This window comes from Nocardia sp. NPDC004568 (genome assembly GCF_040609955.1).
In the GTDB taxonomy this organism is placed as follows: Bacteria; Actinomycetota; Actinomycetes; order Mycobacteriales; family Mycobacteriaceae; genus Nocardia.
Genome location: NZ_JBEXLL010000057.1, coordinates 1 through 47015, shown reverse-complemented (window position 1 = coordinate 47015; position 47015 = coordinate 1). Strand labels below are relative to the sequence as shown.

At 67.8% G+C, this 47015-nt stretch carries 41 protein-coding genes and 2 tRNA genes; 34 read left to right on the top strand and 9 right to left on the bottom strand.

Features of this window, described 5'->3' with window-relative positions:
* The first annotated feature begins 169 nt into the window (after window positions 1–169).
* Window positions 170–1159: a GlxA family transcriptional regulator gene (locus ABZV91_RS23220; RefSeq protein WP_355245315.1), complete on the top strand. Its 990-nt coding sequence runs from the start codon at window positions 170–172 to the stop codon at window positions 1157–1159.
* Window positions 1160–1245: 86 nt separating this feature from the next.
* Here the strand turns inward: ABZV91_RS23220 and ABZV91_RS23215 are convergent, their stop codons facing one another.
* Window positions 1246–2304 (bottom strand): amidohydrolase family protein, encoded by a 1059-nt coding sequence (locus tag ABZV91_RS23215; RefSeq protein WP_355245300.1) that lies wholly within the window; start codon window positions 2302–2304, stop codon window positions 1246–1248.
* A 124-nt stretch (window positions 2305–2428) separates the two neighbouring features.
* Between ABZV91_RS23215 and ABZV91_RS23210 the strand changes: the two genes are divergently transcribed.
* From ABZV91_RS23210 to ABZV91_RS23180, 7 genes are all read left to right on the top strand, one after another.
* A complete protein-coding gene (locus tag ABZV91_RS23210) occupies window positions 2429–3556 on the top strand; it encodes a DUF2157 domain-containing protein (RefSeq protein WP_355245297.1) in 1128 nt (375 codons plus the stop codon).
* A 182-nt stretch (window positions 3557–3738) separates the two neighbouring features.
* Complete coding sequence (locus ABZV91_RS23205) at window positions 3739–5238, top strand: CoA-acylating methylmalonate-semialdehyde dehydrogenase (protein WP_355245294.1); 1500 nt, start codon at window positions 3739–3741, stop codon at window positions 5236–5238.
* Between the two features lie 5 nt (window positions 5239–5243).
* The gene (locus ABZV91_RS23200) at window positions 5244–6395 is read left to right on the top strand and encodes an acyl-CoA dehydrogenase family protein (RefSeq protein ID WP_355245312.1); all 1152 of its coding nucleotides are present in this window, start codon (window positions 5244–5246) and stop codon (window positions 6393–6395) included.
* A gap of 37 nt (window positions 6396–6432) precedes the next feature.
* Window positions 6433–7521 carry an enoyl-CoA hydratase/isomerase family protein gene (locus tag ABZV91_RS23195; RefSeq protein ID WP_355245291.1) on the top strand — a complete coding sequence of 363 codons (1089 nt, stop codon included), beginning with the start codon at window positions 6433–6435 and terminating at the stop codon, window positions 7519–7521.
* Complete coding sequence (gene mmsB, locus ABZV91_RS23190) at window positions 7518–8420, top strand: 3-hydroxyisobutyrate dehydrogenase (RefSeq protein WP_355245288.1); 903 nt, start codon at window positions 7518–7520, stop codon at window positions 8418–8420. The genes ABZV91_RS23195 and mmsB overlap by 4 nt, the downstream gene beginning before the upstream one ends.
* Window positions 8421–8784: 364 nt before the next feature.
* Window positions 8785–9624, top strand: coding sequence for a hypothetical protein (locus ABZV91_RS23185; protein ID WP_355245285.1), 840 nt, complete (start codon window positions 8785–8787; stop codon window positions 9622–9624).
* A 311-nt stretch (window positions 9625–9935) separates the two neighbouring features.
* Window positions 9936–10712 carry an enoyl-CoA hydratase gene (locus ABZV91_RS23180; RefSeq protein WP_355245282.1) on the top strand — a complete coding sequence of 259 codons (777 nt, stop codon included), beginning with the start codon at window positions 9936–9938 and terminating at the stop codon, window positions 10710–10712.
* 27 nt (window positions 10713–10739) lie between these two features.
* Here ABZV91_RS23180 and ABZV91_RS23175 read toward each other — a convergent pair whose 3' ends face one another.
* Together ABZV91_RS23175 and ABZV91_RS23170 are read right to left on the bottom strand one after the other, a co-directional pair.
* Complete coding sequence (locus ABZV91_RS23175; RefSeq protein ID WP_355245279.1) at window positions 10740–11735, bottom strand: hypothetical protein; 996 nt, start codon at window positions 11733–11735, stop codon at window positions 10740–10742.
* 207 nt (window positions 11736–11942) lie between these two features.
* Window positions 11943–12485, bottom strand: coding sequence for a MarR family transcriptional regulator (locus ABZV91_RS23170; protein WP_355245276.1), 543 nt, complete (start codon window positions 12483–12485; stop codon window positions 11943–11945).
* Window positions 12486–12664: 179 nt separating this feature from the next.
* Between ABZV91_RS23170 and ABZV91_RS23165 the strand changes: the two genes are divergently transcribed.
* A tRNA-Cys gene (locus ABZV91_RS23165) sits at window positions 12665–12736 on the top strand.
* 144 nt (window positions 12737–12880) lie between these two features.
* Here the strand turns inward: ABZV91_RS23165 and ABZV91_RS23160 are convergent.
* Window positions 12881–14293, bottom strand: coding sequence for a metallophosphoesterase (locus ABZV91_RS23160; protein ID WP_355245273.1), 1413 nt, complete (start codon window positions 14291–14293; stop codon window positions 12881–12883).
* Window positions 14294–14309: 16 nt separating this feature from the next.
* On the bottom strand, window positions 14310–14750 hold the full coding sequence (locus ABZV91_RS23155; protein WP_355245270.1) for a hypothetical protein: 441 nt from the start codon (window positions 14748–14750) through the stop codon (window positions 14310–14312).
* Window positions 14751–15025: 275 nt separating this feature from the next.
* Between ABZV91_RS23155 and ABZV91_RS23150 the strand changes: the two genes are divergently transcribed.
* Window positions 15026–16057 (top strand): hypothetical protein, encoded by a 1032-nt coding sequence (locus ABZV91_RS23150; RefSeq protein ID WP_355245267.1) that lies wholly within the window; start codon window positions 15026–15028, stop codon window positions 16055–16057.
* Window positions 16058–16401: 344 nt separating this feature from the next.
* The gene (locus ABZV91_RS23145) at window positions 16402–17610 is read left to right on the top strand and encodes an FAD-dependent oxidoreductase (RefSeq protein ID WP_355245264.1); all 1209 of its coding nucleotides are present in this window, start codon (window positions 16402–16404) and stop codon (window positions 17608–17610) included.
* A gap of 492 nt (window positions 17611–18102) precedes the next feature.
* On the opposite strand, the gene ABZV91_RS23140 is transcribed toward ABZV91_RS23145, so the two are convergent.
* The 4 genes from ABZV91_RS23140 to ABZV91_RS23125 all read right to left on the bottom strand — a co-directional run bounded on the left by ABZV91_RS23140 (window position 18103) and on the right by ABZV91_RS23125 (window position 21593).
* Window positions 18103–19275, bottom strand: coding sequence for an IS30 family transposase (locus tag ABZV91_RS23140; protein WP_355245309.1), 1173 nt, complete (start codon window positions 19273–19275; stop codon window positions 18103–18105).
* A 444-nt stretch (window positions 19276–19719) separates the two neighbouring features.
* Window positions 19720–19792 (bottom strand) — tRNA-Arg (locus tag ABZV91_RS23135).
* 92 nt (window positions 19793–19884) lie between these two features.
* Window positions 19885–20601, bottom strand: coding sequence for a DUF305 domain-containing protein (locus ABZV91_RS23130; protein ID WP_355245261.1), 717 nt, complete (start codon window positions 20599–20601; stop codon window positions 19885–19887).
* Window positions 20601–21593, bottom strand: coding sequence for a DUF3105 domain-containing protein (locus ABZV91_RS23125; protein ID WP_355245258.1), 993 nt, complete (start codon window positions 21591–21593; stop codon window positions 20601–20603). The genes ABZV91_RS23130 and ABZV91_RS23125 overlap by 1 nt, the downstream gene beginning before the upstream one ends.
* A 92-nt stretch (window positions 21594–21685) precedes the next feature.
* On the opposite strand from ABZV91_RS23125, the gene argS reads away from it, so the two are divergent.
* The 23 genes from argS to murA all read left to right on the top strand — a co-directional run bounded on the left by argS (window position 21686) and on the right by murA (window position 46611).
* Entirely contained in the window at window positions 21686–23344 is a 1659-nt protein-coding gene (argS, locus tag ABZV91_RS23120) for an arginine--tRNA ligase (RefSeq protein WP_355245255.1), read from the top strand.
* A gap of 58 nt (window positions 23345–23402) precedes the next feature.
* Window positions 23403–24818 carry a diaminopimelate decarboxylase gene (gene lysA / locus ABZV91_RS23115; RefSeq protein WP_355245252.1) on the top strand — a complete coding sequence of 472 codons (1416 nt, stop codon included), beginning with the start codon at window positions 23403–23405 and terminating at the stop codon, window positions 24816–24818.
* A gap of 24 nt (window positions 24819–24842) precedes the next feature.
* Window positions 24843–26204: a homoserine dehydrogenase gene (locus tag ABZV91_RS23110; protein WP_355245249.1), complete on the top strand. Its 1362-nt coding sequence runs from the start codon at window positions 24843–24845 to the stop codon at window positions 26202–26204.
* A 131-nt stretch (window positions 26205–26335) separates the two neighbouring features.
* Window positions 26336–27397, top strand: a complete 1062-nt coding sequence (gene thrC, locus ABZV91_RS23105; RefSeq protein WP_355245306.1) for a threonine synthase — start codon at window positions 26336–26338, stop codon at window positions 27395–27397.
* Between the two features lie 26 nt (window positions 27398–27423).
* Window positions 27424–28371 carry a homoserine kinase gene (thrB, locus tag ABZV91_RS23100; protein WP_355245246.1) on the top strand — a complete coding sequence of 316 codons (948 nt, stop codon included), beginning with the start codon at window positions 27424–27426 and terminating at the stop codon, window positions 28369–28371.
* A 408-nt stretch (window positions 28372–28779) separates the two neighbouring features.
* Window positions 28780–30756 (top strand): transcription termination factor Rho, encoded by a 1977-nt coding sequence (gene rho / locus ABZV91_RS23095; RefSeq protein WP_355245303.1) that lies wholly within the window; start codon window positions 28780–28782, stop codon window positions 30754–30756.
* Window positions 30757–31272: 516 nt separating this feature from the next.
* Window positions 31273–31500, top strand: a complete 228-nt coding sequence (rpmE, locus tag ABZV91_RS23090; RefSeq protein WP_039822836.1) for a 50S ribosomal protein L31 — start codon at window positions 31273–31275, stop codon at window positions 31498–31500.
* Window positions 31501–31598: 98 nt separating this feature from the next.
* Window positions 31599–32675, top strand: coding sequence for a peptide chain release factor 1 (prfA, locus tag ABZV91_RS23085; protein WP_039822837.1), 1077 nt, complete (start codon window positions 31599–31601; stop codon window positions 32673–32675).
* Window positions 32676–32756: 81 nt separating this feature from the next.
* Complete coding sequence (prmC, locus tag ABZV91_RS23080) at window positions 32757–33632, top strand: peptide chain release factor N(5)-glutamine methyltransferase (protein WP_355245242.1); 876 nt, start codon at window positions 32757–32759, stop codon at window positions 33630–33632.
* Between the two features lie 239 nt (window positions 33633–33871).
* Window positions 33872–34537: an L-threonylcarbamoyladenylate synthase gene (locus tag ABZV91_RS23075; RefSeq protein ID WP_355245239.1), complete on the top strand. Its 666-nt coding sequence runs from the start codon at window positions 33872–33874 to the stop codon at window positions 34535–34537.
* A gap of 61 nt (window positions 34538–34598) precedes the next feature.
* Complete coding sequence (locus ABZV91_RS23070; protein WP_063035884.1) at window positions 34599–35765, top strand: MraY family glycosyltransferase; 1167 nt, start codon at window positions 34599–34601, stop codon at window positions 35763–35765.
* Window positions 35766–35775: 10 nt separating this feature from the next.
* Window positions 35776–36243 (top strand): hypothetical protein, encoded by a 468-nt coding sequence (locus ABZV91_RS23065; protein WP_355245236.1) that lies wholly within the window; start codon window positions 35776–35778, stop codon window positions 36241–36243.
* A gap of 395 nt (window positions 36244–36638) precedes the next feature.
* Entirely contained in the window at window positions 36639–37364 is a 726-nt protein-coding gene (gene atpB, locus ABZV91_RS23060; RefSeq protein ID WP_084480600.1) for a F0F1 ATP synthase subunit A, read from the top strand.
* 77 nt (window positions 37365–37441) lie between these two features.
* Window positions 37442–37690, top strand: a complete 249-nt coding sequence (locus ABZV91_RS23055; RefSeq protein WP_030522398.1) for an ATP synthase F0 subunit C — start codon at window positions 37442–37444, stop codon at window positions 37688–37690.
* 5 nt (window positions 37691–37695) lie between these two features.
* Entirely contained in the window at window positions 37696–38256 is a 561-nt protein-coding gene (locus ABZV91_RS23050; RefSeq protein WP_039822843.1) for a F0F1 ATP synthase subunit B, read from the top strand.
* Window positions 38257–38275: 19 nt separating this feature from the next.
* Window positions 38276–39085: a F0F1 ATP synthase subunit delta gene (locus tag ABZV91_RS23045; RefSeq protein ID WP_355245231.1), complete on the top strand. Its 810-nt coding sequence runs from the start codon at window positions 38276–38278 to the stop codon at window positions 39083–39085.
* A gap of 82 nt (window positions 39086–39167) precedes the next feature.
* The gene (gene atpA, locus ABZV91_RS23040) at window positions 39168–40805 is read left to right on the top strand and encodes a F0F1 ATP synthase subunit alpha (protein ID WP_355245228.1); all 1638 of its coding nucleotides are present in this window, start codon (window positions 39168–39170) and stop codon (window positions 40803–40805) included.
* 61 nt (window positions 40806–40866) lie between these two features.
* Entirely contained in the window at window positions 40867–41838 is a 972-nt protein-coding gene (locus ABZV91_RS23035) for a F0F1 ATP synthase subunit gamma (RefSeq protein ID WP_355245225.1), read from the top strand.
* Between the two features lie 98 nt (window positions 41839–41936).
* Complete coding sequence (atpD, locus tag ABZV91_RS23030) at window positions 41937–43385, top strand: F0F1 ATP synthase subunit beta (RefSeq protein WP_039822850.1); 1449 nt, start codon at window positions 41937–41939, stop codon at window positions 43383–43385.
* A 6-nt stretch (window positions 43386–43391) separates the two neighbouring features.
* Window positions 43392–43772 carry a F0F1 ATP synthase subunit epsilon gene (locus ABZV91_RS23025; protein WP_355245221.1) on the top strand — a complete coding sequence of 127 codons (381 nt, stop codon included), beginning with the start codon at window positions 43392–43394 and terminating at the stop codon, window positions 43770–43772.
* Between the two features lie 262 nt (window positions 43773–44034).
* Window positions 44035–44457, top strand: coding sequence for a DUF2550 domain-containing protein (locus tag ABZV91_RS23020; protein ID WP_355245218.1), 423 nt, complete (start codon window positions 44035–44037; stop codon window positions 44455–44457).
* A 107-nt stretch (window positions 44458–44564) separates the two neighbouring features.
* Window positions 44565–45197, top strand: a complete 633-nt coding sequence (locus ABZV91_RS23015) for a cob(I)yrinic acid a,c-diamide adenosyltransferase (protein WP_355245215.1) — start codon at window positions 44565–44567, stop codon at window positions 45195–45197.
* A 154-nt stretch (window positions 45198–45351) separates the two neighbouring features.
* The gene (gene murA, locus ABZV91_RS23010) at window positions 45352–46611 is read left to right on the top strand and encodes a UDP-N-acetylglucosamine 1-carboxyvinyltransferase (RefSeq protein ID WP_355245212.1); all 1260 of its coding nucleotides are present in this window, start codon (window positions 45352–45354) and stop codon (window positions 46609–46611) included.
* Window positions 46612–47015 lie beyond the last annotated feature (404 nt).

Genomic DNA, 47015 nt, shown 5'->3' with positions numbered 1-47015 from the left:
TCAGGAGGGCGTCGAGATCATTGGTCACACACTGGTCATAGACGCCCTCCGCCCATGTCCGGGCATCGACGGGACTTCGGACTTACTCGTCTAGGAGCCCACCGGGATGTCGGCAATGTCATGTAACCTGCAAAAAACGACATCCGGTGGATCCGAGGACGGCACAATGATCGAACGGCTCGTCGTCGTCGTCTTGTTCGACGGCGTCGATCTACTCGACGTGACCGGGCCGCCCGAAGTGTTCTCCCTACTGCGCCGGGAGATGGGCGAATCCACCGGCTATCGCGTCGTGCTCGCCGCCGAGACGCCGGACCCGGTGACGACGGCCGCCGGCGTGCGGGTGCTCCCGGATGTCACCTTCGACGAAGTCTCCGGCCGCGGTATCGACACCCTCATCGTGCCGGGTGCGGTCGATGTCGATGCGCGGCGGCAGGTGCGCGCGGTCGCCGATCCGGCGGTGGTGGACTGGGTTCGCCGCTCGGCCGGCCGCGCCCGGCGAGTGGCCTCGGTATGCGTGGGCGCGTATATCCTCGCCCATGCCGGGCTGCTGGACGGTAAACGCGCCACCACACACTGGTCGACCGCCGGCCAGCTCGCCGCCGAACATCCGGCTGTCACGGTGGACGCCGACCCGATTTTCATCCGGGACGGTGACGTGTGGACCGGCGCCGGGCTCACCGCCTGCCTGGATCTGACCCTGGCGCTGGTGGCGGAGGATTTCGGCCAGGAGCCGGCGATGCGGGTGGCCCGGCAGCTGGTGATGTATTTGCAGCGCCCCAGCGGGCAGAGCCAGTTCAGCGTGTCCCTCGATCCGGTCTCGTCCACCCGCCGTATCGACGACCTGCGGCATCACATCGCGCAGCACATCGCCGAACCGCTCACCGTCGCCGACCTCGCCGCACACGCCCGAATCGGCGACCGTCAACTCACCCGTCTCTTCAAGACCGAACTGGGTACGACGCCGGCGGCCTACGTCGAAGCCGCCCGGGTCGAGGTCGCCCGCCACCGCCTGGAGACCACCGACGACACGCTCGACCGGGTGGCCGGCGCATGCGGTTTCGGGACCACCGATACGCTCACCCGCGCCTTCCGCCGCACTCTCGGCGTCACTCCGGCCGCCTACCGGGACCGCTTCCGGGTACGTACCGAGGTTCGGTGAGCGCCGACGGGCACCGGACTCGGAGGCCGGTCCGGTGCGCTCGACCGGATCTGCGCGCCGGGACGCGACCTGTGCGCAGCCCGGTTTCAGTCGAGCGCGTACACCCGCTGGGCATTGGTGCGGAACACTTTCTCCAGGAACTCGGTGGCCCCCAGATGGTCGGCCAGCACCGTCGCGACCGCCTCGGCGCTGCCGGTGATCGAGGTGATCGGCCGGTCGACCGGGAAATTCGACCCCCAGACGAGACGATCGACCCCGAAGACGTCGGCCGCGTGCCGCAGCAGCGGGCCGATCCGGTCGGTGAGGCGGGCCACCGGCGTCGGATGGCCGGGCTTGGGTACGGGGTGGCCCAGGATCGGCATCATGAGCCCGCTGACCTTGGCCACCACATTGGGGAGTTCGGCCAACGCGGTGATATCGGTGCGCCAGCGCTCGTATATCGTGGCGCGTTGCCGGGCGTCGTTACCCGTGTACTTGCCGATCGGTCCGAAGATGCCCGCCGGAGTGCCGAGATGATTCAGCACGATCTTCGCTTCGGGGTAGCGCCGGGCCACCGCCGTCAGCTCCGACAGCTGATTGGAGTACACCCAGGCCTCGAAGACGAGGTCGCGCTCGACCACCGCGGCGAAACCCTCCAGGAACGCGTCGCTGCGCAGGGCGCCCGGGTCGGTGGTGAAACTGCGGATACCCGTATCCGGATGGTGGGCGACCATACTGCGCACTCCGCGTACCAGGGACGAGGCGGACAGATGCGCGTCGAGCAGTTCGGCGAATCCCGCGGCGCCCGGGAAGCCGCTCGCGCTCACGGCGGCGAGGGCGGGGGTGTCCACGCCGAACGGCAGGGCGGTGACCCAGCGGGTCTCCTCCACCTTGGGACCGGTCCACTCGACCTCGATGTGCACCACCGATTCGACCGGCAGGTCCCCGGCGTCGGCCCGGTAGTCGGCGGGCAGGTACGGCGCCAGATAGGCCGAGGGTTCGCCGATGAACTCCCGGTCCTTCCGCGGTGCCAGACGTACCGCGAGCGGCAGCGGCACCGGGACGGCACGCAGCAGTTTCGCCGTACGGCTGAACTCGCGCGCGGTGGTGAACGGGTCCCACTGATGGATGTGTGCGTCGATGATCCGGATACCGCCGATGTCCATTGCGCTCCGGCACCTCCTGCGATCGTCTGCGGCCTGGTGGCCGAGCGTAGTGCGTGACCAGGGCCCGGGGGAGCTGTTCGGCTCGCGTCGGACGAGTCGGCGGATCCGGCGTCATACTGGGTCTGTGGCCGAACAGGATTCGGCGCCGCGGGCGCCGGTGTCGGGAGCCGATACGGTTCCCGACCGCGTCGTGACGGACAAATCCCCGGCCGCCGCGCCCTACCCGGACCCGGCAGTGGAAGCGCCGGCGGCCGGCGATTCGGCGGCGCCGGACCCGGGGCGCGCGCCCGCCGCACTGCGCGATCTGGTCGAGCAGGGGGTGCTCGACGAAACCCAGCTGACCGCGGTGGTCACCGCGCTGAAGCAGGAACGGCCGCGGCCCACGCCGGCCCGGCTGCTGGCCGAGATCGCGGCCTATGCCGGGGCGGGGCTGCTGTTGAGCGGGCTCGTCCTGATCCTGGTGGAGTCCTGGGACGATATGGCGAAGCTCGGCCGGTTCGCCCTGTTCGCGCTGGTCGCTCTCGGGTTGATCGTGGCCGGCGTGGCGACCGCGGGTGGCCCTTCGGTGTTGTTGCGTGCGGCGTGGCGGTCGGTACCCGATACCGGGCACACCGCGCGGACCCGGCTGGCCGTGTGCCTTTTCGTGCTCGCCGCGGTGAGCGTGGCCGCGGCCGCGGGGTCGGTTTTCGACAACGGGGACACCGGCAGCGACACCACCTGGGTCTGTGCCGCGGGCGCGGGTCTGCTGGCCGCGGTCGCCGGTTATGCCGCGCTACCGTCGCTACTCGGACTACTGGTGTGCACCGGGTTCAGCGTGGCGCTGATCGTGGGTGTGCTGGACGAGGTCTTCGATCTCGACGACAGCTGGGTCGGCGGCGGGGTACTGGCGCTGGGTATCGCCTGGCTCGGTCTCACACGGGCCCGGGTGGTGCTCGAGGTGTGGGCCGGATATCTGGCGGGCGTGGTCCTGGCCGTGACGGGGGCGCAGACCGTCGACACCTTCGACGGGATGTGGCCCGCGTACGTGCTCACCGCGGTCGTGGCGGTGGTGTGTTTCGGTGTCTACGCCACCGACCGCTCCTGGGTGCTGGTGCTGGGTGGTGCCGCCGCGCTGACGCTGGCGGCGGTGGAGGCGGTGGCGGACTGGACCGGCGAGTCGGCCGGTGCGTCCGGGGCGATCCTGGTGGTCGGCGCGGTGGTGCTGGGGATCGGCAGTTATCTCCTCGCCCGGTCCACCAGAACAGCCGGTTAGCAGGAAAGACGCCGGAACACGCGGCGGCGGGCGGCGCGTTTGCGGACAGCCCTGGTCTCGGACGGGGGCCAGGTGTATCGTTTTGCTTGGACGTCCAACTATTGGAAGCCCGCAAAAAGATCTTCGTGTGACGGACGGCCGCAGCGCCGCGCCCGCCACCCCGACACGAGGCAGGGAATCGCATGGTTCGAGAACTCACACATTTCATCGGCGGGCAGCACGTCCCCGGTACCTCCGGCCGGTTCGGCGATGTCTACGACCCGAATATCGGCGAGGTACAGGCCCGGGTGCCGCTGGCGAGCCGGGCCGAGGTCGAAGCCGTCATCGCGAATGCCGAAGCCGCACAGCCCGCCTGGGCCGCGACCAACCCGCAGCGCCGGGCCCGGGTGCTGATGAAGTTCTTGACCCTGGTCAACGAGGAGATCGACTCGCTGGCCGCACTGCTGTCCAGTGAGCACGGCAAGACCATCCCCGACGCCAAGGGCGATATCCAGCGCGGCCTGGAGGTCATCGAGTTCGCGGTCGGTATCCCGCACCTGCTCAAGGGTGAGTACACCGAGAGCGCGGGCACCGGGATCGATGTCTACTCGATGCGCCAGCCGCTGGGTGTGGTCGCCGGGATCACCCCGTTCAACTTCCCGGCCATGATTCCGCTGTGGAAGGCTGGTCCCGCGCTGGCCACCGGTAACGCTTTCGTGCTCAAGCCCTCCGAACGCGACCCGTCGGTGCCGCTGCGGCTGGCCGAACTCTTCCTCGAAGCCGGTCTGCCCGCGGGCGTGTTCAACGTGGTCAACGGGGACAAGGAGGCCGTGGACACGATCCTGCACGATCCCCGGATCAAGGCCGTGGGCTTCGTCGGTTCCACCCCGATCGCGCAGTACATCTACGAGACCGCCACCGCGAACGGTAAACGCGCCCAATGCTTCGGCGGCGCCAAGAACCACGCCATCGTCATGCCCGACGCCGATCTCGACGATGTCGCCGATCAGCTCATCGGTGCGGGCTACGGTTCGGCCGGGGAACGCTGCATGGCGATCTCGGTGGCCGTGCCGGTGGGCGAGGAGACCGCGGACCGGCTGGTCGAGAAGCTCACCGAGCGGGTGCACAAGCTCAATGTCGGCAAATCCGACGACCCGGGCGCGGACTACGGGCCACTGGTCGGGCTCGACGGTGTGGACCGGGTGAAGAAGTACATCCAGCAGGGCATCGACGAGGGCGCCGAACTGGTGGTCGACGGCCGCGGGCTCACCGTCGAGGGCGCGGAGAACGGGTACTTCGTCGGCGCGACCCTGTTCGACCGGGTGGGCAAGGAGATGTCCATCTACAAGGAGGAGATCTTCGGCCCGGTGCTCAGCGTGGTGCGCGCCGCGGACTACGAGGAAGGCCTGCGGCTGGCCAACGACCACGAATACGGCAACGGCGTCGCCATCTTCACCCGCGACGGTGACACCGCCCGCGATTTCGCGGCCCGCGTACAGGTCGGCATGGTCGGGATCAATGTCCCGATCCCGGTGCCGATCGCGTACTACACCTTCGGTGGCTGGAAGCGGTCCGGGTTCGGTGACCTGAACCAGCACGGCCCGGATTCGATCCGCTTCTACACCAAAACCAAGACGGTGACCCAGCGCTGGCCGGCGGGATTGAAGGAGAGCAACAGCTTCGTCATCCCGACGATGGAATGACGGCCGTGTTCACGCTCGACGAAGACGAGCGGGCCATCCGCGATACGGCCCGGGAATTCGCCGACGAATACCTGGCGCCGCACGCCGTGGAATGGGACCAGAACAAACACTTTCCGGTGGATGTGCTGCGGAAATCGGGTGCGATCGGGCTCGGTGGCATCTACGTGGGTGAGGAGTTCGGTGGATCCGGGTTGCGCCGGCTGGACGCGGTGCGGATCTTCGAACAGCTCGCCACCGGATGCCCCACCGTGGCGGCCTATATCTCGATCCACAATATGGCGGCCTGGATGATCGACGCCTACGGCGACGACGACCAGCGTCGGCAGTGGCTGCCCGGGTTGACGGCGATGGACCAGCTGGCCAGTTACGCGCTCACCGAACCCGGTGTGGGTTCCGATGCCGCCGCCATCACCACCCGCGCGGTACGCGACGGTGACGACTACGTGGTCACCGGGTCCAAGCAGTTCATCTCGGGCGCGGGGAGCAACGACCTGTACGTGATGATGGTCCGCACCCAGGACACCGGGGCACGGGGTATCTCGACGCTGGTCATCCCGTCCGATACGCCCGGTCTGGAGGTCGGGCCCAACGAGAAGAAGATGGGCTGGAACGCCCAGCCCACCCGGCAGGTGATCCTTACCGACGCGCGGGTGCCGGTCGCCAACCGGCTCGGCGCCGAGGGCGACGGATTCCGGATCGCCATGAACGGGCTCAACGGCGGGCGGCTCAATATCGCCGCGTGCTCGGTGGGCGGGGCGCAGGCCGCGCTCGAGAAAACCGTGCCCTACCTGGCCCAGCGCAATGCGTTCGGCGCGCCGCTGCTGAACAATCAGGCACTGCAGTTCGAGCTGGCCGATATGCGGACCGAACTCGAAGCCGCCCGCACCCTGCTGTGGCGGGCCGCGGCGGCGCTGGACGCGGATGCCCCGGACAAGGTCGAACTCTGCGCCATGGCCAAACGGTTCGCCACCGATGCCGGTTTCGAGGTCGCCAACGCCGCGCTGCAACTGCACGGCGGATACGGTTACCTGGCCGAATACGGCCTGGAGAAGATCGTCCGCGACCTGCGGGTGCACCAGATCCTGGAGGGCACCAACGAGATCATGCGGATGGTCGTCGCCCGGTCGATGACAGCGTCCGTGGCGGGTGTGTCGTGATCGGCGGACGCCCGGCGGCGAGCGCGAAAGGATATGAATGAGCCACGAACCCGAAGTCCTGGTCGAGCAGCGCGGCGGCCTGGGTCTGATCACGCTGAACCGGCCCAAGGCCATCAACGCCCTCAACCACGCGATGACGCTCACCATCACCGAGCAGCTCCATGCCTGGGCCACCGATGATTCGGTGCGGACCGTGGCCATCACCGGCGCCGGTGAGCGGGGCCTGTGCGCGGGCGGCGATATCGTCGCCATCCACCACGACGCCAAGGAACAGCAGGCGGCGGGGCATGTGGGGTCGGCGGCGGATTCGGCGACCGGGAAGTTCTGGCGCGACGAGTACCTTCTCAACGCGCTGATCGGCCGCTATCCGAAGCCGTATGTCGCGGTGATGGACGGGATCGTGATGGGCGGCGGGGTCGGCCTGTCCGCGCACGGCAGTCACCGGATCGTCACCGAGCGGTCCAAGGTCGGGATGCCGGAGGTCGGTATCGGCTTCATCCCCGACGTCGGCGGCACCTACCTGCTGTCCCGGGCGCCGGGTGAGCTGGGCGCGCATATCGCGCTCACCACCGCGCGACTCGGGGCCGGGGACGCGATCGCCACCGGTTTCGCGGACTACTACGTACCCGCCGAGCAGATCCCGGCCTTGCTGACCACCCTGGAGTCCGAGACCGCGGATATCGCCATCGCGAAATTCGCCGCCGAGGCCCCCGAATCGGCGCTGGTCGCGCAGCGCGACTGGATCGACGCCTGCTACAGCGCCGATACCGTCGCCGAGATCGTGGCCCGGCTCCAGGCCCACGCCTCACCGGAAGCGAACAAGGCCGCCGACGACGTACTGGGCAAATCGCCCGTCGCCCTCCAGGTGACGCTGCGATCACTGCGTTCGGCGAAATGCGCCGGCAGCCTGGAAGCGGTGCTGAACGAGGAGTACCGGGTCTCGATCGCCTCGCTGGCCTCGCATGATCTGGTCGAGGGCATTCGCGCGCAAGTGGTCGACAAGGACCGCAACCCGCAGTGGTCGCCCGCCACCCTGTCCGATGTGACCACCGCGCAGGTCGACGGATATTTCGCCGAACTCGGTGCGCGGGAACTGGGTTTGACGATTCCGGAGGACAAGCAATGAGCAAGACGATCGGCTTCCTCGGCCTCGGCCATATGGGCGGCCCCATGGCGGCCAACCTGGTCAAGGCCGGCTACGACGTGCACGCGTTCGATCCCTCGCCGGCGGCGCAGGAGCAGGCCCGTGCCGACGGGGTCGCGCTGGTGGATACCGGGGTGGCCGCGGCCACCGGGCGCGACATCGTGATCACCATGCTCACCAACGGCAAGTTGGTGCGCAGCGTGTACGACGAACTGCTGCCGGCCGCGCACCCGGGCACGCTGTTCATCGACTGTTCGACCATCGATGTGGCCGACGCGCGCGCCGCGGCCGAGGCCGCGGCGGCGGCCGGGCACCGCGCCCTGGACGCGCCGGTCTCCGGTGGTGTCTCCGGTGCGGCCGCCGGAACGCTGACCTTCATGGTGGGCGGGGCGGATACCGATTTCGCCGAGGCGCTGCCGGTGCTCGAGGTGATGGGCGCCAGGGTGGTGCACACCGGTGCCGCCGGAAACGGGCAGGCGGCCAAGATCTGCAACAACATGATCCTCGGCATCTCCATGATCGGCCTGTCCGAAGCGCTGGTACTGGGTGAGAAGCTGGGCCTGAGTCATCAGGCGTTCTTCGACGTCGTATCCACGGCCTCGGGCCAGAGCTGGTCGCTCACCACCTACTGCCCGGTCCCGGGGCCCGTGCCGACCAGCCCGGCGAACAACGATTACAAGCCGGGGTTCGCCACGGCGCTGATGAACAAGGACCTGGGCCTGGCGGTGGAGGCGTTGCGCGCCAACGGGGTCGATGGTCGCATCGGCGAACTGGCGGCCGAAATCTATCGCGAGTTCAGCGAATCCTCGGGCGACCGGGATTTCTCGGCCATCATCACCGAGGTGCGCGAACGAAGCGGCGGGTCACAGACCGCCGGCTGAATATCGTTAGCGCGGTGGCACGGTCGTGTGGCGCCGGGCTGCACTGAGTGTGCGTGCCCGACCGGTCCCCGACCCGGCCCAGCGAATAGGTTCCCTACCTCAGGAGCTGGGCCGGTCGGCGCGATCGCCGACACCGAACGGCCGAACTGCGACGAAGACGAGGCCCGGCTCGTCTCCGATGCCTGAGAGCGGTTGCCCGGGGAACTACCTGCGCGTTCGCGGCACCTGGAGAGTCCCCAGAGCCGGATGAGCAGGCCGGCGAGGTCGAGCATCCCGCGGTCGAGAATGGCGGTGCGTTCCAGCGGGTGGCCAACGCTCGATACCATTTGAGCCCTGCCCGTCACACCCTCCGAAAGACCAGGCGATGGATGTTCTTTATTTTCTCAAACACAGTCCATCCGGCGATCTGGAACTGAAGTATTCACTGCGTAGCGTCGAACGCTACATGCCATGGGTGAGGCGGGTGGTGGTGTTCGGCGATCGCCCGGAATGGCTGGCGGGTCCGGAGAGCGGAATCTTTCATGTTCCACACGAGGCGATCGCCTGGATCGGCCCCTACAGAACGCCCGTCACGAATTGGTTCCTGTTGTTCTATCTCACGGCCCTCCTGCCGGAACTGGACGAGGAATACATCTTCTTCAGCGACGACTTCATTCTGCTCCGCGATCTCACGCCCGACGATGCCCAGCGGAACCGCTATCTGCAGGACCTGGCGACCGTCAACAGTCGCGGCAAAGGCCTGTGGAAGGACAGCCTGTGGCGGACGCATGACCTGCTCAAACGGCTCGGCTACGGCACGCTCAACTATGAAACTCATGCGCCGACCTGGTTCCGGAAGCAGTGGGTGCTGGACGCCTATCGCGATCTACGGGATTTCGTCACCGAGGACCGCTGGCAGGGCCTGATGGGCATCACGGCCATCCTGAGCCACATCCAGAAGCACCACCCGCGACCGCTGGTGCATCTCGACACGGAGGGCAGCCTGGTGGGCTTCCACGACAAACACCCGGCATACGACGAGATCGTCTCCCGTGCTTCCGCGGCCGACGTGAGGTTCCTCAACTTCGACGACGAGGCGTACGGCCCCGACCTGCAACGCTTCCTCGCCGAGCGGTTTCCACGCCCCTGCCGCTACGAACGGCACGAAACCCCCGCGACCCCCACCAGCGCCCTCATCGATACCAGCAGCGTGCCGGTATCTTGATTACGGCCGGTACGAACGACGAGCTCACGAACCGATCACCTACCAGGAGCTACTCGGGGCCGCCGCAGGATGAGGTGACCGTGCCGCAATTGCTCGCGGGTGTCCCACCGCTGCCGGTCCGAGACGTTGCAAGAGGCTGAAGAATCTTTCCATCGCTGCGTCGCCCCCGGCAGCGCCTACCGGCCCATCGATCCGGAGACGTGTTCGCCGCCCTACCCCTCATGAGTTGCCCTCGAGCCGTGTCGATACCGCCCGTCGGGTGCGCGGTATCGTCACCGATGTTCATGACCTTTCGAACCAGAGGATGCGCCGTGACCGACTTCGAGACGATTCTGCTGGAGCGCAAGGATGGGGTCGCCCTCATCACGCTGAACCGGCCCAAGGCGCTCAACGCGCTGAACGCGCAGGTCCTCGACGATGTGATCGCCGCGCTCGACGAGGTCGAACGCGACGACGAGATCGGCGCCGTGGTGATCACCGGTTCCGATCGGGCCTTCGCCGCCGGCGCGGATATCAAGGAGATGCAGCCGAAGTCCTATATGGACATGTTCATGGACGACTATTTCGCCCGCTGGGAACGGCTGGCCCAGTTCCGTAAACCGACCATCGCGGCGGTCGCGGGTTACGCGTTGGGCGGGGGCTGTGAGCTCGCCATGATCTGCGACATCCTGATCGCGGCGGATACCGCCAAGTTCGGCCAGCCCGAGATCAAGCTGGGGGTCATCCCCGGTATCGGCGGGTCGCAGCGGCTGACCCGGGCGATCGGTAAGGCCAAGGCCATGGATTTGGTGCTGACCGGCCGGAATATGGATGTCGACGAGGCCGAGCGGGCGGGGCTGGTGTCCCGAGTGGTTCCGGCGGCGGAACTCCTCGACACCGCCCTCGAGGTGGCGGCCACCATCGCGTCCATGTCGCTGCCGGTGGCCATGATCGCCAAGGAAGCGGTGAACCGGTCCTTCGAGACCACGCTGGCCGAGGGCCTGCGGTTCGAGCGGCGCGTCTTCCATTCGCTGTTCGCGACCGCGGACCAGTCCGAGGGAATGGCGGCGTTCGTCGACAAGCGGCCCGCGAACTTCACCAACCGCTGAGCTGCTCAGCACGCGGCCCGGGCCCGTTCAGGGCGCGGGCGGCGCGTCCAGGATGTCGGTGGGAACGTAATTGTTCCGGGTGGGTTGCGCGGCGCCGTTCTGCGCCGTGAGCAGCCCGGCCACGGTCGCGCCCAGTCCGATTGTCACCGCCGCGGCCGCGTAGACCTTGCGCCGTCCGACGACGGGCGGGGCCAGCGGCACCACCTGCCCGCCCGCCCGGATATGCGCGGTGCGGATACCGGCGGCGGGTCGTTCGGCCGCGAACAGCAGCGCGCCGCGCGCCGAGACGTACTCCGGTTCGGAATCGCACACCACCGGCAGGTCCAGCAGTTCGCTCAGCCGGGTGCGCAGGGCCGGATTGCGGGCGCACCCGCCGAGCAGGGCCACCGCGTCCGCCGCCTCCGTCTGCTCGGCCACCCGGTGTACCAGCGAGGCGGCCGACTGCACCGCGTCCGCGCAGAGTTCGGCGAGATCACTCCGGGTGATCACCGCGCGTTCGGCGGTATCGGGGTCGGCGGCGGTCACCACGCGAGCGCTGCTCAAGGCCTCCCGGTACCGCCGGGCCGCCGTTTCGTCGGTGTACACACCCGCGGAGTCCAGCCATTCGCACAGCAGTTCGTTGTAGCCGTCGCCGCCCAGACCCGGGCAGTGGGCGCCGGCCAGCACGGTATCGGTGCGGCAGTCGATCTGGGTGAGGGTCAGGCCGGAGGAGCCCAGGTCGACCAGGGAGACCACCCCGGTCGCCGGCAGTTTCTCGGTGAACCGGAGATAGCGCAGCTGCGCCAGCGGCTCGTCCACCAGGGTGACGCGGCCGGTGCCGAGGGCCTCGCCCACCACTTCGGCCTGCTCCCGGTTGTGGCAGGTCACCGCGGTGCCGGTGATGTACTCGTCGCGCCGGTCGGCGGCGCCGTACATCCGGCGGATCGCGATGAGCGCCGGTTCGGCTACCGAGGCGCGGGCCGGGCGGGGGATATGGCATCGATCTAGCGGCGGCAGGTGCGGTTGATCCGAATGGGTGAGCACCGCACGCGCACCTGAGGCGCCTACTGATACCCCGAGAACCAGCACCATAAACATATGGTGCGCCGCGGGCCGTTCGTTGCCAAGCCGAAGCACCGAGAAATTTGCTGCACGGGTGCGCGGCCGTCATGTGTTCGCTGCCCATCCGGCCCGGCAAACATCCGATACGCCCTGTTCCGCGTCGGGTTTGCTGCGGCGCCGGGGATGCGGTCAGGGTTCGGCCCAGCGGGGCGGTTCCTCGCCGGTATCGAAGTCTCCGGCGGTGTGGCGGAACTCGGCGAGCAACTGCAGCAGCGTGCGCAACCGGTCGGGCGGCAGCTCCGGCCGCGCGAACACGCGCTCGTTCAGATAGCCGGTGGCCTCGGCGACGAGATCCCTTCCGGCATCGGTGATCTCGATCAGCGTGGCCCGCCGGTCGTTGGGATGCGGGACCCGGTTCACCAGCCCCGCCGCCTCCAGTCGGTCCACGGAGTTGGTGACACTGGTCGGGTGCACCTGCAGCCGGGCGCTGGCCACCGCCATGGGCAGCGCGCCCGTGGCGCTGAAGTTCAGCAGTTGCAGCAGTTCGTAACGCGAGAAGGTCAGACCGGTCGGGCGCAGGGCTTCGTCGACCCTGGCCATGACGATCTGCTGGGCGCGGACCAGTGAGGTCACCGCGGCCATCCCGTCGGCGACCGCACCCCATCCGTGGCCGACCCATTGACGGTGGGCCTCCTGGATCGGGTCGAGAGGTAGCGGGCGGGGGCGAGACATGTGTTCGATCATTGCACGGCACCATGCCGGCGAGCCGCGTCCTGGGCGCCCGCCGGTGGCGGGTGTCACCCGCGCCGCCGGGGTGACGTGCCCGCGGTCCGGGCGCTGTCACCGGTTGAGATCCGGCTGAGCGCAACTGTGGGCCCCGCGGCGGTGACGAGCCATGATCATCGAGTCACGCGGGCGTGGCTGAGTGGTTCAGGCAACGGTCTGCAAAGCCGTTCACGCGGGTTCGATTCCCGCCGCTCGCTCAATGGTCAGGGACGTGTTCTGGAGGTCGGAGCCGGGTATCGCGTCATGCGGTCCATGGCGGCTCCGGCCTCCATCCCCGCCGCGGCGAGGTCCGGCTCGGCGGGGGAACGGATACGGGCAGGTGTGCCCGAGGCCACGGACCGTCAGGTCAGTCCCGAAAAATCCCGCAGCACGACGTGATTGCGATCGGCGAAGGTACCGAGTGTGTACTCGGGGAGCAGGCCGAAGTATTCGGCGCGGGTCAGTGCGCTCCAGCGCCGGGACTCCGGGGTGCGGGTCTTGTAGAAGTTCACCGTGTACCCACCCTCGTAGATCCGCAGCAGGCTGTACCCGCCCGGATATTCCTTGATCGCGCCGACCTCCAGGAATTCCACCGCGCATGCGGTATCCGGCCGGGTGCGGCGGTTGCGGTGGGTATGGCCGCTGTGCTGTAGGAAGACCCCCGGCGCGTCCTCGTACAACCGCTGCAACCGCAGCGCGGTATCACGGTCGAGGACGAAGCCGGGACCGGCCGTATTGGTGAGGCCGGCCTCCACGGTGACGGGATGATGGCCGAAAACCACAGTGGGGCGGTCGGGTTCGGCACGCAGCAGTTCGGTGATCCGGTCGAACTGCGTGGCGTCGAGTACCCCGCCCGAGCCGTCCAGTGCGCTGGTATCCAGGCCGAGGACGCGTAGACCGCCGACTTCGTGTTCGACCACCTGTTGCCGGGGCCCGAGAAACTCACTCCAGCAATCACGGTGGTCCGTGGCGCCGGACACCGCCGGGCACTGCGCGTATTCCGCGCCCGGGTGCGGGCGGTCGTGGTTCCCGCGTACGGCGAGGTAGTCCTGACCGTCGGTACCCCAGCGGTCCAGCCGGGCGCGTACCGCGCGCACCTGCGCGGATGTGGCCTCCGCGGTCAGGTCCCCGGCCAGCAGGAGTAGTTCCGCGCCGCGATCGGGACGGTGCAGATCGGCGAGTACGGCGTCGAACATCACCTCCGGATAGGGCGGCAGACCCGGTTCCTGGCGTATCCCGGGCGGGAGCCCGCCCGCCACCAGGCCGCTCACGGTTTCCCCGTAGTGCACGTCGTTGGCGAGGGCCAGGGTGCGCAGCAGCCGTCCCGGTGGCGGCACCGCGGTCGTGAACGTCGCGGTGGTTTCGGGGGTGCCGGGCGCGCCGGTGGCGACCGAGAGCGTGGGCGTCGCCCGCACCCCGGCCGATCGTGCCTCGAACCGATAGGCGCGACCCGGTTCCAGACCGTCGATCTGCGCGTAATGAAAAGGGGTGGCGCTCTCGGAAGCCCAGACCGGCCGGAGCGGGCCGGAACTGTCCGCCGGGCCGAGCAGCAGCTCGCCGTCGGAGGGCACCGGGATCGCGCTACCGGGGTCGCGGCTGGTCCAGGTGAGCACGGCGACGGTATCGGTGACCGTCACGACTTCCAGGTCGGTCGCCCGCACCGACCCGGGTGACGCCGTCGCCCGGCCCGCCGCCGAGAGTCCGGCGGCGGGCAGCAGTGCCGCGAGGCCGAGCGCGCCCAGTACGGTGCGGCGCGAGGGCCCGCAGCAGCTCATCGGCGCCCGCCGTCGATCATTTCGGGTCGCTGTCGGCCGAGGAGCAGACCCGCCATTCGCCGTCCTCCTTCACGAGGCTCTCTTCGGAGCTGTCGTCCATCTGCTCGTCCTCGCCACCGCCCGGCGCCGACAACCCGAACTTGCCCTTGATCTCGGCCTTCGCGCGGTCGTCGGTGACGACGATATTGTCGACCGAGTCGATATCCACGGTGAATCCGAGTTTCTCGGCCTCGGACTTCTCCGCCTCGGCCATGGCATCGAATTCGTCCCGGTCGGCCTTGCAGGCCAGCTGGGTGGCGGCCGCGAAATCGTCGTCGCTGAGGGTGCCGTAGAACTCGCGCAGTGCGGCCTCGACCTGTTGTTCGTCGGAGGACAGCGGTGTGCGTCCTTGCATGGTCAGCACCACCGTGGCCGCGACGGCGGCGACGACGACGAGTGCGCCCACGACGGCGCCCACGATGAGGCCTGTCCGGCGCTTACCCGGCGGTCGGGGGTGGCCGGGCCGACTGCCGTCGTTCGGCCGTGACCCGGTCGGGTCTGCCGGTGGCTGAGTCACGATGTTCTCCGTTCCCGGGGTTTTCCCGAACACTACGACACCGTCCACCCCGACGGCCGGTTCGGCCGGGGACCAGGGTGTCCCCGGGGGCGGCCGAGTACTCCGCGCGCACAACGGCGTCCGTGCTCATACACTCCTTCCGGCGGGACCCGGAGGATACGTGGAGGTACGTGGTTATGGCCGGTCGTGGTGTCCACCTGTGCGGCAGTGTGCCGCTCTCCGACGCCGCGGCGGTTTTCGCGCAGGTCGCCACCCGGCTGGGTGGGCATATCACCCGGATCCCCGACGGTGAGACCGGCGAACGCGACAACTGGGTGGTGTGGCAGCTACCCCGGCTGCGGGCGCATCCGGGCCTGGTCACCGTGCCGCCGCCGACTCCGGAGTACGGACCGGGCGAACGGGTGCGACCGGCCCCCGGAATCGACCCGGAATCCATCGATTTCGGTCCGCTGGGTTACGCCCAGGCGGCGCGGCAGTCCTGGCGGGTGTTCGAACAACTCCGCGAACAGGGTCTGGTCCGGCCGGGTGTCCGGTTCCAGGTCAGTCTGCCGACCCCCATCGCGGTGATCGGCGCGTTCGTGGCCGGCCCTCAGACGGAACTGGAGAACCGCTACGAGGCCGCGATCCTGGCCGAGCTGGATCAGATCACCTCGGCGATCCCGCATGAGGATCTGGCGATCCAATGGGACGCGGCTGTCGAATTCGCGCTGTTCGAGGGTGTTTTCCCGTGCTGGTTCGGGGACGACTATCCCGCGCGGCTGGGTGGGGTGATCGAGCGGCTGTCCCGCCTCGGCGATTCGGTGCCCACCGGGGTGGAGCTCGGGTACCACCTCTGCTACGGCGACTTCGGGCATCGGCACTTCGTCGAACCGGCCGATACCTCGAAACCGGTCGATGTGGCCTCCGGGGTGGCCGTGGCACTGAAGCGCCCGCTGAACTGGATCCATCTCCCCGTGCCGAAGGACCGCACCGACGCCGCCTATTTCGCCCCGCTGGCCGGTCTCGCGATCGACCCGGAAACCGATCTCTACCTGGGTCTCGTGCACGCCTCCGACGGTTTCGAAGGCGCTCGTCGCCGAATCAAGGCGGCGGCCGGATTCGTTCCGGAGTTCGGTATCGCCACCGAATGCGGTCTCGGCCGGCGTCCGGCCGCCCAGATCCCGGAGCTGCTGGATCTGCATGCCCGTCTGGCGAATTCCTTGGATTGACCGGTGGCCGTGGTCGGCCGCGCGCATGATGCCGGGCCGCGCACGCGCGACTGTGCGGTGACGACGGCGGCCCGGTAGGGGCCGGAAATTCGAACCCACGAATCTTTGCCGTTCCGGCCGGTGGGGGAGCGGGACCGGTGCGCCGACGGCAGCGTGTCGGGCCCGGGGGTCCGTTCGCGAACGGCCAGTCGTTCGGCGTGGCCGCCGCGGCGGAGGACATATGGCATCGATGTCCGCTGTCGGCTCGGCGTGGGGAACCTTTCGTCAACTTGAGGTTGACGAAGGTTCGATCGTCAACTACAAGTTGACGATATTGGCCGAGTGGCAGACCTTCAGGAGTGGCAATGGACGATCTCGAGAACGCGGCGCGCAAACCCGGCGGCCGCGTGGCGAAAAGGGCGGTGGTGGTGGGAGCCGGTATCGCCGGGCTGGCCGCGGCGTTGCGGATGCACCGGGCGGGCTGGGAAGTCGTCGTGCTCGAGCGGGCACCCGCGCGGCGCAGCGGCGGCTACCTGCTGAACCTGCACGGGCCCGGTTACGACGCCGCCGAGCGCCTCGGCCTGCTACCCGCGCTCGGTCCACGCGATATCGGGTTCTTCACTTCGGTGCTCGTCCGCGCCGACGGCCGGGAGAAGTTCACCGTTCCCGCCGCCGTCGCACAGGCCGCGGTAGGGAAACGGGCGCTCAGCCTCTTCCGTGGCGACCTGGAATCGGTGCTGTACGCCGCGGTGGCCGAGCACGTCGATATCCGATTCGGCACCACGGTGCGGGCGATGACCCAGGATCCCGGTGCCGTCGAAGTCACCCTCAGTGACGGCTCCCGCCTACAGGCCGACCTGCTCATCGGCGCCGACGGTGTGCACTCCCGGATCCGTGAGCTCGCCTTCGGCCCCGAATCCGACTATCTGGTCGAACTGAATCACATGGTGGGCGCCTTCCCGCTCGATACCGTGCCGGATCATGTGCCCCACGGTGTCGGCACGACCTTTCTCGGGCCCCGGCGCACCGCCGCGGTGATGAATCTGGGCCCGGGCCGGTCCTCGGCGTTCTTCACCTACCGCAGCCCCGACCCGACCGGCGAACTGGCCCGCGGCGCCGTATCCGCGCTCACCGCCGCGTTCGGTGATCTCGGGCGCGGCGTGGCCGAAGCTCTCCAGCAGCTCGCCGCCGACCCGGCCGACGCCTACTTCGACTCGGTCGGCCAGATCGTCGTCGACCGATGGAGTAGCGGGCGGGTCGTCCTCCTGGGCGATGCCGCCTGGTGCGTCACGGTCTTCGCCGGCTACGGCGCGGCTCTCGCCCTCGACGGCGCAGACCGGCTCGGCGCCGCCCTCGCGGCCCACGGTGACGACCTCGCCACCGCCCTCGACGCCTGGGAGCAATCGCTACGGCCGGAGGTCCGCAAGCGGCAAGCTCTTGCGCGTAAGGGGATCAGCCGATTCGCCCCACCCACTCGTGCGCACGTCTGGGCCGGGGATCTCATGCTGCGCGCCATCCAACTCCCCGGTGTCCGAGGTCTCGTCCAGCGCTCGATCCAGCGCGCGAACAACTAGCACTCGATGTATGCCACTTCGAAAGTGGATAGAAATCGCCGTTTGCTTGTTTCCGGTCGCAGGAATGCGGTACACGCCGAATGACTCGGGGGCCGGTAGAAGATTCGCGTGAAGGAGATGGGAACGATGGGTTCGTTCGAACCTTATCTGAGTGCCGGTATGGAAATGCTCCAGAGGATGTTCGGGATGATGCTCGGGATGATGCCAGGCATCGGCCCCGGCCTGTGACGACGGAGCCGACAGCGGCCGCCCGCCGGCGATCTCGCCGGCGGGCGGAGCGCCGGAAAATGTATCCCGCTCCACAGCGGTGCGGCCTGAGTGAATCGGCGCCACCGCCTGTACGCGTGCATAGAACGGAGCGCTGAAGGGGGCGGCGAAAACTTCGGGCCTGGTCGCGTCGACCTCGTGACACTCGGAACGGCCGGGGTACGAAACGAGAAAGGCCCCCGACCAGCTTGGATTCCAGGGGTCGTCGCAACACCGCCTGCATTGTCAGGTGGTGAGTAAATCACGGAGACGCTCGGCTGGGGTATCCCAGCCGAGCGTTTTGCGTGGGCGGTCGTTGAGTTCCTGGGCGACGTGTTCGAGGTCTTCGGGACCGTAGACGCTCAGGTCGGTCCCTTTGGGAAAGTATTGGCGGAGCAGTCCGTTGGTGTTTTCGTTCGAACCGCGCTGCCAGGGGCTGGCGGGGTCACAGAAGTAGACCTGCATGTCGGTAGCCATGGAGAACTGTGCGTGCCGCGCCATCTCGGCTCCCTGGTCCCAGGTCAGCGAGCCACGCAGGTGAGCGGGCAGCGTCGAGATGGAGGCGATCAGCCCGTCACGCACTGTCTCGGCATCGTGGCTGCCGGGCAGGTGGACCAGCATCGTGTAGCGGGTCGACCGTTCGACCAGGGTGCCTATCGCCGATCGACTGTCGGTGCCCACGATCAAATCGCCTTCCCAGTGGCCGGGCACCGCACGGTCGTCGACCTGGGCGGGCCGGTCGCTGATCATGATCATCGGGTCGACGAACCGGCGGGTGCGCCGATCGGGTGCCCGCTGCGGCTTGCGCCGGGTCCGCCCTGTCCGCAAAGCGGTGACGAGTTCACGTTTGAGTCCGCCGCGGGCTTGGCAGTAGAGAGCCTGGTAGATCGTCTCGTGGCTCACCCGCATACTCTCGTCGTCGGGGTAGTCGATGCGGAGCCGGTTCGATATCTGTTCCGGCGACCGCCGCCGGGACAGTCCATCGACAACAGCCTGCCTCAATAGTCCCTCGGCGGCCGGCTTCGATACCTTCGGGCGTGCGCGCGCCGCCTTGGCTCGCTCGTTCGCCCGATAGGGCAGGTAATGGCCCTCGACTCGATGCGTGCGGATCTCCCGCGACACCGTCGACTTGTGTTTACCGATCCGGGCCGCGATCGCGGTCACCGACTGCCCGGTCAGCAGTCCGTCGGCGATATCGAGCCGATCCTGCAACGACAGATAACGGTCATTGATCGCCGGCGCGGCGGCACCATCGGTGTTGATCACCACATGTTTGTAGCTGCCGGTCCGATAGTTCACCACGGTCCCGTCGGGATAGATCCGTGAATGGTTCGACTTGCGGATTCCGGCTCGCCAATCCTTGGCAGTCCGGTAGTGCACCCCGACCTCGGTAGCAGCCTTCTTCACCGACCACCCCACCGCGATCAACGCCAGGAACCGCTGCTTGACCTCGGGCTTACCCCGCCGACCACGGGTCGTGGGAGACGCACCGAACAGTCCCTCGGCTACCAGAACCCGGCGAGCCACCGAAAAAGCGACTCCGGCAGCCTTGGCAGCCTGGTTCACCGATCCTGTCTCACCGAAGACCCTCTGGATCAGCATCGGATCGGCAGGCCGGCCCCGTCGTAGCTCAACTCCCTCGGCCCGCAGGATCGCATAACACCGATGCCGCGTGACCCCCAGCACCGCAGCGGCCTCGGCCACCGATACCCCAGCACCAACCAGCCCGACCAGCTGATCACCGAACTCGGCCAAGTCCTCCGAAAACGACACGGTCGCCGCAACCTCTCACATCGAGAGTGTTGCGACGACCGTGTGAACCCAAGCAGCAGAACCCAGCTGCTTGGGGGCCTTCCTCGTGCGTGCCCTCGGCAGGAATCGAACCTGCGGCCTTCTGCTCCGGAGGCAGACGCTCTATCCCCTGAGCTACGAGGGCGGGGTCCACCCGGTGCGACCGGGAGCCGGTCGATCGGGCGGACCACAGCGTATCGCATCATCGGCGATGCGGCCAAAACGAGTGGTGGCGGTTCAGTTCAGCGGCAGTGGCCGGCCGCCGCGGGCGGCGAGCATATCGGTGATGAGCTGGGACTCACCCTGCTGCGCGGCGAGCATCTGCCCGGCCAGGATGCCGATCTCGCCGGTTTCGGCGTGTTCGGCCCCGTACTCGAGCATCGGGACCCCGCCCTGGTGGTGGCGCAGCATGAGTTGCAGGAACAGCACATCGAGGTCGGTGCCGCGCGCGTCGCGCAGTCGCTGGGTGTCCTCGGTGGTCGCCATGCCCGGCATCGCGGCCACGGCCCCGGACCCGTGTGCCCCGGAGCCGTGGCCGCCGTGACCATCGCTGTGCTGGTCGTCACCGTGCCCGGTCTCGTGCATCCAGCCCATGTAACCGTCCGCGCCGCGCGCGGGCGCGCCCCACATCTGCAACCAGCCCTGCATCCGGCCGATCTGGCTCTGCTGGGTGGTGAGGATGTCGTAGGCCAGGCGCTGCACCGCGGGATCGGCCGAACCGAGCAGCGCGATCCCCGACATCTCCACGGCCTGGGTGTGGTGGGCCGACATGTCCTGCGCGAATCCGATATCGACCGGGCCCGGCTCGGACCCACCGGATTCCTCCGGCGAGAGCAGCACGCCCGCGCCGAACCCGATCACGAGCAGGGCGATCGCGGCGATGATCAGCAGCGGGGTGCGCTGGCCGCGCAGCTGGGCGCGAAGCCCGGTCTCGGGGGTCTCCGTTTCCGGCATTACTGTCCGGCTCCGGGTGCCGGTTGGTCGGCCGTGGCGCCGGGTGCCGGTTGGTCGGCCGCGGCGCCGGGTGCCGGTTGGTCGGGCACGGCGCCGGGTGCCTGCTGGTCCGGCAGGGTGCCGGGCATCCCCGGGATCGCCGGAATGCCGCCGGGCAGCCCACCCGGCAGACCGCCGCCGGGGACCCCCATACCGCCGAGTTCGCCCTGATCGGGCTGCAGGCCGGCGCCGTCCATCGGCACGGCGTCGGGGCCCGGTTCGCTGGGGTCGTAGGGCGGCGGGTTCTGGGTGTCGAAGGCGACCGTCGCACAATCCGCGCCGACCTCGGGGTAGGCGAAGTTGTTCAGCCGCAGCGCGGTGATGAACTGACCGATCCGCTCGTCGTCGGCGCTGTTCACGGTGAGCTGACGTCCCCAGGACTGCAGCGAGACGGGGGCTTCCTGGCCGGGGTGCGGCGACATGAGCATGTACTGCTCACCGTCGACCTTCTTCTTCAGCGTGTCGATCCCGGCCTGGTCGACCTTGTCCGGGTTGTAGGTGATCCACACCGCGCCGTGCTCCAGCGAATGCACCGCGTTCTCGTCGCGCAGCGCCTTGTCGTAGACGGTGCCCATGCAGTTGGCCCAGGAGGAGTCGTGCGGGCCGCCGAACGGCGGGGTCTGGTCGTAGGCCACCCGCTTGGTCGCGTCGACATGCAGACCGGCCGGGTACTCCTTCTTCACCACGCCCTCGATCTGGTCGGAGGGGTCCTTCTGCTGCTCGGAGGGGGTGAACTTCTCCAGAGCAGCCTTCTCCTGGTACTTGGGCACCAGGTTCACCGCCAGCGCCGCGACCAGCCCGACAAGCACCACGACCGCGCCGATGGTGAGCCAGGGGATTCGCTGGCCGATCGGGGGTTTGCCCTTGTTCTTGCTGCTGCTCGCGCGCGCACCCGCGACTTTGCCCGCCGCCTTCACGGCCTTCGCCGATTTGGCGCTCGTCCTGTTCGGCATACCGGTCCCAGTTCTTTCCACGTCGATGAACAGTGCCGAGCTGCGGTGCCCACTCGCGGCGCGCACCCACTCGGACCATAGGATAGAGACTCGTGACTCCAGCCGACCTTGCAGATCTCCTTCACGCCACCGCGGCGAAGGTCCTCGCCGAACGTGGACTGGATGCCGCGGTGCTGCCCGATACGGTCGATGTGGAGCGTCCGCGCAATCCGGAGCACGGTGACTACAGCACCAATGTAGCGATGAAGGTCGCGAAGAAGGCGGGAACCAATCCCCGGGATCTGGCCGGCTGGCTCGCCGAGGCCCTGCGCGATACCGAGGCCGTCGCCGCGGCGGAGGTCGCCGGGCCCGGCTTCCTCAATATCCGGGTCGCCGCGTCCGCGCAGGGTGTGGTGCTCGAGCAGGTGCTCGCGGCAGGGGCTGGGTACGGCACCGCGAACGCGCTCGCCGGTACGAAGATCAATCTGGAGTTCGTCTCCGCCAACCCGACCGGCCCGGTGCACCTGGGCGGGACCCGCTGGGCGGCGGTGGGCGACGCGCTGGGCCGGATCCTGGCGGCGCAGGGCGCCGAGGTCACCCGCGAGTACTACTTCAACGATCACGGCGGCCAGATCACCCGGTTCGCCGAATCGCTGGTCGCCGCCGCCACCGGCGCGCCGACCCCGGAGAACGGGTACGCGGGCGCCTATATCGGCGAGATCGCCGACCGGATCGTCACCGACCATCCCGGTGCGGCCGGACTCGATCCGGAGAAGCGGCTGGAACTGTTCCGCGCCGAGGGCGTGGAACTCATGTTCGCGCACATCAAGAAAACGCTGCACGAATTCGGCACCGATTTCGATGTGTATTTCAACGAGAGTTCGCTGTTCGCCTCGGGCGCGGTCGAACGCGCGGTGGACACGCTGAAGAATTCCGGTGACCTGTATTCGAAGGACGGTGCCTGGTGGATCGCCAGCTCCGAATACGGTGACGATCAGGACCGGGTGGTCATCAAGAGCGACGGGAACGCCGCCTATATCGCCGGCGATATCGCCTACCTGCAGGACAAGCGGTCGCGCGGTTTCGACCTGTGCATCTATATGCTCGGCGCCGACCATCACGGCTATATCGGCCGGTTGAAGGCCGCGGCCGCCGCGTTCGGTGACGACCCGGACAGCGTCGAGGTGCTCATCGGCCAGATGGTGAACCTGCTGCGCGACGGGGTGGCGGTGCGGATGAGCAAACGCGCGGGCACCGTGGTCACGCTCGACGATCTGGTGGAGGCCATCGGTGTCGACGCCGCCCGCTATTCGCTGGTGCGCAGCTCGGTGAACTCGAGCATCGATATCGACCTGGACCTGTGGGCCAAACAGGACAGTGTGAACCCGGTGTACTACGTGCAGTACGCGCACGCCCGGGCCGCGTCCATCGCGCGCAATGCCGCCGAATTCGAATACGGCAGGGTGACACCGGATTTCGCCCTGCTGGATTCGGAGTTCGAGGGCGCGCTCATTCGCACCATCGGTGAATTCCCCCGGGTGGTGGCGAGCGCGGCGACCCTGCGGGAACCGCACCGTATCGCGCGGTACCTGGAGGAACTGGCCGGCGCCTACCACCCGTTCCAGACCAACAAGGCCCTGCGGGTACTGCCGTTGGGCGACGAACCCGTCTCGCCGGTCAACGCCGCCCGCCTGGTGCTGGTGAACGCCACCCGCCAGGTGCTGGCCAACGGCCTGGCCCTGCTCGGCGTCACCGCTCCGGAGCGGATGTGACCGCGCCCGGCAATCGTATCGACCGACTGTTCCGGCAGTGGACGAGGAAGGAAGACCGATGAGTGTCCATCCCGCCGGGCCCCGGCACGCCGAGATACCGCACGCCCCGAACCTGCCGGAACGCCCGGCCGATCCGCGGCAGCTGATCGATCTGCCCGCGCAGGTGTGGCCGCGCAACGCCACCCGCGGCGCCGACGATGTGGTGCGGCTGGCGGGGGTGCCCGTCACCGAACTCGCCGCGCAGTTCGGCACGCCGCTGTTCGTGGTGGACGAGGACGATTTCCGGTCCCGCTGCCGCGATATGGTGCGCGCGTTCGGGCCGAACGCGCGAGTCCACTACGCCTCCAAGGCTTTTCTGTGCGGTGAGATCGCGCGCTGGATCCGCGACGAAGGTCTCTCGCTGGACGTGTGCTCCGGCGGTGAACTCGCTGTCGCGCTGCACGCCGGTTTCCCGGCCGAGCGGATCGCCCTGCACGGCAACAACAAATCGGTGGCCGAACTGAAGGCCGCGGTGGCGGCCGGAGTGGGCCATGTGGTGGTCGACTCGCTGATCGAGATCGAGCGGCTGGAAGCCGTCGCCGGTGCCGCGGGGGTCGTACAGGACGTCCTGGTCCGGGTCACCGTCGGTGTCGAGGCGCACACCCACGAATACATCTCCACCGCGCACGAGGACCAGAAATTCGGTTTCTCCATTTCCGGCGGCGACGCCATGGAAGCGCTGGCGCGGGTGTTCGAGGCCGATAATCTGCGGCTGGTCGGACTGCACAGCCATATCGGATCGCAGATCTTCGAAATCGACGGTTTCGAAATCGCCGCGCACCGGATGCTGGGCCTGCTGCGCGAAGCGGTCGACAAATTCGGTGTCGAGCGCACCTCGCAGATCTCGCTGCTCGATCTGGGCGGCGGTCTGGGTATTTCCTATCTGCCCTCCGACGATCCGCCGCCGCTGGACCTGTTCGCCGAGAAACTCCGCGCTCTGGTCGCCCGCGAGGCCGAACGCGCCGGGCTGCCCGTACCGCGCATCGCGGTGGAACCGGGCCGCGCCATCGCCGGCCCCGGCACCGTGACCCTCTACGAGGTGGGCACCATCAAGGACGTTTCGCTCGACGGTGGCCTGCGCCGCCGCTACGTGAGCGTGGACGGCGGGATGAGCGACAATATCCGGCCCGCGCTGTACCAGGCCGACTATCACTGCCAGCTGGTGTCCCGCGGTTCCGAGGCGCCGCCGGTCGTCGCCCGCGTCGTCGGAAAACACTGCGAGAGCGGCGATATCATCATCCGTGACACGTGGATGCCGGCCGACGCGGGCCCGGGGGACCTCATCGCGGTGGCCGGCACCGGTGCCTACTGCTACTCCATGTCGAGCCGGTACAACCTGCTCACCCGTCCCGCCGTCGTCGCTGTCAGCGACGGCACGGCCCGGTTGATCCTGCGCCGGGAAACGGTCGAGGACCTGCTCGGCCTGGAGGTCTGAATGGACGCGACGAAAGGGGCGAGCATGCCAGAGGGGGCCGAGGTGGTACCTGGTCGATGGGGGCCGGACCGCCCGATCGGTATCGCGGTACTGGGAATGGGCAATGTGGGCCGTGAGGTCGTGCGGATCCTGCGGGATCACGCCGACGACCTGCAGTCACGGGTCGGCGCGCCGCTGACCCTGCGCGGAGTCGCGGTGCGCAGCCTCGACCGCGACCGCGGACTCCCCGCCGAACTGCTGACCACGGATGCCGAGGCCCTGGTGGCCCGGCCCGACGTGGACCTGGTCGTCGAGGTGATCGGCGGTATCGATCCGGCCCGCAAACTCATCCTGGCCGCGCTCAACGCCGGGAAATCCGTGGTCACCGCCAACAAGGCGCTGCTGGCCGATTACACCGGCGAACTGGCCGCCGCGGCGGAACGCAGTCGCGCCGACCTGTACTTCGAGGCCGCGGTGGCGGGCGCCATCCCGGTGGTCCGGCCGCTCATCCAGTCGCTGTCCGGCGACCGGGTGAACCGGGTGGTCGGCATCGTCAACGGCACCACCAACTTCATCCTGTCGGCCATGGACGAGACCGGCGCCGACTACGGTGACACCCTCGCCGAAGCGACCCGCCTCGGCTACGCCGAAGCCGATCCGACCGCCGATGTCGAGGGTTATGACGCCGCCGCGAAGGCCGCGATCCTGGCCTCGCTGGCCTTCCACACCCGCGTCACGGCCGCCGACGTCTACCGCCAGGGCATCGCCGCCATCACCGCCGAGGATCTGGAGACCGCGTCCGCGCTGGACTGCACCGTGAAACTGCTGGCGATCTGCGAGCGGGTACCGGCGGGGGCGGGCGAACCCACCCGGGCCGAAGGCGGCAAGGACCGGGTGTCGGTGCGGGTCTATCCGGCGCTGATCCCACGCAAACATCCGCTGGCCGCGGTGACCGGAGCGTTCAACGCGGTGGTCGTGGAGGCCGAGAACGCGGGTCGGCTCATGTTCTACGGGCAGGGCGCCGGCGGGGCGCCGACCGCCTCGGCCGTCCTGGGCGACCTGGTCATGGCCGCCCGCAATAAATTCTTCGGTGGCCGGGCGCCGGGCGAATCGGTCTATGCTGAGCTGCCGATCGCGCCGATCGGCGACACCCCGACGCGCTATCACGTGAATCTGAAGGTCGAAGATCGTCCCGGCGTACTGGCGAGAGTGGCGGGCGAATTCTCCCACCACGGAGTGAGCATCTCGACCGTCCGGCAGGAGGGTCACGATGACAAGGCGCGGCTGGTGGTCGTGACCCACCTCGCCACCGAGGCGGCCCTCTCGGAGACCGTCGCCGCGCTGTCGGGTATGGAATCCGTCACATCTGTCACCAGCGTTCTGAGATTGGAAGGCACCGAGGAATGACAACAGCATCGCGCAGCGATTCCGTCAGGGGCGGCGGTGGGGCGACGGGTGGGCCAACAGCATCGCGCAGCGATTCCGTCAGGGGCGGCGCGACGGGTGGGCCGACCGCCGGTGTCGCCCCGCAGGCCGGAGTGCACTCCCGCTGGCCCGGGCTCATCGCTGCCTACCGCGACCGGCTCGCGGGCGCGGCCGACTGGGAACCGGTCACCCTCTTCGAGGGCGGGACCCCGCTGGTTCCCGCACCGTATCTGTCGCAGCTCATCGGCTGTGAGGTGTACCTGAAGGTCGAGGGCGCCAACCCGACGGGTTCGTTCAAGGACCGCGGGATGACCATGGCCATGACCGATGCCAAGTACCGCGGCCAGCAGGCGGTGCTGTGCGCCTCCACCGGGAACACCTCCGCCTCGGCCGCCGCCTACGCCAGCCGCGCGGGAATGACCTGCGCGGTGCTCATCCCCCAGGGCAAGATCGCCATGGGCAAACTGGCCCAGGCCGTGATGCTCGGCGCGAAGGTCATCCAGGTCGAGGGCAATTTCGACGACTGCCTGGAACTGGCCCGCAAGGTCACCTCGGACTTCCCGTCCATCGGCCTGGTGAACTCGGTGAACCCGGCGCGGATCGAGGGACAGAAGACCGCCTCCTTCGAAATCTGCGATGTGCTCGGCCGGGCTCCCGATGTGCACGCGCTGCCGGTGGGCAATGCCGGAAACATCACCGCCTACTGGCGGGGCTATCGCGAATACCGGGCCGACGGCGTGACCGAAACGCTTCCCCGCATGCTGGGCGTCCAGGCCGCCGGGGCGGCCCCGCTGGTCAACGGCGCTCCGGTGAGCCACCCGGAGACCATCGCGACCGCCATCCGCATCGGCGCGCCCGCCTCCTGGAACGGCGCCGTGGCGGCCAAGGAGGAATCCGGCGGTGCGTTCCGCGCGGCCACCGACGAGGAGATCCTGCACGCGTACCGACTGGTCGCGGCCGAAGAGGGCGTTTTCGTGGAGCCCGCCTCGGCGGCGAGCGTCGCCGGGGTGCTGGCCGCCCACGCCGAGGGCTGGCTGGAGCCCGGACAGACCGTGGTCTGCACGGTCACCGGAAACGGTCTCAAGGACCCCGATACCGCCCTGCTCGGGATGCCCGAGGTACAGGCCATCCAGGTCGACCCGGTCGCGGTGGCCGCACGACTGGAACTGGCCTGACAGTGGATACGCGCGAAAGCCGGCTCGTGGCTCCGACCCTGCCGGCCGGTATCACGGTCGCCGTCCGGGTGCCGGCCTCCACCGCGAATCTGGGGCCCGGTTTCGATTCGCTGGGTATGGCCCTCGGGATCTACGACGAGATCGAGGTGCGCAGCACCGATTCCGGCCTGAACATCCGGATGGAGGGCGAAGGCGCCGACGAGGTGGCCTGGGGGCCAAAGCATCTGGTGGTGCGGGCGATCGAACGCGGGCTGGAATCGGCCGGTATCTGGGCCGACGGCCTGGATGTGGTGTGCCGGAACGCGATTCCGCACTCCCGCGGTCTGGGTTCCTCCGCCTCGGCCGTGGTCGGCGGGCTGGCCGCCGGGCGCGCGCTGGCCGCGCGATTCGACCCGGCCCTGGCGGTGGACACCGATCAGTTGGTGCAGCTCGCCGCGGAATTCGAAGGCCACCCCGATAACGCCGCCGCCAGTGTGCTCGGCGGAATCGTCGTGTCCTGGACCGAGACCGGCCCCGGCCCGGATACCGATATCGGCGCACCGCAACGGCTCTACCGGGCGGTCCGCCTCGACGCGCATCCCACGCTGCGTCCGGTCGTCCTGGTCCCCGAGGAACGGTCCTCCACCGCGCAGACCCGGGGATTGCTGCCCGAACTGGTACCGCACCGTGACGCGGCGTTCAACGTGAGCCGGGCCGCGCTGGCGGTGGTCGCACTGACCCAGCGCCCGGATCTGCTGCTCCCGGCCACGGCCGACCGGCTGCACCAGACCCAGCGCGCCCCCGCGCTACCACTGACCACCGCCTGGATCCAGCGGTTGCGCGACGCCGGCATCGCGGCCACGGTCTCCGGCGCCGGGCCCACCGTGCTCGCGCTCACGACCAGCGTTTTTCCCGAAGAACTACGGCTGGGGGCCGCTGCGGACGGGCTGCGGGTCATCGAACCGGGCATCGCGGAGGGCGTACAGATCAGCTGACGGGCGCGTCCGCCTTGCCGACCCTCGTACTCGCCCGCTATCCTGGGCAAGTCCGTACATCGCGCGCATCAGACGCCGGTGCTTCATCAGGGCAATCGCTCCAGCAGGCTCCAGGCTCGAGCCCTCATGCCATGGGGGTGCCGCGCAGCCGCTCAACTGGAATGATCTCTTCCACCTTTTCCAGCGGTGGCGAAGCACCCGGTCCCGGAGGGGCAGGCGATACGGCTACAAATCCGAGTCCGGCAGCGAGATCGGGCTACGGAACGAACCCTCGACACAGCACACGGCCATCGAGGGAAGGAAAGGATCTCCGTGACAGATACGGACCTGCTCGCGACACCCGGGGTGGAATCCGACTCCGAACCCTCGGGCAACCGCGAAATTGACTCCGGACAGATTTCTTCGAAGATGAGCGAGAACACCGACATCGGATCGGGGCTGACTGGAATGTTGTTGCCGCAGTTGCGCGCACTGGCAGGGGAACTCGGAATTCGGGGCACCTCCGGTATGCGCAAGGGTGATCTCATCGCCGCTATCAAGCAAAACCAGGCCGGCAGACCCGCCGCCGCGGAGCGCAGCACCCGCGCGAAGGCTGCCAAAGAACGTAAAACCGCAGACCAGCCTGCCGAGGCCGGGACCGCGGCGCCTGCCGTCGAGGCCGCGCCCGCCGCCGCGTCGGCTCCGGCGGTCGAAGCGCCCGCCGCCGATACCGCGGCGAACAAGGACTCCGCGGCCGCGGACAAGGGCAAGCCCGAGCAGGCCGCCACCAACGGCTCGGCGACCGCCAACGGCACCGCAGGCACGGCCGCGGACACCGAATCCGGCGCCAAGGCCGACGGCAGAGCCGATAACAAGCCGGCCGAGGCCGCCGAGGATTCGGGCCGCGATTCCGGACAGCGCGGCCGCGGACGCCAGCGCCGTGGTCGCGACCAGCAGCCCAAGAACGGCGAGCCCGCCGGCGAGGACGCCAAACAGCAGGACGGCGCGAAGAGCGACGCCGCCAAGCAGGACGGTAAGGACAGTAAGGACGGCGAGCAGGGCGAACGCCGTCGCGACCGCAACCAGGGCCAGGGCGGCGATCAGCGTGGTTCCGGCGGCAACCGGGGCGGCGGCGATCGCGGTGGCGACGACGAGGAAGGCGGCCGTGGCCGCCGTGGCCGCCGGTTCCGCGAGCGTCGCCGCGGCCGTGACCGCGACGGTGGCGGCGGTGAATCGCGCGAGCCCGAGATTCGCGAAGACGACGTGCTCCAGCCGGTCGCGGGCATCCTCGACGTGCTGGACAACTACGCGTTCGTACGGACCTCCGGCTACCTGGCCGGGCCGAACGACGTGTACGTCTCGATGAACCTCGTCCGCAAGAACGGCCTGCGCCGCGGTGACGCGATCACCGGTGCGGTCCGCGCGCCGCGTGACGGCGAGCAGAGCAACCAGCGGCAGAAGTTCGATCCGCTGGTGCGGCTGGACACCGTCAACGGCGCCGAGATCGATTCGGCCAAGCGCCGTCCCGATTTCAACAAGCTGACCCCGCTGTACCCGAACCAGCGGCTGCGCCTGGAAACCCAGCAGAACAAGCTGACCACCCGGGTGATCGACCTGATCATGCCGATCGGTAAGGGCCAGCGTGCGCTGATCGTGTCTCCGCCGAAGGCCGGTAAGACCACGATCATGCAGGACATCGCCAACGCGATCGCGATCAACAACCCCGAGTGCTATCTCATGGTGGTGCTGGTCGACGAACGTCCGGAAGAAGTCACCGATATGCAGCGTTCGGTGAAGGGCGAGGTCATCGCCTCCACCTTCGACCGGCCGCCGTCCGACCACACCTCGGTCGCCGAACTGGCCATCGAGCGGGCCAAGCGCCTGGTCGAAATGGGCAAGGACGTCGTGGTGCTGCTCGACTCCATCACCCGTCTGGGCCGCGCGTACAACAACTCCTCGCCGGCTTCCGGGCGCATCCTGTCCGGTGGTGTCGACTCCACCGCGCTGTATCCGCCCAAGCGGTTCCTCGGCGCGGCGCGCAATATCGAGAACGGCGGCTCGCTCACCATCATCGCCACCGCCATGGTGGAAACCGGTTCGACCGGTGACACGGTGATCTTCGAGGAGTTCAAGGGCACCGGTAACGCCGAGCTCAAACTGGACCGCAAGATCGCCGAGCGGCGCGTGTTCCCCGCGGTGGACGTCAACCCGTCCGGTACCCGTAAGGACGAGCTGCTGCTCAACCCGGACGAGGCCGCGGTCCTGCACAAGCTGCGTCGTGTCCTGTCCGGTCTGGACTCCCACCAGGCGATCGACCTGCTGATCGACCGCCTGCGCAAGAGCAAGAACAACCTCGAGTTCCTGATGCAGGTCTCCAAGACCGCGCCGGGCGCACTGGACGAATGAGTTCTGTCTGATCGCGGGCCTCCGGGCCCGGGAGCCTCGCTGAACTCGGCACCGAGCGGGTCGACCTTTCGAGAAGGTCGACCCGCTCGTCGTTTCCGGGGAGGGGACGCGAGGGCCGTTCGTTCGCGCGCAATCCTGTCCGGGCGCGCGCGGCAACGGAAGGGCCGCCGTGACGACTCCCTGACGCCCTGGTCGGTGGTGGCGGTGCCCGCAGAAGCCGGGCGTTCCGGTCGCCCCGTGGAGTGTGTGAGCGGCGCCCGGTCCGGCGTACTGCTGGTCCACCGACGTTCCAGCGACCTCGTGCACGCCGAATCCGGGCGCGGCCCGGTACCCGAGCAACGGGAGCCGGTGGAACAAATACGGCGGTGGGGGCGTTGCAGCGGGCATCGGTGGTTCTGGCATACTGGACCGCCGTGCGTCTGCGAATCGCGCAGACAATCCCGCCTGAAGTCGGTTCCGGTTCACGTTCGGCGTATATGCCCGGGCGACCCGGCGACCAATATCGAGAGGACACCCATGAAGGCAGGAATTCACCCGACCTACGTCGACACCACGGTGGTCTGCGGTTGCGGTAATACCTTCCAGACCCGTTCCACCAAGGAATCGGGGCACATCACCGTCGAGGTCTGCTCGCAGTGCCACCCGTTCTACACGGGCAAGCAGAAGATCCTGGACACCGGTGGTCGTGTGGCCCGCTTCGAGGCCCGCTACGGCAAGCGTGCCAAGAAGGCCGACGCCAGCTAGCTTTCCCGCCAACGCCCGGTCCTGCAGTCGCAGGCCGGGCGTTGGCGTTTTTGTGCCCTCCCTTTCCCGCGTCGCCCTTCCGAGTAGGAGCCACGTTCATGGCCGAGAAAACCGCGCCGTCCGCGATCGACGATGTGCTGGCCGAATACGCCGGACTGGAAACCCAGCTGGCGGATCCGTCCCTGCACAACGACCCGGACGCCGCGCGGCGGGTCGGGAAGAGGTTCGCCGAACTCGCCCCGGTGATGACCACCTACCGGAAACTCACCGCCACCCGCGACGACCTCGAAGCCGCCCGGGAACTCGCCGCCGACGATCCGGCCTTCGCCGCCGAGGTCCCCGGCCTCGAGGAACAACTCGAAGAACTCGAGAAGCAGCTCGCCGATCTGCTCGCCCCCCGCGACCCGCACGACGGCGACGATGTGGTGCTGGAAGTGAAATCCGGTGAGGGCGGCGAGGAGTCGGCGCTGTTCGCCGCCGACCTGGCCCGCATGTACGTCCGCTACGCCGAACGTCGCGGCTGGAAGGTCGAGATCCTCGACGCCGCCGTCTCCGACCTCGGTGGTTACAAAGAAGCGACGCTGTCCATCAAGAGCCGCGATGCCGCCCGCGACGGTGTGTGGTCGCGTTTCAAGTTCGAAGGCGGCGTCCACCGGGTGCAGCGGGTACCGGTCACCGAGTCGCAGGGCCGGGTCCACACCTCGGCCGCCGGTGTCCTCATCTACCCCGAACCCGACGAAGTCGAAGAAGTACAGATCGACGAGAGCGATCTGCGTATCGACGTCTACCGCTCCTCCGGTAAGGGCGGCCAGGGCGTGAACACCACCGACTCGGCGGTCCGCATCACCCACCTGCCCTCCGGGATCGTCGTCACCTGCCAGAACGAACGCTCGCAGCTGCAGAACAAGGCCCGCGCCATGCAGGTCCTGGCCGCCCGCCTGCAGGCCCTGGCCGAAGAACAGGCCGAACAGGAAGCCGCGGAGGGCCGGGCCGGGCAGATCCGCACGGTCGACCGCTCCGAACGCATCCGCACCTACAACTTCCCGGAGAACCGCATCGCCGACCACCGCATCGGCTACAAAGCCCACAACCTCGACGCGGTCCTCAACGGCGAAATGGACGCCCTCTTGGACGCCCTGGCCACTGCCGACCGCGCCGCCCGCATGGCCGAGTAGCTCTGTTCATCTGCGGCGCCTTCGGCGCCGCGGGGTCGAGGCCCCTCGACCCCGCGCTCGCCCACCCGCCAGAATGTCACGGTGACCCGCGTTCAGCTCCGCCCCGTACTCGCCGAGGCCAGGGAAGTTCTCGAGGCGGCCGGAGTGCCCAGCCCACGCGTGGACGCGGAGCAGCTCGCCGCGCACGTACTGGGTGTGGAGCGTTCCCGGTTGCTGCTGAATCCGCTGATCGGGATGGAGGAGCTTGCCGACTATCGGGCACTGGTGGCCCGCCGGGCCGAACGAGTGCCGTTGCAACATCTGACCGGGCGCTCGTATATGGGTGAGATCGATCTGGCGGTGGGTCCCGGCGTTTTCGTGCCCCGCCCGGAGACGGAGTTGCTCTTCGCCTGGGCGCTCGCCCATCTCGAGGCGGTCCGCCACGATCACACGCCGGTGGTGGTGGATCTGTGCACGGGTTCGGGCGCGCTCGCTCTCGCCGTGGCACACGCCCGGCCCGATGCCGATGTGCACGCAGTGGAATTGGACCCGGACGCATTGACCTGGGCCCGCCGTAACGCCGAACAGTGCGCCGCCGCCGGTGACACCCCGGTCACCCTGCACCACGACGATGTGACCGACCCGCATCTGCTCACCGAACTCGACGGATACGTCGATCTCGTCGTCGCCAACCCGCCCTATATCCCCGACGGCGCCGAACTGTCCCCCGAGGTGGCCGACCACGATCCGCACCGCGCCCTGTTCGGCGGCCCCGACGGCCTCGACGTGATCCGCCCCTTGGTGCCGCTCATCGGTCGCCTGCTCCGGCCGGGTGGGGGAGCGGCGATCGAGCACGACGACAGCAATGGCGGGGAACTCGCGCGGCTACTGGCGGCGGACGGGCGGTTCACCGGGATCGTGGAGCACCCGGATCTGGCCGGGAAGCCGCGGTTCGTCGCCGCGGTACGAGTGGGTTGACAGGTTCCATTCGCGGCCGTCCGAGCGCCCGCCTTCTATGAGGTGGGTATATCTGTCCGGGGTAGGGCTTGCCGATTCTCCGGGGTGGGGTTCGCCGGCGTAGCCGCGCGTGGGCGTCCGCATGCGGAATCCGGTGCGGACATGCCCGCCGGGCAGGACCTGTGGGCTCGCGAACCAAGCGGGCCTCAACCCCGCCCCGCCGGAGGCGGGGCCGTGTCACAGCCCATACCATGGTCCGCGTGAGTACCGTCTACGACTGCGCCGATCCCGACTCGCGCGCCGCCGGCCTGGCCGCGGCTACCAGTGCTCTGAGATCGGGGCGGTTGGTCGTGGTGCCCACCGATACGGTTTACGGTCTGGCTGCCGACGCGTTCGATTCCGCTGCTGTCGCGTCGTTGCTGGCGGCCAAGGGCCGGGGGCGCGATATGCCGGTGCCGGTGCTGGTGGGTTCGTGGAACACGATCGACGGACTGGTGTTCTCGGTGCGGCCGCAGGCTCGTGAGCTGATCCGGGCGTTCTGGCCGGGCGGGCTGAGTATCGTTGTGCAGCAGGCTCCTTCGCTGTCCTGGGATCTCGGCGAGGCCCGTGGCACGGTGATGCTGCGGATGCCGTTGCATCCGGTGGCGCTCGAGCTGTTGCAGGAGGTCGGGCCGCTGGCGGTGTCCAGCGCCAATATCTCCGGTAAGCCCCCGGCCGAGAATGTGTCGCAGGCGCGCGAGCAACTCGGCACCCAGGTGGGGGTGTTCCTGGACGGCGGTCCGGCCGAGCACGCGAAACCGTCCACCATTGTCGATCTCACCGCTGATCAGCCGCGGATCCTGCGGGCGGGCGCGGTGCCGACCGAGGCGGTCGCCGAGGTGCTGGGAGTCACCGCCGAGTCGTTGATCGGGTCCGTCGCACGGTGAACGTAGCGGTTTCGATGAGTGCACGAGCGGTTTCACCGGTCGCGAGGCGGTGGTCGGCGCGATGACCGGTTACGGTGCGGTCGTCCCGCTACGCGAGCTCCTGCTGGTGTTGTTGATCTCGGCGGTGGTGACCTTTCTGGCCACCGGGGGGATCCGGACGCTGGCGATCGGGTTCGGTGCGGTGGCCATTCCGCGTGACCGCGATGTGCACGTGAAGCCGATTCCGCGCATGGGCGGGGTGGGCATGTACATCGGCGTGGTGGCGGCCGTTTTGTTCGCTCATCAGTTGCCGGCGCTGCGCCGCGGCTTCGATTACCGGCCCGATATCGCCGCCGTGTTGGTGGCGGCCACGATCATCGTCGGGGTCGGGATCGTGGACGATCGATGGGGGTTGGACGCACTCACCAAATTCGCAGGTCAGGTCACGGCCGCCGGGGTGATGGCGGTGATGGGCCTGGGCTGGTACCTGATCTACGACCCGTTCAACAACAGCACCGTCGTCCTGGACGGGTTGCAGGGCGGCCTGGTCACGGTGGCGGTCGCGGTGACTCTGATCAACGCCATGAACTTCGTGGACGGCCTGGACGGGCTGGCCGCCGGCCTGGGACTGATCGCTTCGTTCGCGGTGTTCGCATTCGCGGTCGGCCTGCTCACCGAGCAGGGGGGTTCGGTGGACAGCTACCCGCCCGCGCTGCTGGCCGCCGCCATGGCCGGGGCCTGTCTCGGGTTCCTACCGCACAATTTCTCGCCGGCCCGGATCTTCATGGGCGATTCGGGATCGATGCTGATCGGGTTGGTGCTGGCAGCGGTGTCGACCAGCGCGTCGGGCCGGATCCCGCTGCAGGGTTACGGCCCGCGCGATATCGTCGGTCTCCTTTCGCCGCTGCTGCTGGTCGGCGCGGTCATGTTCATCCCGGTACTGGATCTGCTGCTGGCGATCGTGCGCCGAGTGCGGGCCGGGGTCAGTTTCTCCACGCCCGACAAAATGCATCTGCACCACCGGCTGTTGCAGATCGGGCATTCGCAGCGCCGAGTGGTGCTGGTGATCTATCTGTGGGTCGGCATTCTCGCGTTCGGTGCGGTCGGCACCTCGGTGATGGATCGCCGCGTGGTGGTACTGATGATGGCCGCCGGGCTCCTGTTCGCGCTGGTCGTGACGGCTGTTCCGGGGTTGTGGCGGCGGCAGGCGCGGCGGGACGCGGCGGGTTCGGTTTCCGACTCCGGGTAGAGTTCGGGCCGTGTCCACGAGTTCTGCCGGCCCCAGCACCCCCGACAGCGCCGATGCCCCGCTCCGCGCGGCACTGCGTTACGGACTGATCGGTCTGGTCGTCTTGACCGTGCTGGCGGCGGTGATCGCGACCGCCCTGGCCGGAACCGCCGGACTGTGGGGGGCACTGCTGGGCGCCGCGATCGGTGGCGGCTTCATCCTGACCACGGCGGTGGTCGTGCTGCTCGGCGCGAAACTCCCGCCGTCCACCGCCGGACTGGTCATGCTGGTCAGCTGGGTGGGAAAGCTGCTGGTGGCGCTGATCGTGGTCGCCGTTCTGCAACGATTCGACTTCTACGACCGGGTCGCGCTGTTCCTGACCGTCGTGGGGGCCCTGGTCATCGTCCTGGGGGCCGAAACTTACGGTGTATTGCGACAGAAGGTACCCTATGTAACCGTCCCTGAGCAGGGTGGGAAAGAGGGGCCCGACCAGGGATGACCAGCCTCTACGACAATTTGTCGTAGATAACATCGCCCCCGCTACACGTTGTCGTAGTTCTCTTGGTAAAGTATTGGTAAGCAAGCGACTATGCCAGGGGCGCCGACCCGGCCCGACCAGCTACCGCTATGCTACTGCCGTGCCGTGCTCGTAAAGGGTCCGGTTCTGCATGTCGACGATGTCGCCGACACACGTACAGACGCCAGCGCGGATCGCCGCTACAGCTGCTGACGACCTCGAGCCGACCTCAGTCGACCCACATTGATCGTCAATGTCCGATCGAACCGCGGGAGCGAAAACTTCCCGCGGCCCGAACACGGGAGAGAACGCTGAGCGTCACTACCTTGGCCGCGGAGTTTCACGCGCCGTCGCTAACCGACTTCTTCCCTCCGGCGGTGCTGTTCGAAGGAACCCCCTTCGAACTCGATCGGCTGATGCTGGTCCGGCTCGTGATGACCGCCGTCCTGATCGCCTTCCTGTTCCTGGCGTTCCGGACCCCGCGCATCGTGCCGAAGCGCCTGCAGAACATCGGCGAAATGGGCCTGGTCTTCGTCAAGGAGCAGATCTGCGACGAGATCCTCGGCAAGGAAAACGGCCGCAAGTTCTTCCCGCTGATCGCGACGATCTTCTTCACCGTTCTGTTCCTGAACTTCTCGGGTGTGATCCCCGGTCTGAACATCTCGTCGAACGCGCGTATCGGCATGCCGCTGGTACTGGCCGTGGTCGCGTATATCGCGTTCAACTACGTGGGCATCAAGAAGTACGGCTTCTTCACCTATATGCGCAGCAGCATCGTCGTTCCGAATGTTCCGCCGGCCATGCACGTGCTGCTCATTCCGATCGAGTTCATTTCGACCTTCGTGCTGCGGCCCTTCACGCTGACCGTCCGACTCATGGCCAATATGCTCGCCGGTCACATCATGTTGGTGCTGTTCTTCAGCGCGACCCAGTTCTTCCTCTTCGACGCGGACGCCTGGATGAAGGTGTTCTCGCCCTTCTCGCTGCTGGGCGGGCTCGCATTCACGCTGTTCGAACTGCTGGTCATCTTCCTGCAGGCCTATGTGTTCGCGTTGCTGACCGCCGTGTACATCAGCCTTGCCCAGCACGCCGACGAACACTGACCGACCGGAACAACCGATAAGGACCTGCTGCACCACGCCGTCCGGCGGGTGAGCAACAGAAAGGGAATGGAAGACTCATGAGCCTCTCGTACCTGGCCCAGGAAGCTGCCACCAACGAATCCACGCTGAAGGGCCTCGGCGCTGTCGGCTACGGCCTGGCCGCTATCGGCCCCGGCATCGGCGTCGGTATCGTCGTCGGTAAGGCGATCGAGGGCATTGCCCGCCAGCCCGAACTCTCCGGGACCATCCGGACCAACATGTTCCTCGGCATCGCGTTCACCGAAGCCCTGGCGCTGATCGGTCTCGTCGCCGGCTTCATCTTCTGATTCCGATGAACGAGTTCATTCTGCTCGCAGCGGAAGAGGGAGAGGATGTGAATCCTCTCATCCCCGCGACGTACGACATCGTCTGGTCGGCGGTCTGCGTGGCGATTATCGCCTTCGTGGTCTACAAATACGCCGTTCCGCGCCTGATGAAGGTGCTGGACGAGCGCGCCGACAAGATCGAGGGTGGCATCGATCGGGCCGAGGCCGCGCAGGCCGAAGCCCAGGAGACGCTGCAGCAGTACCAGAAGCAGCTGGCCGACGCCCGCCTGGAAGCCGCGAAGATCCGCGAAGACGCCCGCACTCAGGGCCAGCAGATCCTCGCCCAGATGAAGGCCGACGCCCAGGCCGAGAGCGACCGTATCGTCGCGGCCGGGCACACCCAGCTGGAAGCCCAGCGCCAGCAGATCCTGACCGAGCTGCGGGCCGAGGTCGGCCGCACCGCGGTGGACCTGGCCGAGAAGATCATCGGGCAGTCGGTATCGGACGAGGCCAAACAGGCCGCGACGATCGAGCGATTCCTCGACGAGATCGACCGTTCGGACGCCGGTATCGGGGTCGGAAGGTAACGACGGAGGAGTGAAAACCATGTACGCAGCGAGCCGTGAGGCCAGCTCCCGGTCCAAGGAGGCGCTTCGGGCCGCGCTGACCGGCAGCAACGGTGTTGCGGCCACGACGGGGTCCGAACTGTTCGCCGTTGTCGACGTACTGGACGACCAGCGTCCGCTGCGTGTGGCGCTCGCGGACGTATCGGTGCCCGGCTCGGCCCGCGCCGAACTGAGCGAGCGGGTCTTCGGGAGTCAGGTCAGCGCTGCCACTCAGGCGGTGCTGACCACAGCGGTCGCCCAGGACTGGTCGCGCGCCCGGGATCTGGTCGACACTCTGGTGCTGCTCGGTCAGCTGGCATACCTGGAATCGGCCTCCGAAAAGGGCCGGCTGACCGCCGTCGAGGACGAGCTGTTCCGCTTCGGCCGGATCATCGCCGACAACCCGGAGCTGGAACAGGCCCTGTCCGACCGCGCCGCCTCGGCGTCGGCCAAACGGGAACTGCTCGAGCGGCTGCTGTCCGGTAAGGCCGAGTCCATCACCCGGGCTCTCGCCGAACAGGTGGTGACCAGGCAACGTGCCGGGATCGGTGTGGCCTTCGACGAACTGTCCGACCTGGCCGCGGCCCGGCGCGAACAGATCGTCGCGCACGTCCGGTCGGCGATCGAGCTGACCGACTCCCAGCGTGAACGGCTGGGCGGCGCCCTGGCGCGTATCTACAACAAGGCTGTCACCGTGCATGTCGAGGTCGATCCCGAATTGTTGAGCGGGCTCGTCGTGCGCATCGGCGACGATGTGATCGACGGCAGCGCGATCGGCCGACTGGAGCGGCTGCGTCGCTCGCTGACCTAGCGGCGCGGCGCCGGGCGCTGTCCGACGCGAACCGCTCAACACCCCCCGACATTCCAGACCAGAGACCGAGAGCAGGAAGAACATGGCGGAGCTGACGATCTCCTCCGACGAGATCCGTAGCGCGATCGAAAGCTACACCCAGAGCTACACCCCGGAAACCTCCATCGAGGAAGTCGGTGTCGTCACCGATACCAGTGACGGCATCGCGCACGTCAGCGGCTTGCCTTCGGCCATGGCCAACGAGCTGCTCGAATTCCCGGGCGGTGTGCTCGGCGTCGCGCTGAACCTCGAGGACCGTGAAATCGGTGCCGTCGTTCTCGGCGAGTTCGCCGAGATCGAAGAGGGCCAGCAGGTGCGTCGCACCGGCGATGTGCTCTCGGTCCCGGTCGGCGACAAGTTCCTCGGCCGCGTCGTGAACCCGCTCGGTCAGCCGATCGACGGCCTGGGCGAGATCGAGGCCGACGATCGTCGCGTCCTCGAACTGCAGGCCGCCACCGTGCTGGAGCGGCAGCCGGTCGAGGAGCCGATGGCGACCGGCATCACCGCCATCGATGCGCTCACCGCGATCGGCCGGGGTCAGCGTCAGCTGATCATCGGCGACCGCAAGACCGGTAAGACCGCGGTCTGCATCGACACGATCCTGAACCAGAAGGCCAACTGGGAGTCGGGCGATCCGGCCAAGCAGGTGCGCTGCATCTACGTGGCGATCGGCCAGAAGGGCTCCACCATCGCGGGCGTCAAATCCGCCCTCGAGGAGCACGGCGCGCTGGAGTACACCACCATCGTCGCTGCCCCGGCCTCCGATTCCGCCGGCTTCAAGTGGCTGGCCCCCTACACCGGTTCGGCCATCGGGCAGCACTGGATGTACCAGGGCAAGCACGTGCTGATCGTGTTCGACGATCTGACCAAGCAGGCCGAGGCCTACCGCGCCATCTCGCTGCTGCTGCGCCGCCCGCCGGGCCGCGAGGCCTACCCGGGTGACGTCTTCTACCTGCACTCGCGCCTGCTGGAGCGTTGCGCCAAGCTCTCCGACGAGATGGGCGGCGGTTCGATGACCGGCCTGCCGATCATCGAGACCAAGGCCAACGACATCTCGGCCTTCATCCCGACCAACGTCATCTCCATCACCGACGGCCAGGTCTTCCTGGAGTCCGACCTGTTCAACAAGGGTGTCCGCCCGGCGATCAACGTCGGTACCTCGGTCTCCCGTGTCGGTGGTGCCGCGCAGACCAAGGGTATGAAGAAGGTCGCCGGTTCGCTGCGTCTGGAAATGGCCCAGTACCGCGAGCTGGAGGCGTTCTCCGCCTTCGCCTCCGATCTGGATGCCGCCTCGCTGGCCCAGCTCGAGCGCGGTGCCCGCTGGGTCGAGCTGCTGAAGCAGGACCAGTACTCGCCGATTGCGGTCGAGGACCAGATCGTCTCGATCTACCTGGTCGACGCCGGTTACTACGACTCGGTGCCGGTGGCCGATATCCGCCGGTTCAATGTCGAACTGCTCGAGGATCTGCACGCCAATGCCGCGGACGCCTTCGCGAGCATCGCCGGCGGCAAGGTGCTGCAGGACGAGGCGGCCGAGCAGATCAAGAAGGCCACCGACAAGTTCAAGCAGGGCTTCCTGGCGTCCGACGGCAGCCGCGTGGTGAACGACGCCGACGCCGGCGAACTGGCCCACGAAGAGGTCGAATCGCTGTCGGTCACCCGCAAGCACGTCGAGAAGTAGACCGGGCGAACCATGCGCTGTTTTCCTGTAACGCCGCGAACGAAGGGAGTGTGAACCGCCGATGGCTACCTTGCGCGAGCTGCGCTCCCGTATTCGTGGTATCAACTCGATCAAGAAGATCACCAAGGCCCAGGAACTGATCGCGACCTCGCGAATCACCAAGGCCCAGGCGCGGGTGGCGGCTGCCAAGCCGTACTCCGAGGAGATCACCAAGGTGGTCGCGGAGCTGGCGAGTGCGTCGAAGAATCTGATGCATCCGCTGCTCACCGAACGTCCCGATCCGAAGCGTGCCGCGGTGCTGGTGATCACCAGCGACAGCGGCCAGTGCGGTGGTTACAACTCCAATGTGCTCAAACGCGCCGAGGAGTTGATGACCACCCTGCGCGACGAGGGCAAGGAGCCGGTGCTCTACGTCATGGGCAACAAGGGCCTGACGTACTACACCTTCCGTGACCGCCGGCCGGTCGCCTCGTGGACCGGGTTCTCCCAGCAGCCGACCTACCCGGATGCCTCGGCAGCCTGCAACCACCTGGTGGACAGTTTCATGGCAGGGTCGGCGGGCGAGGTTCCGGCTCCGGACGGTACCGGCTCGATCGCCGGGGTCGACGAGCTCCATATCGTCTACACCCGGTTCGTGAGCATGCTGTCGCAGACGCCGGAGGTGCGCCGGATGGCGCCGATCCAGATCTCCTTCGTCGACGAGAGCTTCGACCTGGGTGACGATATGCTCACCGATTCGCCCACGGCCGAGGTGAGCGCGCAGTACGAATTCGAGCCCGACGCCGATGTACTCCTGGCGGCACTGCTGCCCAAGTACATCAATACGCGGATCTACGCGTCGTTGCTCGACGCAGCGGCATCCGAGCATGCGGCTCGGCGCACCGCAATGAAGGCGGCCACCGATAACGCCAACGAATTGGCGAGTTCCCTGTCTCGCCAGGCCAACTCGTTGCGGCAGGCCAACATCACGCAGGAAATCAGCGAAATCGTCGGCGGCGTGAATGCCCTGGCGGCCAGCTCGGAACGCGACTGATGGCGGTATGAGCGATGGGCCCGGAGGCGGTAGCGCAGCGTGACCATGAAGGGCCCCGTGAATACCGCAAATCTACTCAGCAGGAAGAGAAACCAGAAATGACCGCAGCTGTTACTCGAGAAGACTCGAGCCGGACCGGCGCCGCCACGGGCCGCGTGGTCCGCGTCATCGGCCCCGTCGTGGATGTCGAATTCCCGCGGGGCTCCATTCCAGACCTGTTCAACGCTCTTGCCGCCGATATCACCCTGAAGTCGGTGGCCAAGACGCTGACCCTCGAGGTCGCCCAGCACCTCGGTGACAACATCGTGCGCACCATCTCGATGCAGCCCACCGACGGCCTGGTCCGTGGCGCCGAGGTCCGTGACTCCGGTAAGCCGATCTCGGTGCCGGTCGGCGATGTCGTCAAGGGGCACGTGTTCAACGCCCTCGGCGACTGCCTCGACAGCCCCGGCCTCGGCCGCGACGGTGAGCAGTGGGGCATCCACCGCAAGCCGCCGAGCTTCGACCAGCTCGAGGGCAAGACCGAAATCCTCGAGACCGGCGTCAAGGTGCTCGACCTGCTGACCCCGTACGTGAAGGGCGGCAAGATCGGTCTGTTCGGTGGTGCCGGTGTCGGCAAGACCGTTCTGATCCAGGAGATGATCACCCGTATCGCGCGGGAGTTCTCCGGTACCTCGGTGTTCGCCGGTGTCGGCGAGCGCACCCGTGAGGGCACCGATCTGCACCTGGAAATGGAAGAGATGGGCGTCCTCCAGGACACCGCCCTGGTCTTCGGTCAGATGGACGAGCCGCCGGGCACCCGTATGCGCGTCGCCCTGTCCGCGCTGACCATGGCGGAGTACTTCCGCGATGTGAAGCACCAGGACGTGCTGCTGTTCATCGACAACATCTTCCGGTTCACCCAGGCCGGTTCCGAGGTCTCGACCCTGCTGGGTCGTATGCCCTCGGCCGTCGGTTACCAGCCGACCCTGGCCGACGAAATGGGTGAACTGCAGGAGCGGATCACCTCGACCCGCGGCCGGTCGATCACCTCGCTGCAGGCCATCTACGTGCCCGCCGACGACTACACCGACCCGGCCCCGGCGACCACCTTCGCCCACCTGGACGCGACGACCGAGCTCTCCCGCCCGATTTCGCAGAAGGGCATCTACCCCGCCGTCGACCCGCTGACCTCGACCTCTCGTATCCTCGAGGCCTCGATCGTCGGTGACCGGCACTTCGCGGTGGCCAACGAGGTGAAGCGGATCCTGCAGAAGTACAAGGAACTGCAGGACATCATCGCCATCCTCGGTATGGACGAGCTCTCCGAAGAGGACAAGGTCCTCGTCGGCCGTGCCCGCCGGCTGGAGAAGTTCCTCGGCCAGAACTTCATCGTGGCCGAGAAGTTCACCGGTCAGCCGGGTTCGGTCGTGCCGCTGGAGCAGACCATCGACGACTTCGACCGGGTCTGCAAGGGCGAATTCGACCACTTCCCGGAGCAGGCGTTCAACAGCTGCGGTGGTCTCGACGATGTCGAGGCGGCCGCGAAGAAGATCGCCGGAAAGTAGTCCTTCATGGCGGATATGTCAGTTGATCTCGTCGCTGTCGAGCGGCGGCTCTGGTCGGGCCGGGCGAGTTTCGTCAGTGCCCAGACCACCGAGGGACAGATCGGCATCATGCCCGGTCACGAGCCGCTGCTCGGCCAGCTGGTCGAGGGCGGCACGGTGACCATCGTCGACACCGAGGGCACCCGGATCGTGGCCGCGGTCCACGGCGGCTTCTTCTCGGTCACCGCCGATACGGTGCGGGTCTTGGCGGAGTCCGCCGAGTTCTCCACCGAGGTCGATGTCGCGGCCGCACGTCAGGTGCTGTCCGACGGATCGGCGTCCGCGGAGGCCCAGTTGGCCGCTCAGGGCCGGGTGCGCGCGGTGGAACAGGCCGGTGCGACGGCCTGATCCCCACCGCGGGTGCACAACAGAATGATTTCGGCTCCGGCCGGCGGCGAATCCTCGCCGCCGGCCGGAGCCGTTTCGCCGGTGCCCGGTTCACACCGGCGTTGCCCCCGGGCGCCTCCGGGATCGATGACGTCGCATTATCCGAGACATCCCCGTGCCATTTGTAAACTGGTTCATGGTTGAATGGCCGCGGGTGCATCTGCCGGTCCGATCCGGCGATCGCCTCGGATGAGCGAAGGGATGTGCGGCATTGCAGACCGGGATGGTGCTTCTGATCATTCTGGTGCTCATGCTGGTCGCATTGGCTCTGGTTTCCACGTATCGCCTGGTCATGTTGCGACGCGGTGGCACCGCGGCGATCCTGCGCGTACTCCCGGCTCGCGGTGGGGAACGCTGGCGCCATGGCGTCATCCGCTACGACGAGGATCACCTCGTCTTCTTCAAACTCACCAGCCTCAAGCTCGGCGCCGATTCGGTGATCCATCGGCGCGGTATCGAGATCGGCGAACGCCGCGGCCCGCAGGGTGACGAGTACGACATCATGACCGACGGGATCGCGGTGATCGGGGTGTCCGATCGCCACGGCGAGTACGAGCTGGCGCTGGACCGCGCGGCGTTGACCGCGTTCCTGTCCTGGGTCGAGTCCCGGCCCTCGGAGCGGGCCCGCCGGCTGCGCGGCCACTGAACCCGGCCGGTGTCGCACGATCCGGTGTTCTCGCCGCGGGCGGGTCGGCGCATATGCGCATCCGCCGCGACCCCCTCGCCGGCCGGGTGGACGTTAGGGTGGGTCCTGTGAGCGTGCACCTGACGCGGATCTACACCCGCACCGGCGACGACGGGACCACCGGTCTCAGCGATTTCTCCCGGGTGCCGAAAACCGATCCGCGGTTGATCGCCTACGCGGACTGCGACGAGGCCAATGCCGCCCTCGGGGTCGCGATCGCTCTCGGCGGTCCGGATCCGGAACTGACGGCGGTCCTGCGCGGGATCCAGAACGACCTTTTCGACGCGGGCGCGGATCTTTCCACGCCGGTGGTGGAGAACCCGAAGTATCCGCCGCTGCGTATCACCGCGGGTGATGTCGAACGCCTGGAACAGTGGTGTGACCGGTTCAATGCCGGGCTGGCTCCGCTCGACTCGTTCATCCTGCCCGGCGGGACCCCGCTCGCCGCGCTGCTGCACACGGCCCGCACGGTCGTCCGGCGTGCCGAACGGTCGGCGTGGGCGGCTGTGGAGACACATCCCGACGACACCAGCGTCCTGCCGGCCAAATATCTCAACCGCCTGTCGGATCTGCTGTTCATTCTCAGTCGCTACACCAATCCCGACGGCGATGTGCTCTGGCAGCCCGGTGGCGGCCGGGCGGACGAGCCCGGTGCGACGGCTCCGGACCGACCGGGCGCGGGGACTGCGTCCGAAAGCTGACGGATTCCGTCCGAAGGGTGGAAACTGCTCCTGGCGATCGGGTGGCCGAGCCGCCGCGCGCGAAGGCTCGGCGTTGTCTCGACCGGCAGCGTGATGCGATCGTGGGCGCTCTATCCTTGCACTCACTGGTGCGCCGAATATTCGGAGAGGCGGCATGGAACGGTTTTTGGTAACTGGCGGCAACCGGCTGGTCGGTGAGGTCTCGGTGGGAGGCGCCAAGAACAGCGTCCTGAAACTGATGGCCGCTGCTCTGCTCACCGAAGGCAAGACCACCATCACGAACTGCCCGGACATCCTCGACGTGCCCCTGATGGCCGAGGTCCTGCGCGGTCTCGGGTGCGACGTCGAGATCTCCGGCGATGTGGTGACGATCGACACCCCGGCCGAGCCCAAGTACCACGCGGATTTCCCGGCGGTGACCCAGTTCCGTGCCTCGGTCTGTGTCCTCGGTCCGCTGATGGCCCGCTGTAGACGCGCGGTGGTGGCGCTGCCCGGTGGGGACGCCATCGGTTCCCGGCCTCTCGATATGCACCAGGCCGGGCTGCGGTTGCTCGGCGCGACCAGCGAGATCGAGCACGGATGCGTGGTCGCCCGGGCCGACGAGCTGCAGGGCGCGCGTATCCGGTTGGATTTCCCATCGGTCGGTGCCACCGAGAACATCCTCATGGCCGCGGTGCTGGCGCAGGGGGAGACGGTGATCGACAACGCAGCGCGCGAACCCGACATCGTCGACTTGTGCACCATGCTCACCCAGATGGGCGCCCGTATCCGCGGTGCGGGTACCTCGGTGCTCACCATCCACGGCGTGAAACGGTTGTCGCCGATCACGCACCGGGTGATCGGCGACCGTATCGTCGCGGCCACCTGGGGTATCGCCGCCGCCATGACGATGGGCGATGTGCGGGTGACCGGGGTCAATCCCCAGCATCTGGCACTGGTTCTGGACAAGCTGCGGTCGGCCGGCGCGCGGATCTCGTTCGAACCCGAGGGTTGCCGGGTCGTGCAGCCCGATCGCCCGCGCGCGGTCAACTTCTCCACTCTGCCGTTCCCCGGCTTCCCCACTGATCTGCAGCCGATGGCCATCGGCCTGGCGGCGATCGCGGATGGCACCTCGATGATCACCGAGAACGTCTTCGAAGCGCGCTTCCGGTTCGTCGAGGAGATGATCCGGCTCGGCGCCGATGCCCGGACCGACGGGCATCACGCGGTGGTCCGCGGTATTCCCCGGCTCTCCAGCGCACCGGTGTGGTCCTCCGATATCCGCGCCGGCGCCGGACTGGTTCTCGCGGGCCTTGTCGCCGACGGGGTGACCGAAGTGCACGACGTTTTCCATATCGACCGCGGATATCCGAACTTCGTGGAGAAACTCCAGGCGCTCGGAGCCGGCGTGGAACGGGTGGGAGTGGGAACCTGACCGTTCTCGGCGGTCCGGGTTCGCAAACTATCTCGGAAACAGTCGCCAAAAAGCCGCTTTGACCAGGCGATTTGACATTGAATTAGATGCCACGTAACTTTATCCAAGTCAGAGCGACACGGACACCGACCCGGGGCCCGGAGCGAGGCGGAAACGCCGAGCCGGAGGGACCAGGGAAACGAGGTAGGACGAGGAGCGCCTGGCGATCACACTGGCTCGACCGGGACGCCGATTTGCAATCGGGAAAACGGATGAGCTAAGCTTGAGAAGTTGCCTCACCGATCGAATGACTTAAAAGTCACCAGATGGTGTGTGCGTGTGTTCTTTGAGAACTCAATAGTGTGTTGATGAATGTCAGTGCCAAATATTTGATTTGGTTTCGGTTCTTCATACCCCCGTGTGGA

Bases quoted from the DNA above. Each gene is read 5' to 3' on its own strand.
- ABZV91_RS23215 (WP_355245300.1), bottom strand. From the start codon at position 2,304: ATGGACATCGGCGGTATCCGGATCATCGACGCACACATCCATCAGTGG.
- ABZV91_RS23205 (WP_355245294.1), top strand. From the start codon at position 3,739: ATGGTTCGAGAACTCACACATTTCATCGGCGGGCAGCACGTCCCCGGT.
- ABZV91_RS23195 (WP_355245291.1), top strand. From the start codon at position 6,433: ATGAGCCACGAACCCGAAGTCCTGGTCGAGCAGCGCGGCGGCCTGGGT.
- mmsB (WP_355245288.1), top strand. From the start codon at position 7,518: ATGAGCAAGACGATCGGCTTCCTCGGCCTCGGCCATATGGGCGGCCCC.
- ABZV91_RS23185 (WP_355245285.1), top strand. From the start codon at position 8,785: ATGGATGTTCTTTATTTTCTCAAACACAGTCCATCCGGCGATCTGGAA.
- ABZV91_RS23170 (WP_355245276.1), bottom strand. From the start codon at position 12,485: ATGTCTCGCCCCCGCCCGCTACCTCTCGACCCGATCCAGGAGGCCCAC.
- ABZV91_RS23160 (WP_355245273.1), bottom strand. From the start codon at position 14,293: ATGAGCTGCTGCGGGCCCTCGCGCCGCACCGTACTGGGCGCGCTCGGC.
- ABZV91_RS23150 (WP_355245267.1), top strand. From the start codon at position 15,026: ATGGCCGGTCGTGGTGTCCACCTGTGCGGCAGTGTGCCGCTCTCCGAC.
- ABZV91_RS23145 (WP_355245264.1), top strand. From the start codon at position 16,402: ATGGACGATCTCGAGAACGCGGCGCGCAAACCCGGCGGCCGCGTGGCG.
- ABZV91_RS23130 (WP_355245261.1), bottom strand. From the start codon at position 20,601: ATGCCGGAAACGGAGACCCCCGAGACCGGGCTTCGCGCCCAGCTGCGC.
- ABZV91_RS23125 (WP_355245258.1), bottom strand. From the start codon at position 21,593: ATGCCGAACAGGACGAGCGCCAAATCGGCGAAGGCCGTGAAGGCGGCG.
- lysA (WP_355245252.1), top strand. From the start codon at position 23,403: ATGAGTGTCCATCCCGCCGGGCCCCGGCACGCCGAGATACCGCACGCC.
- ABZV91_RS23110 (WP_355245249.1), top strand. From the start codon at position 24,843: ATGCCAGAGGGGGCCGAGGTGGTACCTGGTCGATGGGGGCCGGACCGC.
- rho (WP_355245303.1), top strand. From the start codon at position 28,780: ATGAGCGAGAACACCGACATCGGATCGGGGCTGACTGGAATGTTGTTG.
- rpmE (WP_039822836.1), top strand. From the start codon at position 31,273: ATGAAGGCAGGAATTCACCCGACCTACGTCGACACCACGGTGGTCTGC.
- prfA (WP_039822837.1), top strand. From the start codon at position 31,599: ATGGCCGAGAAAACCGCGCCGTCCGCGATCGACGATGTGCTGGCCGAA.
- ABZV91_RS23070 (WP_063035884.1), top strand. From the start codon at position 34,599: ATGACCGGTTACGGTGCGGTCGTCCCGCTACGCGAGCTCCTGCTGGTG.
- ABZV91_RS23055 (WP_030522398.1), top strand. From the start codon at position 37,442: ATGAGCCTCTCGTACCTGGCCCAGGAAGCTGCCACCAACGAATCCACG.
- ABZV91_RS23050 (WP_039822843.1), top strand. From the start codon at position 37,696: ATGAACGAGTTCATTCTGCTCGCAGCGGAAGAGGGAGAGGATGTGAAT.
- ABZV91_RS23045 (WP_355245231.1), top strand. From the start codon at position 38,276: ATGTACGCAGCGAGCCGTGAGGCCAGCTCCCGGTCCAAGGAGGCGCTT.
- atpA (WP_355245228.1), top strand. From the start codon at position 39,168: ATGGCGGAGCTGACGATCTCCTCCGACGAGATCCGTAGCGCGATCGAA.
- ABZV91_RS23035 (WP_355245225.1), top strand. From the start codon at position 40,867: ATGGCTACCTTGCGCGAGCTGCGCTCCCGTATTCGTGGTATCAACTCG.
- atpD (WP_039822850.1), top strand. From the start codon at position 41,937: ATGACCGCAGCTGTTACTCGAGAAGACTCGAGCCGGACCGGCGCCGCC.
- ABZV91_RS23025 (WP_355245221.1), top strand. From the start codon at position 43,392: ATGGCGGATATGTCAGTTGATCTCGTCGCTGTCGAGCGGCGGCTCTGG.
- ABZV91_RS23020 (WP_355245218.1), top strand. From the start codon at position 44,035: ATGGTGCTTCTGATCATTCTGGTGCTCATGCTGGTCGCATTGGCTCTG.
- murA (WP_355245212.1), top strand. From the start codon at position 45,352: ATGGAACGGTTTTTGGTAACTGGCGGCAACCGGCTGGTCGGTGAGGTC.